Consider the following 57671-nt stretch of genomic DNA (forward strand, 5'->3'; position numbering starts at 1 on the left):
CTTTGAACGCAGTGATCCTGCTGGCCCACGGCATGGCGGAACACAGTGCCCGCTACGCCCGCCTGGCGGAAAAATGCTGTGAGCAGGGCTACGGCGTGTATGCACCGGACCTGCGTGGACATGGCAAAACTGCCGAAAACGGGACCCTGGGGCATTTCGCCGACGACGATGGCTGGTGCAAGGTGGTTGGCGACCTGGCCAGCCTCAACCAGCACATTGGTCAACACCATCCCGGCGTGCCGATCATCTTGTTGGGTCACAGCATGGGCAGCTACATCGCCCAGGCGTATCTGCTGCACCACAGTGCCAGCCTGCACGGCGCCATCCTCAGCGGTTCGAACTTCCAGCCGGTGGCGCTTTATCGAGCGGCCCGCCAGATCGCCCGACTCGAACGGTTGCGCCAGGGCCCCAAGGGCCGCAGCGCCTTGATCGAATGGTTGTCATTCGGCTCGTTCAACAACAAATTCAAACCGGTGCGCACACCGTTCGACTGGCTCAGTCGCGATCCGGCCGAGGTCGACAAGTACGCCAGCGACCCGCTTTGCGGCTTTCGCTGCACCAACCAGTTCTGGATCGATCTGCTTGGCGGCTTGCAGCAAATCAGCAAAGCGTCCAATCTCGCCCAGATCGATCCGGGCCTGCCACTGCTGGTGATGGGCGGCGAATGTGATCCGGTGAGTGAAGGCAAGCGTCTCAAGGATCTGGCTCACGCGTTGCGCGCCGCCGGTAGCCAGAACCTGCAACTGAACATTTACCCGCAGGCACGGCATGAACTGTTCAACGAGAGCAACCGTGATGAAGTGATTGCCGATGTACTGAACTGGATCGCCCAGGCGCTGAGCCATCGACGGCCACCCAGATCCGAATAGTTTTTTGTGGATTTTTTAATTTGTCACAGGAATTGAAGCAGATGACCCAGGTTACCAACACCCCTTACGAAGCCCTTGAAGTCGGCCAGACCGCCAGCTACAGCAAGACGGTCGAAGAGCGCGACATTCAGTTGTTCGCCGCGATGTCCGGCGATCACAACCCGGTACACCTGGACGCTGAATACGCCGCCGGCACCATGTTCAAGGAGCGCATCGCCCACGGCATGTTCAGCGGCGCGCTGATCAGCGCGGCCGTGGCCTGCGAGCTGCCTGGGCCGGGAACTATTTATATCGGCCAGAAGATGAGCTTTCAGAAGCCGGTGAAGATTGGCGATACCCTGACCGTACGCCTGGAGATTCTCGAGAAACTGCCGAAGTTTCGAGTGCGGATTGCCACTCGCGTGTTCAACCAGCGCGATGAGCTGGTGGTGGACGGCGAGGCGGAGATCCTGGCGCCACGCAAGCAGCAGACCGTGACGTTGCCGACCCTGCCGGCAATCAGCATCGGCTGAGATCGCCGGTCTGTAGGAGCCAGGCTTGCCGGCGAAGGCGTCCTTGAGATCGCCTTCGCCGGCAGCCTGGCTGCTAAGGGTGTACACAAAACCCTGCAGGAGCTGCCGCAGGCTGCGATCTTTTGATCTTACGGCCCTTCCTGCACCTGCACACTCGCGGTCATCCCCGAACTCATATTGATCCCCTGCGGCACCTTGTCCAGCTTGATCCGCACCGGAATCCGCTGGGCCAGCCTGACCCAGTTGAACGTCGGCTCCACCTCCGCCAGCAACTGCCCATCCGGCGTGGTGTTGCGGTCGGTAATCCCGCGACTGATGCTTTCCACGTGCCCCTCCATCGCCTCCCCGGCGCTCATCAACCAGATCTTCACCGGGTCGCCGACACGAATCCGCGGCAGTTTGGTTTCCTCGAAATACGCCTGCACATAAAACGTCGAGTCGTCGATCAGCGCCATCACCGGTTGTCCGGCGTTCACATAGTTGCCCTGGGCCAGGCGCAGGTTGGTGATATGGCCGCTGCGCGGCGCATGGACCTGGCTGCGGTCCAGGTTGAGCTGCGCGACCTTGGCTTCGGCCTGGGCTTCACGCAGTTCGCCACGGGCGATGCCGGCGTTGATTTGCGCATTCTCCCGCAGCTCGGCACTGATCGCTTGCGGCCCGAGGCTGGCGCGGCGGCTCGCTTCGCGCTCTCGCAGATTGAGTTGTTGCTGACGGGTCTGGACCACCGCTTGCGCTTTCTCCAGCGCGGCTTCGAAGCGGTCGCGGTCGATGCTCAGCAACAGATCGCCGGCCTTGACCTGCTGATTGTCGAACGCCTTGAGTTCACGCACCCAGCCCGACACGTCGGGGGCGATGACCACCACGTCGGCGCGGATCCGCGCGTCGCGGGTCCAGGGCGTCAACATGTAGTACTGCCACAAATGGAAACCGGCAAAGATCGCCACCACCACCAGGCACAGGGTGACGGCTACACGTACGGATGTACGCATGTTCAACTCCTTATAAAGGTCCGAGGACGACGGTGATCAGGGTCAATACACAGACGTACAAGGCGCAATCGAATAATGCTTCGTGCCAGATCCAGCGGCCGACCGGCGTCAGGCGCAACAACAGGCGCAAGCCGCCGGTCACCAGCAGCGCCAGCAGCACATAAATCAGAAACGGGCTGAGTAGCACACCCCCCATCGACCACTCACGCAAGCCCATTACTTTCCTCCTGTTGACGGCACCAGGCACGCCAGCTGTTCTGCAACTGCAGCACTGCGCCCTGGGCCAATTTCACCGCATCGCTGGGGGGCAACGCGTACAAGGTGTTCAAGAATTCTGCGCTGGGTTGTTCCAGCACATCGGCGCGACTGCCAGCCGGGCCTTGCTCGAGGACTTTTTCCAATTGATCGAGGTAGCGCCGTTGCGCCGCACTGACCGGTGCCTGCGCCACCGCCAGGCTCAAGCGCAAATGCAGCAGTTCGTCGCCGATGTCCAGCCCCAGCAGCCCGTCATCCCAGCGGCTGCGCGCCGGTTCCGGCAATTCGGGATAGTGTCGCGCCAGTTGCAGCAAACGATCGGCCATGCGTCCACCGAACCAGCTTTCGGCCCCGCGCAGATTGCGCCGGGTCAGGCGGACCAGATCGTGAAGCGTCGCCACCAGCAGACGGCGGCCATGCCACGTCGGATTGCGCAGGATCAATAGCCGGAAAGCCAGCACCGCCGCGCCGACACCGATCACCATGGCCTGGGCACTGTTGAAGAACGTCGCGACATCGAACTTCATCGCGTTGAGCGGCGAGATAAGCACAATGAAGTGCAGGCAGAACGAGGTCGCCGTGGCACCAATCTGCGGTTTGGCCATGCCCAGCGCACCGAAGAATAACGGCACGCCCATCCCGAGACAGAGCATGGCAAAGCTGCTCCATTGCGGCAGCAGAATCTGCCCGACGCAAAACGCCGCCGGAATGGCCAGGAAAATCCCGCGCATGAAACTCATGCCGATCTGCGCGCCGTTTTCGCGGCTGGCAAACAGGCTGCACACCACACAGGTCAGCAGCAACGCACCCGAGGCGGCGGGCCAGGCGGTCGCCAGCCAGAAACATGACACTACCAGAAACGCCAAGGCGCTGCGGGCGCCGAATACCAGCGCCAATGACAGGTCACGATGCGGGGCCAGGGTTCGCGGCGGATCGACCGTTTCCTTGCCCTCCTCCACCGCCTTCAGCGCCGCGCTCGCCGCCAGCGCGGTATCGAGCAGCAAGGCAAAACGAGCCAGGCAGAAACTTTGCGCAGAACTGATCAACGGGTCATGGGTGGCATCGAGCAACCTCGGGCGCAAGGCTTGCAGCGTGGCATTATCCGCATGGGCGAGCGCCGCCTGGACTTCGCTCATCCACGGCATCAGTTGCCCGGCCTCTTGCGGTTCCAGCTGCTTCCACTGCCGGCGCACCGAACGGGCGATGCGCAGCAACATCAACAGCTTCTGGCTCAAGCCACTGATCGAGCGCGCGCGCTGACGGCCAAGACTGCCTTCAAACCAGGCATGTTCGCGCTGGGCATCCACCGCTACGATCCTGCCGAGGATCTCCAGCAGGCCTTTGCGCGCCTGGCCGTCGCCGGCCAGGGTGGCTCGAGCGGCATTCATCCCGCTCTGCCACGCCGCCCGCGCCTGATCCGTCAGCTGCTGTTCCACCCGCATCGGCCATAGCAGCGCACTGGTGGCGGTGGCGCACAGAATGCCCAGGCAGATTTCCGTACAGCGAGCCACGGCTTGGTCAAACACCGTCAGCGGATGGGCAATGGCCGGCAAGGCGATGATCGCCACCGTATAACCGGCCAGTACAAATGAATAGGACCAGGCACTGCGCAACATCGTCGAACTGGCCGTACACAGACCGAGCCACAACGCCAAGGCCAAAAGAAACAGCCAGGGCGTCTGGGCAAACAACCCCATGAACACCACCGACATGATCGTCCCGACCAGGGTGCCCAGCAGACGCGCCAGCCCCTTCTGCACCACCATCCCGGACAAGGGTTGGGCGACGATGAAGGCGGTCATCAGCGCCCAGGCCGGTTGCTCCAGTCCCCAGCGCAATGCCAGCCACAGGGCCAGGCCGCCACCGAGCAAGGTCTTGATCGCGAATTGTAGGGCGCGGCGGTCAGGCGCAAACAAAGCCTGCAAAGTGATAGGCACTAAAAACACTCTTGGAAGGAACGATTTAACGATAGACGTGATCGGTGGGGTAACTTGAAAAACAAATTATTAGCTAGCTATCTATACCCCGTCCAGCGCTAAATACCAGACACAAAAAAACGCCAGACTGGCTGGCGCTTTTGACAGGCTATGGGCGCTTACGAGCGCGCGCGAGCCTGGTTGCGCAGGGCTTTCACCTGATCGTGATTGCGTTGCACGCCATGGTACTGACGTTCAACCAGGTCACGAATACCCACCAGGTTGTGCTTGTTGATTTTTTCCAGGGCTTCTTTGTAAGCCTTCAGCGCATGGTCTTCACCGCGCTCGGCTTCGTTCAGCACGGCTTCTTCATCCTTGCCGGTGAACATGGACTTCACGTCGACCCAGCGACGGTGCAGGTCACCGCTGACACTGGTGGAGGTTTCCGGATCACCGCCCATCGAACGCACGGCGGCTTGCAGTTCGGAAGCCGCGGTAGCACAGTCGGCGGAACGCTGCACGAACAGCGATTTCAGTTCCGGATTCTTGATGTCTTCAGCGCACGTCTTGAACCCTTCCTGACCGTCCTTGCTGGTTTCAATCAGGTCGTTGAGTACAGAGATGGCTTCTTTATTCATGTCGGTCATTTTCAATTCCTCGCGGGTTGATGAAAGATGCAATAGCTATTGCACCCTGCATGCCAGCTTTGAATTGATTAATTATTTCTTATATTTCAGATAGTTATGTTTAATCGTAAAATCTGTGTCCGAGTTTTTTGCATGATCTGTCATTTGGCCTGCATGCAGAATGCCTGTATTTTCCAGACTGACTGAATCCTGACGGCCGATAGATGAATCCTGAAAAGCTCGAACTGCTGGTAACCCGAGAAATGCCCTTCGGCAAATACAAGGGTCGAATCATTGCCGACCTGCCCGGCCAATACCTGAACTGGTTCGCCCGGGAAGGTTTCCCCCACGGTGAACTGGGCGGCTTGCTGGCCCTGATGCAGGAAATCGATCACAACGGCCTGTCGGAGCTGCTCGAACCGCTTCGCGCCAAACATGGCAAACCTGCCCCCCGGCACTGAAACCAACCGCTCACCTGCCCCTGATTGAGTAGCCCATGCCCGATAACACCCGCCGCGCCCGTGATGAAGCCTTCTGGCTGACGTTTGCCGACCGCTACGCTGTCGAACACGGCCCGGTCAATCTGGAGAACGGTTACTTCGGGCGCATGTCGCGCACGGTGGTCGAGGAGTATCAGCGCAATATCGAACTCATCAACCGCAGCAACTCGGTGCACGTGCGCCAGCGTTTCGATCAGCACGAAAGCCTGGAAATCCGTGCGCAAGTGGCCGGGCTGGTCGGCGTACCCGCAGACTCCGTCGCCCTCACCCGCAACGCTTCGGACGGCTTGCAATCGTTGATCCGCAACTACAACCGCCTCAAGCCGGGCGACCAGGTACTGATCTGCGATCTGGAATACGACACGGTCAAAGGCGCCATGCGTTGGCTGGCACGCCATCGCGGCGTCGAGGTGATCGAGATTGAACACGGCCACCCTGCCAGTTTCGACAGTGTGCTGGCTGCCTACCGCGACGCCTTCGTGCGTTATCCGCGCCTCAAACTGATGGCCCTGACCCACGTCACCCATCGCACTGGCCTGGTGATGCCAGTGAAGGCGATTGCCGCAGCGGCCAGGGAGTACGCGGTCGATGTCATCCTCGACGGTGCCCATGCCCTGGGCCAGATCGAGTTCGATCTCGACGACCTGGGCATCGCCTTCGCGGGTTACAACCTGCACAAATGGATCGGCGCGCCGCTGACCCTCGGTTTTATCTACATCAGCCCCGAGCGCCTGGCCGACATCGACCCGGACATGGGCGAAATGCATTTCCCGGCCACCGACATTCGCGCCCGCACGCCCCATAGCACGCCCAACGTCCCGGCGCTGCTGACCCTGCCACTGGTGTTCGAGGAGCACCGGGCCATGGGCGGTGCCGCCGCCAAGGGCGCACGCCTCAATTACCTGCGCAACCGCTGGGTCCGCGCGGTACGCGAACTGTCGGGCATCGACGTCATGACGCCGGATGACCCGCGCCTGTATTGCGGCATCACGTCCCTGCGCTTTACCCGGCATGCCGATCAACAGGCGATGGCCGAGCGGATGCTCAAGGACTACAACCTGTTCACCATCGCGCGCAGCGGGGCCGCGAGCGGTCCGTGCATTCGCATCACGCCGGGCCTCACCACCACCGCTGCAGACATTGATCTGTTGATCCGGGCGCTGACCGAACTGCGCTGACGTCACACGATACCGCCCCCTGTAGGAGCCGGCTTGCCGGCGAAGGCGTTGTCATGGTCGCCGTGGATTAGCCATTAAACACGCATTATCGTTGACGACCTTCGCCGGCAAGCCGGCTCCTACAAGGGTTTTTTGCGGGCAAAAAAAAAACGGTGCACCGACCAAGCGCACCGTAAAGCCGTAGAACACACAACGAAGTGTCGGGTATAGCCAATCAGTCCAGCAGCGCCAGTGCCTCGGCGGTGCATTCCTGAATGCGGGCCCAGTCGCCGTTCTTGATCCACTCGGGATCAAGCATCCAGCTACCGCCCACGCACATGACGTTTTTCAACGCCATGTAGCTTTTGATGTTGGCCGGGCTGACGCCACCGGTCGGGCAGAATTTCACTTCGCCGAACGGGCCGCCCAAGGCCTTGATGGCTGCCACGCCGCCGCTGACTTCCGCCGGGAACAGCTTGAAGCGGCGGTAGCCCAGGCCATAACCTTCCATGATGCCCGAGGCATTGCTGATGCCTGGCAGCAGCGGAATCGGGCTGTCGACGCTGGCTTCGAGCAGATCACGGGTGATGCCCGGCGTGACGATGAACTGCGAACCCGCGGCTTCGGCAGCCGCCAGCATGCTGCGATCGAGCACGGTACCGGCACCGGTCACCAGCTCCGGACGCTGCTCGCGCAGAATCTGGATAGCCTTGAGGCCGAACTGCGAACGCAGGGTCACTTCCAGGGCGGTCAGGCCTCCGGCCGCGAGGGCGTCGGCCAGCGGCAGGATGTCCTGTTCGCGAGCGATGGTAATCACCGGCAGGATCCGCGCCTTGGCGCAGAGGCTGTCGATCAGGGCAACTTTGTCCGCCATGGAAACGGTGGGGGATGTGTTTGTCATAGCGGCTGATCCTTGGCTCATGGGCACCAGTAAATCTCTAACGTAGGTTGCAGAAACGCGCGAACCGGCATGGCGGCGACATCGTCACCGGCCAATGCGGCACTCAGGGTGGTCAGCTTGGACTGACCGGAAATCGATAAAACCGTGTTCTTCGCCGAAGCCAGCAGCGCGCGACTCATGGTCAGGCGTTGATGCGGCACGGTCGGCGCCAGCATCGGGTAGCAACGACGTGTGCCGTCGGCTTTCAAGGCATCGCTCAGGTTCGGACTGTTGGGGAACAGCGAGGCGGTGTGACCGTCGTCGCCCATGCCGAGTATCAGCACGTCGATCGGCGGCAATTCCGCGAGCAAGCGATCCGCCTGCTCGGCCGCCAGTTCAAGGTTGGCCGTGGCGCTGTACAGACTCAGGAACTGCGCCTTGGCCGCCGGACCTTGCAACAGGTAACGCTTGAGCAGACCGGCATTGCTGTCGGCGTGTTCAACCGGTACCCAGCGCTCGTCGGCCAGGGTGACGACAACCTTGGACCAGTCCAGCGTCTGCTTGGCCAAGTGCTGGAAAAACGCCACCGGGCTGCGGCCACCGGACACCACCAGCGTTGCGGTACCGGTGGCATCGATCGCGTCACTCAGTTGCTTGGCCACGTTCAGCGCCAGCCCTTCGGCCAGCAACACCGGGCTCTTGAACTCACGGGCGCTGACGCCCTGAGGCAGTTTCAATTCAGATATCGCCATACCACGACCTCCCATCCCGCGTGATCAGTGCAATGGAGCTCATCGGTCCCCAGGACCCGGCCGCGTACGGCTTGGGCGCATCACCGGATTTTTTCCACCCGGCGATCAACTGGTCACACCACTTCCACGCGGCTTCGATTTCATCTTTACGGACAAACAGGTTCTGATTGCCGCGCATCACTTCCAGCAACAACCGCTCGTAGGCATCGGGAATCCGTGCGCTGCGATAGGTATCGGAAAAATTCAGCTGCAACGGACCGCTGCGCAGCTGCATGCCCTTGTCCAGGCCTTGTTCTTTGGTCATCACGCGCAAGGAAATGCCTTCGTCCGGTTGCAGGCGGATGATCAGCTTGTTGCTGATCTGCAGGCGCTGCTCGGGGGCGAAGATGTAGTGCGACGGTTCCTTGAAGTGGATGACGATCTGCGACAGCTTCTGCGGCATGCGCTTGCCGGTTCGCAGGTAGAACGGCACCCCGGCCCAACGCCAGTTGCGGATGTCGGCCCGCAGGGCGACGAAGGTTTCGGTGTCGCTCTGGGTGTTGGAATTCGGTTCTTCGAGGTAGCCCGGCACCGGCTTGCCTTCGCTGTAGCCGGCAATGTATTGGCCGCGCACGACCTGAGTGGTCAGGCCTTCCGGGCTGATCGGCGCCAGCGCCTTGAGCACTTTGACTTTCTCGTCACGGATGCTGTCGGCGGACAGGTCGGCCGGCGGGTCCATGGCGATCAGGCAGAGCAGTTGCAGCAGGTGATTCTGGATCATGTCCCGCAGCTGACCGGCCTTGTCGAAGTAACCCCAGCGGCCTTCGATCCCGACTTTCTCGGCCACGGTGATTTCCACGTGGGAGATGTAGTTCTGGTTCCACTGGGTTTCGAACAGGCTGTTGGCAAAACGCAGGGCGATCAGGTTCTGTACGGTTTCCTTGCCCAGGTAGTGGTCGATGCGATAGGTGCGGTTCTCCGGGAAGAACTGCGCCACGGCGTCGTTGACCTTGCGCGAGGACTCAAGGTCCGAACCGATGGGTTTTTCCAGGACCACGCGGGTGTTTTCAGTCAGGCCGACCTTCGACAGGTTCTCGCAGATCGCGCCGTAAACCGCGGCCGGGGTCGCGAAGTAGGCAATCACGCGCTGGGCGCTGCCGGCCATTTCGGCCAGGGCGACGTAGTCGTCAGCCTTGAGGAAATCGACGTGCAGGTAGCTCAGGCGGGCCAGGAAGCGTTCAACCACTGCGCCGTCCAGCTCTTTGTCGCTGACGTATCGGCGCAGCTCGGAGGCGATGAACGCCAGGTGCTGCTGCTCGCTGCCAGGTTCACGGGCCAGCGCGATGATGCGCGTATCCTCATGAAGCAGGCCTGCGCCATCCAGTTGGTAGAGGGCAGGAAACAGCTTGCGCAGGGCCAGATCGCCGAGGGCGCCGAACAAGGCAAAGGTGCACGGTTCAACCGTTATCGAAGGCATGATGTTTGTTCTTTTATCAAGTTAAGCTACAAATACCTTTTTTCAAGGCATGATTCAAGGGAAAATGTAGTAATAAACACAACATTTTACCGAAATAGACAATCCGAGTGGTGGTCGATCGGAGCCACCAGTAGGATAGGCCACCGTGACGGGCCCGATCAAAGTCCCAAATTGCATAGCCGGGGCCCTAATTTGCATTGCTCTCTTGTTTGCGGAGCTAAGGAAACAATATGGACCGCGTGCGAAATTTACTGGAGCAGATCCAGAATCGCCTTGAAGACCTGAACAAGGCTGAACGCAAAGTAGCCGAAGTGATCCTGCTCAACCCACAGCAGGCCACCCGGTTCAGCATCGCCGCCCTCGCCCAGGCCTCGAAGGTCAGCGAGCCGACGGTCAACCGCTTCTGCCGTTCGTTCGGCGTCAGCGGTTACCCCGAACTTAAACTGCAGCTGGCCCAAAGCCTGGCCAGTGGCGCGGCGTATGTCAGCCGTGCGGTCGAGGCCGACGACAACCCGGAAGCGTATACCAAGAAGATTTTCGGCAGCGCCATCGCCTCGTTGGACAGTGCCTTGCAGGCGCTGGATCCGAACCTGATCAGCCGCGCCGTCGACCTGTTGATCCAGGCCCGGCAGATCCACTTCTTCGGCCTTGGCGCTTCGGCTCCGGTGGCGCTGGACGCGCAGCACAAGTTCTTCCGCTTCAACCTGGCCGTCACCGCCCATGCGGACGTGCTGATGCAGCGCATGATTGCTTCGGTCGCCCACACCGGCGAATTGTTCGTGATCATTTCCTACACCGGCCGCACCCGTGAACTGGTGGAAGTGGCGCGCCTGGCCAGGGAAAACGGCGCTTCGGTGCTGGGCCTGACCGCTGAAGGGTCGCCATTGGCCAAGGCCAGCACCTTGAGCCTGAACATTCCGCTGCCGGAAGACACCGACATCTATATGCCGATGACGTCGCGGATCATTCAGCTGACTGTGCTGGACGTGCTCGCCACCGGCATGACCTTGCGCCGGGGCGTGGATTTCCAGCCGCACTTGCGCAAGATCAAAGAAAGCCTGAATGCCAGTCGGTATCCGATTGGGGATGAGTTTAACTAGGCCGGCATCTTCATTGCCTGTCAGGGCCTCTTCGCTGGCAAGCCAGCTCCTACAGGTTGAGCGGCGGTCGCAAATTTTGTACTCGACGCGGACACTGTAGGAGCTGGCTTGCCAGCGAAGGGGCCAGTCCAGGCGCTAAAGATTTTGGCCTAAACCCCAACCCGCGCCTGCAAACTCAAATGCGCTTTCTGCCCCGGCGCCAGGCTCAGGCTATCGGTCCCGCCGCTCGCCGCTTCCACGCAGACAAACTCGCCGATCTCATTCCAGCTCACCCCCAGCAACGGCCGTGACCCGGGGTGCCAGACCACCGTGTCCGCATCGTCGCCGGTGTCGATGCACAACGCCCGCTGCCAGGCGTGGTCGTTGAGCTGCAATTCCCCTTCCTGCTGAAACACCCGCTGACAGCCGCCCTCGACTCGCAACTCGCCTTCCTGCTGGCAAACCTGGCGGTTCAAGTGGTCATAGCCGTGCGCACCCTCGAGCCCAGACAGCGCTACCTCACCGACGTCGCCAATACGCCAATACGCGTGCAACGCCTGGCTCAACTGGCACGGCAGGCTGTCCTGATGCTCGGTGCACAGGCGCAATTCCATGCGTTCGCCCAGGTGCGCATGCAGGTCCACTTGCCAGTCACATAACTGCAGTTGCCAGTGCAGATGCACGCCAGCGTCGTCACTGCTACTGTCCAGCAGCTTCCAGTCGAGCAGCCGGGCCCAGCCATGGGACGGCCAGGCGTTTTCGCTCGGATGGCGCCCATACCAGGGCCAGCACACCGGCACCCCGCCACGAATCGCCCCGACATGCGGCCATTTGGCTGCGCACCACAGCCAGGGTTTCTGGTCCCGGGGCTGAAAGTGCAACAACTGCGCGCCCTGCCGACTGAACACCGCCTGACACAGCGGATGATCGATCACCAGCACATCGCGCATCTGATAGCGCTCCCACGCGAACACCGGACGTTCGCGCAAGGATTTGAAGAAGCGTTGTAGCGGATGCTCATGCATGTGCCGCGATCCTGAAAATCATCTTGTTCTGCGGGTTGCGCCGCCCCAAAAAAAAGCGGACAGCCTTGGCCGTCCGCAAAAATGCGCACATGGAGAGGAGCTTATCGCAACAACGTTAGAACACCGACTGAATTTTCAAGCCGGCCACCAGCGCGTCATCAACTTCATTCACACCGCCCGGGTGAGTGATGTACTGCAGGTTGGGGCGGACGGTCAGCCAGTTGGTCACGTGGAAGCCGTAGTTGACCTCGTAGTTGTACTCGGTGTTGCGCAGCGGCGAGAACAGCGGATCCTGGTAGTCGCTGACACCATTGGACGCGTTGACCAACTCGGCGTTTTTCTTCACGTCATCGTTGACATGGATACGGGCGAAACCGATCCCCATGTCATCTTTTGGACGTGCATCGAACGGGCCCTTGTACACAAACATCAGCGACTGGTAGTTGTCGACGATGTTGGTGTCCTTGTCGTGGAACGTGGCGTTGGCGGCGATGTTCAGGCCGCGGGACGCGTCACCGTTGTGGCTGGTGAGTTGTTGCTGCGCCACGAACCAGTAGCCGGACTTGCTGCTGTGGCTGCGGTAGGCGTTGCCGCTGGTGGCCGCATCATCACCGTTGTCGTCTTCGCGAACGTCATCGGCCTTGGCCGTGCTTTTGTAGTAACCGACACGGTATTCGCCCGGCAGGTTGCCAGGGTTAGGCAACCAGACCAGTTCCACCGGCAATACCGTGCCCTTGGTGCCACTGCCGCTGAGCTTGAAGCCGTTACCGTGCTCCAGTTGCGAGGGGTTCTGGTTGTACGCGCCGATCTGCGCATAGAACTCGGGCGAGATGTTGTACTTCACGCGGACCGCGGCCTGGCTGACCGGCCAGTTGTACCAGATATTGGTCGCCCAGTTGCCCACTTGGGAGCCGCAGAACGCCAGGTTCTGGAACTCGCAGGGGAAGGTGTTGAAGTCTTCGCCTTCGCCGAAGTAACCGGCCTTGACGTCCAGTTTACCGTCGAGGAACTGGTGCTTGATCCACAGTTGGGTCAGGCGAACCATGTGGCCACGGCCGTAGACTTCCTGGGAGGAACTCAAGGTGCCAGCACGCGGGTCGCCGACACGGTCATTGGAGATGTTCTCACCGTTACGGTTGGTGAGCTGGATCTTGGCCTGGGTGTTATCCCAGCCCCACAGCTTTTGCAGGTCCAACGCCACGCCCAGGCCGAACTGGTCGGCGTAACGCGCCGTCTTGTCGTCGTTGTAGCCGCCGTGGAGGTTGCCACCCACTTCGCCGACGTAGTCCATCTTGATGTCGATACCCTGCTCGATCAGCCGGGTCCGCTCGCCACCCCAATCACCGGTCATCCATTCGGAATCGGCGCTGAACGCGTCAGCCGCGTGCACACTGCCGGCCAGCGTCATTGCCGCAATCGCTGATAACTGGCAGATAAGCTGAGCGTTGTTGTTCTTCTTCATCCCTACATCCTCGTTTTATTGTTATTAACTGTTTTTATTTAACGCGGTGACATCGGTTACGGAGAGCGACAGGCTGCTCAGCGCATATCCCCCTGTAGGAGCGAGCTTGCTCGCGATGGTCTCAAGGGCGACGCATTTATCCAGAAAAAACGCGTAATCGTTGGCGTCCATCGCGAGCAAGCTCGCTCCTACAGTGTTGATCTTCAGCGGCCTTTGAATTGCGCTACGTTGGCAGCGTGGGCCTCGGTTTTCGGCACACCGGCCACCCCCAACCGCTCCCCGGTCGCCCCATCGAACAACAGCACTTTCGACGGATCGAACTGCAAGGTCAGGGTCTCGCCCACGGCCGGTGCAACGTCCGGCGCCAGGCGGCAGCAGACCTTGGTGCCGTTGAGATTGACGAACACCAGGGTGTCGGGACCGGTCGGTTCGGTGACCTGGACTTCGGCGCGGATGGTCGGTAAGCCATTCGCTTCGCTGCCCGCCAGCACGATCTGTTCCGGGCGCATGCCGAGGATCACTTCGCGGTCTTCGAGCCCGGCGTCCTGCATGCCCAACGGCAATTCACAGCGCGCCTGGCCGCTGTCGAGCAGCGCCACCAGGCGACCTTCCTTGCGCTGCAAACGCAGGGGGATGAAGTTCATCGGCGGCGAGCCGATGAAGCTCGCCACGAACAGGTTGGCCGGGTTGTTGTAGATGTCTTTCGGCGTGCCGAACTGCTGAATGATTCCGTCCTTCATCACCGCCACCTTGTCGCCCAGGGTCATGGCTTCGATCTGGTCGTGGGTCACGTAGACCGTGGTGGTCTTCAGGCGCTGGTGCATCAGTTTCATTTCAGTGCGCATCTCGACCCGCAGCTTGGCATCGAGGTTGGACAGCGGTTCGTCGAACAGGTAAATCTTCGGCCGCCGCGCCAGGGCACGGCCCATCGCCACCCGCTGTTGCTGCCCACCGGAGAGCTGGCCGGGCTTGCGGCTGAGCAAATGTTCGATCTGCAACAGTTTGGCGACACGAGCGACTTCTGCGTCGATTTCGGCGGCGGGCATTTTGCGAATCTTCAGGCCGAAGGCGATGTTGTCGCGCACGCTCATCGTCGGGTACAGCGCGTAGGACTGGAACACCATGGCGATGTCACGATCCTTGGGGCTCATGCCGCTGATGTCGGCGTCGTCCACCAGAATCGCCCCGCCGCTGATGTTTTCCAGGCCGGCGATGCAGTTCATCAGCGTGGATTTACCGCAGCCCGAGGGACCGACCAGGATCAGGAACTCACCGTCATCGATCTTCAGTTCGATGTTTTTCAGGGTGTCCGGCAAACCGGCGCCGTAGGTCTTGTTAACGTTGCGTAATTCGAGAGTTGCCATGTTCTACCCCTTGACCGCGCCGGACGTCAGCCCACGCAGGAAATACTTGCCAGCGAATATGTAGACCAGCAGTGTCGGCAGCCCGGCGATCATCGCGGCGGCCATATCAACGTTGTATTCCTTGGCCCCGGTGCTGGTGTTGACCAGGTTGTTCAGGGCCACGGTAATCGGCTGGGCGTCGCCACTGGCGAAGACCACGCCGAACAGGAAGTCATTCCAGATCTGGGTGAACTGCCAGATCAGGCAGACCATCACGATCGGGATCGACATCGGCAGCAGGATCTTCCAGAAAATCGTGAAGAAGCCCGCGCCATCCAGGCGTGCAGCCTTGACCAGCGCATCCGGAATGCTCACGTAGTAGTTGCGGAAGAACAGCGTGGTGAACGCCAGGCCGTAGACCACGTGCACCAGCACCAGACCGGTGGTGGTATTGGCCAGGCCGAACTTGCCGAGGGTGAACGAGGCCGGCAACAGCACGGTCTGGAACGGCAGGAAGCAGCCGAACAACAACAGACCGAAGAACAGTTGCGAACCGCGGAAGCGCCACATCGACAGCACGTAGCCGTTCATTGCACCGATAAAGGTCGAGATCAAAACCGCCGGCACGGTGATTTTCACCGAGTTCCAGAAGTAGCCGCCGACCACGTCCCAGGCCTTGATCCAGCCGATGCCATCGATCACGGTCGGCCAGCTCAACAGGTTGCCGGTGCGGATGTCTTCCGGCGATTTGAAGCTGGTCAGCAGCATCACGATCAGCGGAATCAAATACACCGCCGCCGCCAGCAACAAGGTGGCGTAGATCGCGACTCGGCTGAAGCTGAGCGCCGGTTTGCCGAGTTGATTAGTCATGGCGCTTGCCTCGCAGCTCGGAGTACAGGTACGGCACGAGGATGGTCAGTACGGCACCGAGCATCAGCATGGCGCTGGCCGAACCGATGCCCATCTGGCCACGGCTGAAGGTGAAGGAGTACATGAACATCGCGGGCAGGTCGGAGGAGTAGCCGGGACCGCCCGCGGTCATCGCCGCCACCAGGTCGAAGCTCTTGATCGCAATGTGCGCGAGGATCATGAAGGCGCTGAAGAACACTGGCCGCAGGCTCGGCAACACGATCTTCAGGTAGATGGTCGGCAGGCTCGCACCGTCGACTTGCGCGGCACGGATGATCGATTGATCGACTCCGCGCAGGCCGGCGAGGAACATCGCCATCACAAACCCCGAGGCTTGCCACACGGCAGCAATCACCAGGCAATAGACCACGCGATCCTGATCCACCAGCCAGTCGAGACGGAAGCCTTCCCAGCCCCAGTCACGCAGCATCTTGTCCAGGCCCAGGCCCGGGTTGAGCAGCCATTTCCACGCGGTACCGGTGACGATCATCGACAGCGCCATCGGGTACAGGTAAACGGTGCGGATGAAGCCTTCCTTGCGAATGCGCTGATCCAGCAGCACGGCGAGGAACACCCCCAGCACCAGGCTGATGCCGATGAACATGCCGCCGAAGAGCGCGAGGTTCTTGCTCGCGACCCACCAGCGATCGTTGTCCATCAGGCGCATGTATTGCTGCAGGCCGACCCACTTGTAGCTCGGCATGAAGCTGGAGTTGGTGAAGGACAGAACGAATGTCCAGATGATGTAACCGTAGAAGCCAACCAATACGATCAGCATGCTCGGCGCGAGTACCAACTTGGGTAACCAGCGTTGCAGCGCATCGAACGGTGAGGCTTTGCTGAAAACCGCCACAGAGCTCATCGGGATAATCCAGGTGGAGAAGTGAGGATCGGAGTGCGGTCCCCTGTAGGAGCTGGCTTGCCAGCGAAAGCGGTGGGTCAGTCGATACATGTATTGGCTGATACACCGTCTTCGCTGGCAAGCCAGCTCCTACAGGGGGTCACTCAGAGTCAGGGATTACTGGGCGGCCTTGACAGCCGATGCCAGTTGCGCGCTGGCCTTGGCCGGGTCAGCGTTCTTGTCGTTCATGAAGTTGGTGACCACGTCGAAGATCGCGCCCTGCACGGCCAGGGAAGTGGCCATGTTGTGCGCCATGCTCGGTTGCAGGCCGCCGGTCTTCTCGTCCGCCAGGAAGTCCTTGGCCGCGGTTTGCGCGCAAGCATCGAAGCCCAGGCCACTCATGTCGTTGAGCATGTCGGTGCGCACCGGGATCGAGCCTTTGTTGATGCTGAAGACTTTCTGGAAGTCTTTACCCAGAGCGACCTTGGCCAGGTCTTGCTGGGCGGCGATGTCGCCTTTGCGGTCAGCCTTGAGCTTGAATACGGCCAGCGAGTCGATGTTGTAGGTGAAGGCTTTTTCGGTGCCCGGGAACGGCACGCATTGGTAGTCCTTGCCCGCGACTTTGTTGGCGGCGGTCCATTCGCTCTTGGCCCAGTCGCCCATCATCTGCATGCCGGCCTTGCCGTTGATGACATCGGCGGCGGCGATGTTCCAGTCACGACCGGCACGGTTCGGGTCCATGTAGCCGGTGATTTTTTTCAGCTCGGCGAAGGCCTTGGTCATCTCGGCACCCGAGAGGGTTTTCTGATCCAGGTCGACCAGGGCTTTCTTGTAACCATCGGCGCCCATGACCGAGAGCACCACGTCTTCGAATACGGTGCTGTCCTGCCAAGGCTGACCACCGTGGGCGAGCGCGATGAAGCCTGCGGCTTTCAGCTTGTCGCCGGCGGCGTAGAACTCTTCGAGGGTGGTCGGCGCTTTTTCGATTCCGGCTTTCTTGAACACTTGCGGGTTGATCCACAGCCAGTTGACGCGGTGGATGTTCACCGGCACAGCCACGTAGTCGCCGTCGTATTTCACGGTGTCGGAGACTTTCTTGATCAGCAGGCTGTCCCAGTTCTCCGCTTTGGCAACGTCTTTCAGCGCATCGGTGCTGAGCAGGCCAGTGCTGCCCCACTCCTGGATGTCCGGCCCCTTGATCTGGGCGACGCCCGGCGGGTTACCGGCAACGGCGCGGCTCTTGAGGACGGTCATGGCCGTGGAACCGCCACCACCGGCGACTGCGCCGTCCTTCCAGGTGAAGCCGTCTTTTTCGACTTGAGCCTTGAGCACATCGACCGCTGCCTTTTCACCACCGGAGGTCCACCAGTGAACGACTTCCACCGAACCTTTGGCGTCAGCGGCAAGGGCACTCAGCGGGAATGCAGAAAGGGGAAGCAGCGAGGCAAGAGAAATGACAGTAGCGAGGCGAGAAATCGCATTCATCTAGAAGTACCTTTCTTGTTGTTATGCATGCAAGTCTGGTGCTTGCGCTGCATGGATTTTAAACAGGAGTCATCCCTTCGCAGGTAACGAAGGGACGCTCGAATGTCACCACATGGTTACACAGGAACGCTCTGGGCCAACTGCCCCAGCGCCGTGGCCATGCTGGGCGCCAGCGGCAGGCGCGGGATCAACACGGCTTGCCAGGCGTGATACAGGTCGGGTTTGCCGGCCCAGATATCGGCGCTCGGGCGATTTTGCGGATCGAGCTCGTGATACCAGCTGCCGTCTCGGCGGTCGATGAAATGACTGTCACAAAACTCCCAGAACACTCGGTACCAGTGTTCGTAGTATTCCTCGCCCGTGCGCTTGAGCAGAGCGCTGGCGGCGGCGCTGGCTTCGCAATGGGTCCAGTGCAGGCGATGACGAACCACGGGGCGATTGTCCCAGTCGAGGGTGTAGACGATGCCCGGCGCACCGTCGACGCTCCACCCTTGACGACAATTGTGCTCGAACAGTTTTTGCGCATCCGTGGCGAGCCAGCCTGGCGCCGGCATCCCGGCCCGGACCCGCGCCGCTTCAAGGTGCAGCAACAGCCGCGCCCATTCGAAACCGTGGCCGGGCGTGGTGCCGTAGGGGCGGAAACCGTCGGCCGGATTGGCGTGGTTGTATTCGCGCAGCGGCTGCCAGTCGCGGTCGAAATGCTCGACCACCAGGTAGTCGTTGGCGGCGGCGTGCGTATGGATAACGCGCTCGACGATGCGCTGGGCGCGGACCAGCCAGCGGTTGTCCCGGGTGACGTCGGCCAGCGCGAGGAAGGCTTCGGTGGCGTGCATGTTGCTGTTGGCGCCGCGATAGGCTTCCTCGCAGCTGAAGTCGCGGTTGAAGGATTCGCGCACCGCGCCCTCCTCCTCGCTCCAGAAATGCGTGTCGATGATGTCGATCGCATTAATGAGTAACGCTCGGGCGCCGGGCCGTTGGGCGACTACCGCAGAACTCGCGGCCAGTGCGACGAAAGCATGCAGGTAGGCGGCTTTGCCGGTGTTGCCGTCGCGGTGTTCCGGGGTGGCGAACCAGCCACCGTGTTCAGCATCGCGCAGCGGACCGCTGAGGGCTTTGACCCCGTGATCCACCAGCTCGGCAAAACCCGGCAGGCCCTGGATGTGGGCCATGGCGAAACTGTGGGTCATGCGCGCGGTGTTCATGGTTTCGGCTTGGGCGTTGGCCGGCAGGCGACCCTTTTCATCGAGGTTGCCGAAGCCTTCGGCGAGCGTTGCGGCCTTGGCGAACGCCAGCAGGCGCAGGCCTTCGGCGGCGAGCCATTGCTGATGGGCCGGTGCGTTGAGCCAACTGCTGAAGGCGGGTTGGAAGGTGTCCATGGGGTGCCTTTTTTTGTTGTTATGACTGGGGGCAGTCTAAACAACGGGCGGTGGCGGGCTTGTAACGAAGGGGGTGGGTTATGTCACCGTTTTGTGACATTTCTCCTGAGAATGAGTTGATTGATCTGACGCCGAAGAACGATAACGCGGTGTTGCTAATCAACACTGCGAGGCAACTGCAATGTCACCCTTAACCCACCCTCACGCAGATTCTGCAGGCTGACCTCGCCCCCATGACTATGGGCAATGTTGCGCGCAATCCCCAACCCCAACCCATACCCCTGCTGCTGCCCCGCCAACCTGAAGTGCGGTTCGAACACCTGCTCCAGCCGCTGCTCCGGCACCCCTGGCCCCTCATCATCGACATGCAAGACAAACGCGCTGTCATCGTCATCGATGTGCAGGTGCGCGTTCTGCCCATATTTCAGGGCATTGTCGATCAGGTTGCCAATGCACCGCTTGAGCGCCAACGGCTTGCCCGGATAAGGCGCCAGTGCCCGACCTTGCTGGGTCACCCGGCCATTGCCGTTGGGTGCAAGGTACGGTTCCACCAGGCAATCGAGCACATGGTTGAGGTCCACCGGTTCGATATTCTCGTGAATGTCGGTGTCTTTCACGCATTGCAGCGCGCCTTTGACCAGCAGCTCCAACTCATCCAGGTCGCGACCGAACTTGGCTTGCAGCTGTTCATCCTCCAGCAGTTCGACCCGCAGCCGCAAGCGGGTGATCGGCGTGCGCAGGTCATGGGAAATCGCGCTGAACAACTGACTGCGTTCGGTGAGATAACGGCTGATTCGTTCGCGCATCGCGTTGAAGGCACGGCCCACTTCCACCACTTCACTGCCACCGCCCTCGGCCACCGGTTCGACTTCGGCCCCCAGGGACATATCGCGTGCCGCCCGTGCAAGACGCTTGAGCGGCCGGCTCTGCCAGTGCACCAGCAGGCCGATGAACAACAACAAAAAACCACTGGTCAGGACGATGAACCAGACCTGTTGCGCCGGCAGCCCCTGCTCTTCAAGGCTGGTATAGGGCTCGGGCAACAGCGAAGCGATGTACAGCCACTCCCCCGGCGCCATCTGGATCTGGGTGACCAGCACCGGCGGATTGACCGGTTCCAGGGTCAGCGCGTAATGCGCCCAGGAGCGCGGCAACTCGTCGAGTTTCAGCCCGCCGTTGAAAATCCGCAGGTCTTCGGGGCTGACAAACGTCACCGAGATATCCGTGTCCTGCCCCAGGGACTGGCGCAGCACTTCATCCACCGCCTTGAGCACCGCCGCCTTGCGCGGGGTGATCGGCAGCAGCTCCATGCCCAAGGGTTTGTCGTTGAGGGTCACCACGAACCGGGTGCCACCCATGCTGCGCAACTGGTCGAGCACCAGCGGCCGGAACGCCACCGGCAGCGAACGGAAGTAGCTGACGCTGGCGGTCATCGAATGCGCGAGGCTGCGGGCGCTGGTAACCAGCCCCTCGAGCTGGGTGGCGCGCAGCTGCGAAACCCAGATCACGCTCGACAGCGCCTGGGCGAACAGCACCGCCAGCAAGGTCAGCAATAACATCCGCCCGAGCAGTGAACGCGGCACGGGCACCTTGGCGGCGAGTTGGCGGAAAAACTCAGTGGCCATTACTGGCAACCACATTGGCTGCCAGTTGGTAGCCGCTGCCGCGCACGGTACGGATCAGCCGCGGCGGTTTTTCGGTGTCGCGCAGGCGCTGGCGCAGGCGGCTGACCGCCATGTCGACGATGCGATCCAGGGGCATCAGATCGCGGCCACGGGTGGCATTGCCGATGGTGTCGCGGTCGAGGATTTCCTGAGGGTGATCGAGGAACAGCTTCAGCAGGGCGAAATCGGCACCGGAGAGAATCACTTCTTCGCCGTCGATGTGGAACAGCCGATGGCTGACCATGTCCAGGCGCCAGTCATCGAAAGCCAGCACTTCACTGCCGGAGCGTTCCTGACCGAACTGCGCGCGGCGCAGCAGCGCCTTGATGCGTGCTTGCAGCTCACGGGGACTGAAGGGTTTGCCCAGGTAGTCGTCGGCGCCCAGCTCCAGGCCGATGACACGGTCGGCCTCGTCGGAACTGGCGGTGAGCATGATGATCGGCACCTGGGCCTGACGCGGGTGCTGGCGAATCCAGCGGCACAGACTGAAACCGTCTTCGTCCGGGAGCATCACGTCGAGGATCACCAGGTCGCTCGGCGCCTCGTTCATCGCCTGGCGAAAGCCGGCACCGTCGGGCGTGGTCCGGACCTGGAAACCGGCGCGGGTCAGGTAGGTGTCCAGCAACTCGCGTATCTCTTGATCGTCATCGACCAACAAAATCGACTTGTTGACTGAGCTCACTGGAGGCGTCCTTGTTATTTGAGTTGGGACGGATTATGCCTGATGCACCGTTTTTACAAACACCGCAGAAACAATGTGGGAGCGGGCTTGCTCGCGAAGGCGGACTGACATCCAGCACAGATGTCGCCTCATACACCGCATTCGCGAGCAAGCCCGCTCCCACATTTTGATCGCATTTCAGGCCGGGATGGATTGCTCCAGCGCTACCCCTGCGCCCATCAGCCCCGAATACGGCGCCGTCACCAGCCACACCGGAATGCCCTTGAAGTAATCGCTCATGCAGCCCTTGTCGGCAAAGCACCGGGCGAAACCGCTTTCGATGAAGAAGTCGGCAAACCGCGGAATCACCCCACCCACGATGTACACGCCACCGCGTGCACCGGTGGTCAGCACGTTGTTGCCGGCCACACGACCGAGCCAGCAGCAGAACTGTTCAAGCACTTCCAGGGCAATCGGATCACCCGCCAGCCCGGCTGCCGTAATCGATTCCGGGGTATCGAGCACGGCCTCGTGGCCGTCTACCGCACAGATCGCCCGATAGACCCGCGGCAAGCCACTGCCGCTCAATGCGGTTTCAGCGCTGACATGGCCGATCTCGTTGAAGATGTGCTGCCACAGCTGGGTTTCGCGCAGGCTGCTCAGGGGCAAATCGACGTGACCGCCCTCCCCCGGCAATGCGGCGAATCGGCCTTCACCCAGGTCCAGCAAGGTACCGACACCCAGGCCAGTGCCGGGGCCGATCACTACCGCGGGGCGCAAAGGTTCCGGGGTACCTTCGCAGACCACCCGGAACTCGTCCGGCTGCAAGCGGGTCATGCCCAACGCCATGGCCGAGAAATCGTTGACCAGCAGCAGTTGGTCCACCTGCAACTGCTGGCAGAACCCCTGGCGACTGAGCCGCCAGTGATTGTTGGTGAACTTGAATTCATCGCCGCTGACCGGGCCCGCCACCGACAGGCACACCGAACCGAGCGAACCCGGCGCCAGGCCGAGTCCGCCCAGGTAGAGGCTGATCGCCTCTTCGGGGCTGGCGTGATCTGCCGTCGCCAGCACCTGGATCGACTCCAGTTGCTGGTTTTTCCACAACGCGAAACGTGCGTTGGTCCCACCGATGTCACCGACCAAAGCCAGTTTCAATTAAGCGTCTCCAGGGCAGAAGTAAAGGCGCTGGCGCCCTGCTCTGCGGAGCTGAAGGCCATGCGCATGAAACCGAACAGTTCGCGCCCGCTGCCGATGTTATTGGCCAACAGGCCCTTGGCAGGTTCGCGCGCGGCGAATGCTTCGGCGTCCACCTTAAGCTCCAGAGTGCCGGTGACGCCATCGACGCGGATGATATCGCCCTCTTGCACCCGCGCCAAAGCGCCGCCCACATAAGCTTCGGGGCTGACGTGAATCGCCGCCGGGATTTTGCCGGAAGCCCCGGACATGCGCCCGTCGGTCACCAGGGCCACCTTGAAGCCACGATCCTGCAGCACGCCGAGGAACGGCGTCATCTTGTGCAGTTCCGGCATGCCGTTGGAGCGCGGGCCCTGGAAGCGCATCACGGCGACGAAGTCCTTCTCCAGCAACCCGGCCTTGAATGCATCGGCCAGATCCTGCTGATCCTGGAACACCATGGCTGGCGCTTCGACGACCTGATTTTCCAAGGCCACCGCCGAGACTTTCATCACACCGCGACCGAGGTTGCCTTCCATCACGCGCAAACCGCCTTCTGGCGAAAATGCACGAGCGACCGGGCGCAGGATGGTTTCGTCGAGGCTTTCGGTCGGGCCTTCGCGCCAGACCAGCTCACCGTTATCGAGGAACGGTTCCAGGGTGTAGCGGCTGAGGCCGTGGCCAAGCACCGTGTTGACGTTTTCATGCAGCAGCCCGGCTGCCAGCAATTCGCGGATCAGGAACGACATGCCGCCCGCTGCCTGGAAGTGGTTGATGTCGGCTTTGCCATTGGGGTAGACGTGGCTCAGGGTCGGCACGACTTCGGAGAGGTCGGCCATGTCCTGCCAGGTCAATTGAATGCCCGCCGCCATGGCGATGGCCGGCATGTGCAGGGTGTGGTTGGTCGAGCCGCCGGTGGCGTGCAGCGCCACGATCGAGTTGACCAGCGAACGCTCGTCGACGATTTCGCCGATCGGCATGAAATCACCGCTCTGCTTGGTCAGGCGCGTGACCTGATGCGCCGCTTCGCGGGTCAGGGCATCGCGCAACGGCGTGTTCGGGTTGACGAAAGAGGCGCCCGGCAAGTGCAGGCCCATGACTTCCATCAGCAACTGGTTGGTATTGGCAGTGCCATAGAACGTGCAGGTGCCGGGGCTGTGGTAGGACTTCATTTCCGATTCCAGCAGCTCTTCGCGGCTGGCCTTGCCTTCGGCGTAACGCTGGCGCACGTCGGCTTTCTGCTTGTTGGAAATGCCCGAGACCATCGGCCCGCCCGGGACGAAGATCGTCGGCAAGTGACCGAAGCGCAGGGCGCCCATCATCAGGCCGGGCACGATCTTGTCGCAGATGCCCAGCATCAGCGCGCCGTCGAACATGTTGTGGGACAGGGCCACGGCGGTGGACAGCGCGATCACTTCACGGCTGGGCAGGCTCAGCTCCATCCCCGGCTCACCCTGGGTCACCCCATCGCACATGGCCGGGGTGCCACCGGCGAACTGGCCGACCGAACCGATTTCACGCAGGGCCCGCTTGATCTGCTCAGGGAAGACTTCGTACGGCTGATGCGCCGAGAGCATGTCGTTATATGACGAAACAATTGCGATGTTGGCGGCATTCATCATCCGCAGGCTGTGCTTGTCATCGCTGCCGCAACCGGCGACGCCGTGGGCGAAGTTGGCGCACTGCAGCTTGCCGCGCATCGGCCCGTCGCTGGCGGCACCACGAATCAGTGCAAGGTAAGCCTCACGTGTTGCGCGGCTACGGGCGATAAGTCGTTCGGTGACCTCAAGGACGCGGGGATGCATGTGTAGAACTCCAGGCTAACGGATGTGGCGACCTGATTGTCTATGCTGAACAAGGGCCGTTGTGTTTGGGATGACAGACGGTTTTCTTGATCGGTCGGACCAGTTGATTCAGGTCACTCGTTGTAGATTGAACAAAATATTGCCATTAAAAAGGCTTGTTTTCTATTTTTATGCGAATAATCTTGTAATTCCAACAACAAAACGACGGCGGCCCTGTTAAATGACTCTTCGAATCGCAATCAATGGTTTTGGCCGAATTGGCCGCAACGTGCTTCGTGCACTGTATACCCAAGGCTATCGCCAGGACCTGCAGATCGTTGCCATCAATGATTTGGGCGACAGCGCGATGAATGCTCATCTGCTCAAGTACGACACTGTTCATGGCACGTTCGCCGCCGATATCCAGCACGATCTGGAAAGCCTGACCGTCAACGGCGACCGCATTTCGGTCAGCGCCATTCGCAACCCGGCCGAGCTGCCCTGGGCGGCGGAAAAGATTGATGTCGTATTCGAATGCACCGGCCTGTTCACCGACCGGGCCAAGGCCGCCGCGCATATTACTGCCGGCGCGCGCAAAGTGATCATCTCGGCCCCGGCCAAAGGCGCCGACGCCACCGTGGTGTATGGGGTCAACCACGATATCCTGCGTCAGTCGCATCAGATCATTTCCAATGCGTCATGCACCACCAACTGCCTGGCCCCGGTGGCCCAGGTGCTGCATCGCGAGCTGGGCATCGAAAGCGGCCTGATGACCACGATCCACGCCTACACCAACGACCAGAACCTGACCGACGTCTACCACAGCGACCCGTACCGCGCCCGTTCCGCCACCCAGAACATGATCCCGAGCAAGACCGGCGCGGCCGAAGCGGTCGGCCTGGTGCTGCCGGAACTGGCGGGCAAACTGACCGGCATGGCCGTGCGTGTACCGGTGATCAACGTATCGCTGGTGGACCTGACCGTGCAGCTCAAGCGCGAAGCGTCGGCGGATGAAGTGAACGCATTGCTCAAGGAAGCCAGCCGGCATTCGAAGATTCTCGGCTACAACACCCTGCCGCTGGTTTCCAGCGACTTCAATCACAACCCGCTGTCGTCGATCTTCGACGCCAACCACACCAAGTCCAGCGGCAAGCTGCTCAAGGTCCTGGCCTGGTACGACAACGAATGGGGCTTCTCCAACCGCATGCTCGATAACTGCCTGGCGCTGTGCAACGCCGAGTAAGCGAAGCTTCCTGTAGGAGCTGGCTTGCCAGCGAAGACGTCCGAAAGATCGCCATCGCCACCAAGCCGCCCCACCCATTGCCTGTGGAACACCCCATGATCGGTATCAGCTTCACGCAAAAGACCCTGGCGGCGCGCAAGCGTATCGCCCTGGTCGCCCATGACCACTGCAAGGTGTTCCTGCTGGACTGGGCCGAGCGGCACAAAGACCAGCTTGCGCAACACGAACTGGTCGCCACCGGCACCACCGGATTGTTGTTGCAACAACGCCTGGATTTGCCAGTGGAAAGCATGATCAGCGGCCCCCTGGGTGGCGACCAGCAGCTCGGCGCGCGAATCGCCGAGCAGCGGGTCGACATGCTGGTGTTCTTCTGGGACCCGTTCGAACCGCAGCCCCATGACCCGGACATCAAGGCACTGCTGCGGGTCGCGGCGGTCTGGAACATTCCCGTCGCCTGCAACGAATGCAGCGCCGACTATCTGCTGAGCAGCCCATTGATGGATCAGGCGCACCCGCACCGGATCCCGGATTACGCCACCTATCTGCAAAGCCGCGCATAAACCTTCACAATTGAGTGCTTGACCAGTAGAGCGGATGATAAGCATTATCATTCGCTCTACATGGATCAGGTCCTCCCGTGAGTCAATCGCGCTTCAATCACGTCTTCATCGCCCAGCGAGTCTCACTGCTGCGCACCCTGGAGCGGATGGTCAACAATCACAGCACCGCCGAAGACCTCCTGCAGGAAACCTACCTGCGCGTGACCCGGGCGCTCAGTGAACGGGCCATCGATCACCTTGAACCCTTCGTGTTCCAGACCGCCCGCAACCTGGCGCTGGACCATCTGCGTGCGCGTCGCATCCACTCGCGCACCCTGCTCGACGACGTGCCGCTGGACGTGGTGCAGGCCGTCGCCTCCCCCGTGAGCAGCGCCGAGGACGCCGCCCATGCCGAACAATTGCTGGAGCGTCTGAACGTGAGCCTCAACCGACTCAGCGCCCGCCAGCAGCAGATTTTCATGCTCAGCCGTCTGCACGGGCACAGTTACCTGGAGATTGCCGAGAAGCTCGGCGTATCGTTGAGCACCGTGCAAAAAGAACTGAAGCTGATCATGGCGATCTGCATCGGTGTTGCCGAGCGCGTGAACGGCGACTGAGCCCGCAAGGCTTTGCTACCCTTGCCTCTCTTTCGGGCTTGATTAAAAAAACAGCCGTGCGCAGACGCTGCCGAGGAAACACCGTGATGGACACCCACCGCTCCCCTGCCCCTTCCCCGGCACGGGACCCCGCCAGCGCAATGGACCAGGCTTTGGACTGGCTGATCGTGCTGGGCAATCCGAGCGAGGAACAGACCCGACAGTTCCATGTCTGGCTCGCTGCCGATCCCCTGCATGCCGAAGCGTTTGCCAGGGCCCAGGCGATCTGGGACGGCCCGCAGGTGCTGCAATGCGCGCAAAGCCTGGCCGCCCAACCGCCAAAGGTGACCGTGCTGTCGCGCCTGCGACCACACTGGAAACCCCTGGCCACGGCTGCCGTGCTGATCCTCGGTTTGTTCAGCTTCAGCAACTTGCCGATGCGCCTGCAGGCCGATCATTTGACCGTGGTCGGTGAGCGTCAGCGTTTGCAACTGGAGGACGGTTCGAAAGTCCTGCTCAATACCAATTCAGCGTTCTCCAGCACCATCAACGATCAGCAGCGCGTGGCCCGCCTGTATCAGGGCGAGGCGTTTTTCGACGTGTCGGCCAATCGCGCCCAGCCGCTGCAAATCGACGCCGGCCCGGTCAAGGCCAGCGTGCGCGATACCGCGTTTGCGGTGCGCTACCTCGATGGCGTGGCACAGGTGCGGGTGCAGCGTGGCGACGTCGACTTGCAGGCAACCCGCAGCGACGCGCGGGTGCGTTTGTCCGCCGGGGAAAGCATCCGCATCGGCCCCAACGGTTTCGATCGCCCGGCCAAGCTCGATGCCGCCACCGACCTGGCCTGGGTCCAGGGCCGGCTGGTGTTCGAAAACTGCCCGCTGAACCAGGTGCTGGCAGAGTTGCGTCGCTACTATCCCGGCTGGATCATCAATAACAATGAGCAACTGGCCGACGTCGCGGTGACCGGCAACTACCGTCTCGATCAGCCGCTGGATGTCGTACGCTCGCTGGCCCACATCACCTCGGCCCGGCTTCAAGAATTCCCGGCGCTGGTCATAATTAACTGAATGAGAATTATTTTTACTCGATAGCTGAAGGTCGTTCGTCTCGTTATAGCCAATGCAATTGATTCGCATCTCTAAATGCCAATCAGCACCTATAAAGATTCGTGCGACACGGAGCGCTATTCGATGTCCCCTCGTCCTACCCGCCAATCCTCTTCACCTTCGCGCATGCTGTCGTTGCTGACTGCCGCCATCCTGATGGCCGGCAGCGCGCAGCTCCTGGCGGCCACCGCCGACGGGCAGCCGACCCGCAACATGGGCGATTACTCGTTCGCCATTCCCCAGCAGTCGCTGGTGTCGGCGCTTAATGCGTTTACCGCGGTGACAGGCTGGCAAGTCGGCTTGCCGGCCGAACTGGCGCAAGGTGTGGCCTCGCCGGGCGTGCGGGGGGCCCTGCCACCGGAGAAAGCCCTGGATCGCCTGTTGGTGGGGACCAACCTGAGCTATCGCAAACTGGGCAACCACAACATCGTGCTGGAGAAGCGCGCCAGCAGCGGCGCCATCAACCTGCAGCAGATGACCATCAGCGCCACTCGCCAGCAACAGAGCGTGGAAAGCGTGCCGGGCACCGTCACCGTTCACACCCGTGAAGAATTGGACCGCAACAACGTCAACACCATCAAGGATCTGGTGCGTTACGAACCGGGTGTTTCGGTGGGGGGTGCCGGTCAGCGCGGCGGGATCAGCGGCTACAACATTCGTGGCATCGATGGCGCCCGGATCCTGACCCAGGTCGACGGCGTTGAAATCCCCAACAGTTTCTTCAACGGCCCTTACGCCAAAACTCAACGCAACTACGTCGACCCGGAAATCATCAAGCGCGTGGAAATCCTCCGCGGCCCGGCCTCGGTGCTCTACGGCAGCAACGCCATCGGTGGTGCGGTCAGTTACTTCACCCTCGACCCGGACGACATCATCAAGCCGGGCCAGGACGTCGGGGCACGCCTCAAGACCGGTTACAGCTCCGTCGATGAGAGCTGGCTCAAGTCTGCCACTGTTGCCGGTCGGGCCGATCTATTCGACGGCTTGCTGCATTACAGCCAGCGCGACGGTCATGAAACCGAGTCTTATGGCAGCAACAACGGCACTGGCCTGGCACGCACCGCGGCCAACCCGGAAGACGCACGCACCACCAACGTGCTGGCCAAGATCGGCTGGAACTATAACGATGATTCACGCCTGGGCCTGACCTACGAGAAGTACAAGGACGACCGCGACAGCGACCTGAAAAGCGCTTACGGCGGCCCCTTTTTCAATGGCCAACCGACCATTTCCGCGAACATCCTGCCGGGCGGCATGTATCAGTGGCGCACCGGTAATGACACGGTGACCCGTGAGCGCTTCGGCCTGGAACACCGTTTCGCCCTCGACAGCCTGCTGGCGGACAACGTCAAGTGGAGCCTGAATCATCAGGTCGCCAAAACCGATCAGAGCACCGCCGAGTTTTACTTCCCGGTCTCCCGCCAGGTGCTGCGCACCCGCGAAACGCTCTACGAAGAAAAGCAGTGGATACTGGATGCGCAACTGGATAAAGGCTTCAGCCTCGGCGACACCGAGCACCTGTTGACCTACGGCACCACGATCAAGCAGCAGAAAGTCACCGGCTCGCGTAGCGGCAACGGCACCTGCCTGGCGTTGTTCGGCACTTGCCGGGCCATCGGCGCGGTCAGCCCGGGCGATGTGCTGAAAAAATCCAGCGACTTCCCGGACCCGACCATCAACACCTACAGCCTGTTTGCTCAGGACCAGATCAGTTGGGACAAATGGACCTTCCTGCCAGGTGTGCGCTACGACTACACGCAACTCAAGCCGCACATCACCCAGGAGTTCCTCAACACCGTGGCCGCCGACGGTCTCGGCACCGTGAGCGACAAGAATAAAACCTGGCACAAGGTCTCACCCAAGTTCGGCCTGACCTATGCCCTGACCGATCATTACACCTGGTATGGCCAGTACGCCGAAGGCTTCCGTACGCCGACCGCCAAGGCGTTGTACGGGCGCTTCGAGAACACCACCCCCGGCTACACAGTGGCGCCGAACCCGGACCTGGAACCGGAAAAAAGCAAAAGCTACGAAACCGGCCTGCGCGGCAATTTCGAATCCGGTTCGTTCGATGTCGCGGTGTTCTATAACAAGTACCGTGACTTCATCAACGAAGATGCGATCACACCCGGCGACGACCAACTGACCTTCCAGAGCCACAACATCAGGCACGCCACCATCAAGGGCGCGGAGATCAAGGGCCGCTTGAACCTCGATGCCTTCGGTGCGCCTCAGGGCCTGTACACCCAGGGTTCGCTGGCTTACGCCTACGGTCGCAACAACGACACCGGCGAGCCGCTCAACGGTGTCAACCCGATGACCGGCGTGTTCGGCCTCGGATACGACCAGGACAACTATGGCGGCCTGCTCAGCTGGACGCTGGTGAAGAAGAAGGACCGCGTCGACAACAGCAACTTCAACTCGCCGGACGGCGTCAGCAGCCAGTTCAAGTCTCCGGGCTTTGGCATGCTCGACCTCACCGGTTTCTACAAGGTGACCAGCGACGTGACCATCAGCGCCGGCCTCTACAACCTGACCGACAAAAAGTACTGGCTGTGGGATGACGTGCGCGGTTACGACGGCGTGGGCGAGGCAGCCGTGATCAACCCGGCCAACCTTGATCGCCTGACCCAGCCAGGTCGCAATTTCGCGGTCAACCTGATCTGGGACATCTGACCCTCTGTTACCTCGCTGCGCGGTGTTCAATGCCGCACAGTGAGGATTTTTTACTGTCCGGCGCCTGCCCATTCGTCTCGTTACCAGGCGCCTCTTTTTCTCAAGGATTTCTCATGACCCCTCAGGACACCGCTCAACGCCCTGCTCTGCGTTCGCAACGCTTGAACCAGATCACTAACGAGCCTCACACCAGGCTTGATGCCTTGGTCAAAGCCCACGCACCGTTTGAAACCCAGGCCAACTTCGCGCGTTTCGTGGTGGCGCAGTATCTGTTCCAGTCGGAACTGGTGTCGCTGTACAACAATGCCGAACTGACAGCCATCGTCCCGGACCTGCCGGCCCGCTGCCGTGCTGAAGCAGCCAAGGCTGACCTGGCGGACCTGGACACCGAAGTGCCAGCGCCAGTCGCCGGAGCCGTGAAGAACCCAACCAAAGCCGAGGCGCTGGGCTGGCTATTCGTCTCCGAAGGTTCAAAGCTTGGCGCCGCGTTTCTGATCAAGCGTGCCGTTGGCCTGGGCTTGAGCGACACCTTCGGTGCCCGGCACCTTGGCGAACCCGCCGGTGGCCGTGCCGAAGGTTGGAAAAGCTTTGTGAAAACCCTCGACGGGCTGGCGTTCACGGCACAGGAAGAAGCCGAAGTGGAACAGGCGGCGGTCGATGCGTTCAACCGGTTTACCGTGTTGCTGGAACAGGCCTATGCCACCACCCCCGAACTCGCCTGATTGAATGCAATCCCCTGTGGGAGCAAGCCCGCTCCCACAGGGACCGAGCAAACCAGCAGGATCCCGATCAAGCTTGAAAAACCCCCTCGAGCCCATGCCTCTGCCCGCCACCTCCAGACTCGCCCGCATCCTCTTCGGCCTGCTGGCCTACATCAGCCTCGGCATCGGCCTGATCGCCATCGTCGTACCCGGCCTGCCGACCACCGAGTTCATCCTGCTCGCCGCCTGGGCCGCCACTAAAAGTTCGCCGCGCCTGAGCGCCTGGCTGGAAAACCATCGGCTGTTCGGACCGATCCTGCGCAACTGGCGCAACGGCAAAATCATTGCCCGTCGAACCAAGGTCAGCGCCACCGTCAGCATGCTGCTGTGCGCCGGGTTGATGTTGTTCATGCTCGATCATGGCTGGCCGATTTACCTGGCGATCGCGGGCATGAGCCTGGGGAATGCGTGGATCTGGTCGCGGCCGGAACGTCTCTCTCGACCTGCCTGACACTCGCCACATACGACCACCCGTCGGCTTGCCCTCATGCAACCCGGCCCCGCGCCGATGGTTCAGGATTGGCGCTGAATGGACTTGGCGAACCGGGTCTACCCCCGACCCGCAGCCAACACCTCATCCATTCGCGAGTTCGCCCTATGTTCGACGCTCTCTCCATCCGCCTGAAAATCGTCCTGCTGTCCGGCCTGTGCCTGCTGGGCGTGGTCCTCCTGATCGTCGGCATGAACATCTACCAGACCAATCAGAACGACCAGCTGGTCAGTGCCTCCAGCAGCAAAATGCTCACCGCCAGCGTGCAGGATCTGCTCCAGGCCAAGGCGGCCGAACAAGCCGTGCGCGTGCAGAAGACTTTCGGCGAAAACCTGCTGGTGGTGACCGCCCTGGCTGATCAGATCAAGGACATGCGCAGCATGGCCGCCAAGCGCTCGCTTGAAGCCGGGGCCCTGCGCGAAGAGTTGAACCAGAGCCTGAAGACCGCCTTCGAGCGCAACAGCAAGGTGCTGGGGATCTGGCTGGCCTTCGAACCCGATGGCCTGGACGGCAAGGACCGCGAATTCGCCAACGATGCGGCGCGTCAGTCCAATGAGGCCGGTCGTTTCGCCAGCTACTGGAGCCGTGCCGGCGGGGCCGGTATCAATACGATCATGGTCGAAGACGACATGACCAAGACCACCTTGAGCCTTAGCGGCACGCCATATAACAGCTGGTACACCTGCCCCCGCGACAGCAAGCGCACCTGCCTGCTGGACCCGTATGCCGACACCGTCGCCGGCAAGGAAATGCTGATGACCACCATTGCCGTACCGCTGCTGGTGGATGGCAAATCCATCGGTGTGGTCGGGGTGGATATCGCCCTCGACGCCTTGCAAGCGGCGTCTGTCGAATCTCAACGCGAGCTGTTCAATAGCGCCGGCCACATGCTGATCGTCTCCGGCAGCGGCGTACTCGCCGGCTATAGCGCGGACGCGAGCAAAGTCGGCAAAAGCATCAGTGACACGCTGGGCCCGGATGGCAAGGACGTCCTGCAATTGTTGGGTGGAGCCGCGCCGAAAATACTCGAACAGGGCGACCTGATCCGTGCGGTGTACCCGGTCAGCCCGATTGCCGAATCCAAAGCCTGGGGCGTGGTGATCGACCTGCCCAAACAAGTGCTGCTGGCCGACTCGGTGAAACTGCAAGCGGTGCTCGATGATGCCCAGCAAAGCGGCACGATCAAGGCGGTGCTGGTGGCGGTAGTCGCTGGCTTGATCGGCCTGTTGCTGATCTGGCTCACCGCGTCCGGCGTGACCCGGCCGATCAATAGCGTGGCCCAGATGCTCAAGGCGATTGCCAGCGGCGACGGCGACCTGACTCAGCGCCTGCACTACAACAAGAAAGACGAACTGGGCGAGTTGGTCAGCTGGTTCAATCGTTTCCTCGACAAGCTGCAACCAACCATCGCGCAGATCAAGCAAAGCATCACTGACGCCCGTGGCACCGCCGACCAATCTTCGGAAATTGCCCGTCAAACCAGCGAAGGCATGCAGGTGCAATTCCGCGAAATCGACCAGGTCGCCACCGCGTCCAATGAAATGAGCGCCACCGCCCATGACGTCGCCAACAGTGCGTCGAATGCCGCGAGCGCAGCCAAAGGTGCCGATCAGTCGGCCCGCGATGGCCTGTCGATCATCGAGCGCAGCACCCGCGACATCAATCAGCTCGCCGAGGAAGTCAGCAAGGCGGTGACTGAAGTTGAAGCCCTGGCGGTCAACAGTGAACAGATCGGCTCGGTACTGGAAGTGATCCGCAGCATCGCCGAGCAAACCAACCTGCTGGCGCTCAACGCGGCAATCGAAGCGGCCCGTGCCGGCGAGAGCGGGCGCGGGTTTGCGGTCGTGGCCGATGAGGTGCGCAACCTGGCCAAACGCACGCAAGACTCGGTGGAAGAAATCCGCCAGGTGATCGAGCGCATCCAGACCGGCACCCGCGGCGTAGTGGCCACCATGCATTCGAGCCAGACCCAGGCCCACAGCAACGCCGGACAGATCCAGCAGGCGGTGCAGGCCTTGAGCAAAATCAGCGACGCGGTCACCGTGATCAGCGACATGAACCTGCAAATCGCCAGCGCCGCCGAACAGCAAAGCGCCGTCGCCGAAGAGGTCAATCGCAACGTCTCGGCCATCCGCACCGTGACCGAAACCCTCACCGGACAAGCCACCGAATCGGCGCAGATCAGCAACCACCTCAACGCCCTGACCACCCGGCAGATGGAATTGATGGATCAGTTCCGGGTGTAGCCCGCAATAGATCGCAGCCTGCGCCGATCCCTGTAGGAGCTGCCGCAGGCTGCGATCTATCGATCTTTTGATCTATGCTGCCCTCTCGCTCCGGAGGGCCTTCGATGACTGATCTACTCACGTCCATTCAAGCCGCACTCGGCTTGCCTCATACCCCTATCCCGTTCACTTCCAGTGGCGCCCTGCCCTCGGCGTTTGCCGTGACAGACCTGGCGTGCGCCAGCATGGCCGCCGCCGGCCAGGCCATCGGCGAATTGCTCAATCAACAAACCGGGCGCCTGCCCCACCTTGAGGTCGACCGGCGCCTGGCCTCGTTCTGGTTCTGGACCTCGATCCGCCCGATGGGCTGGAGCGTGCCGCCGCTGTGGGACCCGATCGCGGGCGACTACGCGACCAAAGATGGCTGGATCCGCCTGCACACCAACGCCCCCCATCACCGCGCCGCTGCCGAACACGTGCTGGGTGTCTGTGCCGACCGCGCAGCGATGGCGAGCAAGGTGGCTCAGTGGACCAACACCGATCTGGAACAGGCGGTGGTCGACGCTGGAGGCTGCGCCGCCGAGATGCGATCCTGGGCGCAGTGGCAGGCCCATCCCCAAGGTCAGGCCGTAAATGCCGAACAGCTGATTCAGTTCGCCGCCAACAGCAGCCGGAACGCAAAACCCTGGCAAGGTTCGGTGGCGCAACCGCTGGCCGGGATCAAGGTGCTGGATCTGACTCGCGTACTCGCGGGACCGGTCGCCAGCCGTTTTCTCGCCGGGCTCGGCGCCGACGTCCTGCGTATCGATCCACCGACCTGGAACGAACCGGGCGTGGTGCCTGAAGTCACCCTGGGCAAACGCTGCGCGCGTCTGGATCTGCATGACAAGGCCGATCGCGAGCTGTTCGAAGGCCTGCTCAAGGACGCCGACATCCTGCTGCACGGCTATCGCGCCGATGCTTTGGAGCGTCTGGGGTATGGCCTCGCCGAACGCCAGCTATTGGCTCCCGGGCTGATCGACGTCTGCCTGAACGCCTACGGCTGGAGCGGCCCGTGGCAGAACCGCCGCGGCTTCGACAGCCTGGTACAGATGAGCAGCGGCATAGCCGAAGCCGGCATGCACTGGCAGCAGGCGGACAAACCGACGCCCTTGCCCTTGCAAGCGCTGGATCACGCCACCGGGTATTTGATGGCGGCCAGTGCGATCAGGTTGTTGGCCCAACGGTTGAACAGCGGACGGGGCGGCTCGGCGCGATTGTCCCTGGCGCGGACGGCGAAGTTGTTGGTCGAGGGTGGTGCCGGGACGGATGAGCCGCTGCGGGCGGAGGAAGAAAGCGATCAAGGGTTGTTGGTCGAGCAAACGCCCTGGGGGCCGGCGCATCGGTTGCAGGTTCCTTTGAGAATTACCGGGACGCCGCTGCAGTGGGCTATTCCGGCTGGGGAACTGGGTTCACATCGCCCGTTGTGGTGGTGACGATACCGGCCCCTTCGCGAGCAAGCCCGCTCCCACATTAGTCCGCGTTCGTCCAGGTAAACTCGATCTCCTGTGGGAGCGGGCTTGCTCGCGAAGGCGGCGGCCCAGTCAATATCGATATCGCCTGACACACCGTTTTCCGAGCAAGCCCGCTTGTATGTTTAGACTTGTAGGGGTGGTGGGACTAAAAGCCAGCATCTGACTCTAGCCAGTACAGACCGTGGGAGACTTCGCCCCACCCCTTCACCAAAGCGCCGATAAGGAATGCATCGGCCATGACCGACGATAGAAGCAAGCCAGCGCAATGGTGAAGCCCCGACAAGCCTTTAAACCCTAACCCGGAGCTTTCTTTGTGGCAATGAGTGTCTCGCGTTCTGTAGTCGGAGTGGATGTCGCCAAGGCCGAAGTGGTGGTCTATCAGGCCGACACGGATCTGCTGTTGGCCGTGTCAAACGATAAACCGTCTCTTACAAAGTGGCTGAAAACGTTACCTGCAAACAGCGCCATCGCTATTGAAGCCACCAATATCTATCACCTGGATACGGTTGAGCTGGCTCATGCAATGGGACATACCGTCTATGTCATCGACGGCTTCCGTTTGAGTAATTACCGCAAAGGAGTGGGTGGCCGCGCCAAAACAGATGCCAGCGACGCCCGTTTACTGGCGCGTTACTTGAAGAACGAAGAGGAAGAGCTACGTCCTTGGAGCCCGCCGCCGAAGGTCTATACCAAGCTTCAAAGCCTGCTTCGAAGACGAGCGACATTGGTCCAGGCGCGTGTCAGTTTGACTCAAAGCTGGAACGACGAACCGCTGCTGAAAGCGGCATTCAAACAACAGATCGCTGCCATGGGCCGATTGGATTTACTCATCCAGAAGAAGCTGTTGGACGTCGTAAAAGAGGCGGGTCTGCTCGAGCAAGTCAAACGCTGCCAGGCCGTAGAGGGGGTCGGTTTTCTTACCGCCACCGCACTGACGATGGCATTTCAACGTGGCGACTTCGCCAGTGGTGACGCCTATATCGCGTTTCTTGGAATGGATTTGAGAGTCTCTGATTCGGGGCAGATGAACGGACGTCGAAAGCTGACCAAGAAAGGTGACTCAGAGATACGGCGCCTGCTGCATAACGCGGCGATGGCTGCCAGTCGCTCAAAGACCTGGAAGCCGTTTTACGAACGCTATCTGGAGCGGGGATTAAAGACGACTCAAGTGCTGGTCATCCTGGCTCGCAAGCTGGCACGGGTGGCATTCGCCCTGATGAAGAACCAGAGCGAATATCAGCCAAATCCAGTTTTTGGGGCTTCCCCCCAAACATAGAATCTCCCACAGGTCCAGCGTTCTCCACCCTTAAGTCCTGCGCAGGATTTCATCATTGGTCCGCGCCAAGGCATACTTGCCACCCTCCGCACGCCAGAACCAAAAACCGCCCCATGCGTATCCACGTCAGCTTTATCGACCGCGTCGGCATCACCCAGGAAGTCCTGGCCTTGCTCGGTGGACGCAATCTCAACCTGGACGCGGTGGAAATGGTGCCGCCCAACGTCTACATCGATGCCCCGACCCTGAGCCCGCAAGTCCTCGAAGAGCTGCGCGATGCGCTGTTCAGCGTACGCGGCGTGCAGGCGGTGACGGTGGTCGACATCCTCCCCGGGCAGCGTCGGCATTTGCAGCTCGATGCATTGCTCGCGGCCATGACCGACCCGGTACTGGCCCTGGACAGTGCCGGCAAGGTATTGCTGGCCAACCCGGCGTTGATCGCGCTTTACGGTCGCGAACCGGCCGGTGAAAGCGTCGCCGACTTATTCGCCGATCCGCTATTGCTCGACGCTTTGCTGGAGCATGGTTTCCGTCTTCCGCTGCGCGAGATCACCGTCAACGGCCAGACCCTGTTGCTGGACGCCACGCCGATCACCAATGCCGGCGCCTTGCTGACCCTGTATCAACCGAACCGCATTGGCGAACGCCTCTCGGCGCTGCACCACGACCATGCCGAGGGTTTCGATGCGTTGCTGGGCGAGTCGCCGGCCATTCGAACACTCAAGGCCCGCGCCCAACGAGTGGCGGCGCTCGATGCGCCCTTGTTGATCCAGGGTGAAACCGGCACCGGCAAAGAACTGGTGGCGCGTGCCTGTCACGCCATCAGTACCCGGCACGGCTCACCGTTCCTGGCGTTGAACTGCGCGGCATTGCCGGAGAACCTCGCCGAAAGCGAGCTGTTCGGCTACGCCCCCGGCGCTTTCACCGGCGCGCAACGGGGCGGCAAACCGGGGCTGATGGAGCTGGCCAACCAGGGCACGGTATTTCTCGATGAGATCGGCGAGATGTCGCCTTACTTGCAGGCGAAATTGTTGCGCTTCCTCAATGACGGCAGCTTCCGCCGTGTCGGCGGGGATCGTGAGGTCAAGGTCAACGTGCGGATCCTCAGCGCGACCCATCGCGACCTGGAAAAAATGGTCAGCGAAGGTTCATTCCGCGAAGACCTGTTTTATCGTCTCAACGTCCTCAACGTCGAAGTCCCGCCGCTGCGCGAACGCGGCCAGGACATCCTGCTGCTGGCTCGCTATTTCATGCAGCAGGCCTGCGCGCAGATCCAGCGCCCGGTCTGTCGCCTGGCGCCGGGCACCTATCCGGCATTGCTGGGTAACCGCTGGCCGGGCAACGTGCGGCAACTGCAGAACGTGATCTTCCGCGCCGCAGCGATTTGCGAAAGCAGCCTGGTGGACATCGGCGATCTGGACATCGCCGGTACTTCCGTGGCGCGTCAAAGCGACAGCGAGGTCGATAGCCTCGAGCAAGCCATGGAAGAGTTCGAGAAGACGCTGCTGGAAAAACTCTACGTCAGCTACCCCTCCACTCGCCAACTGGCCAGCCGTCTGCAGACCTCCCACACCGCCATCGCCCATCGGTTGCGCAAGTACGGGATTCCCAACAAGCCGTAAGCCTGGGAATGCGATCTCATTCCCCATACAAACCCCCTGTGGGAGCGGGCTTGCTCGCGAAGGCGGTGTATCAGCCAACATTAATGTCGATTGACACGCCCTCTTCGCGAGCAAGCCCGCTCCCACAGGTTTTGTGTCCGGCCAATAGATCCTCTTCAAAAGCGACCTCCACCTGTACGGAAAGCGCTACAGCGGAACGATATCGCTACACCCTCCTCTGATCACCGCCGTGCAAGGCTTTGATCCCTCTAGGCTTTTTTCTTTGCCTCGCGCTGTAGCGATTTCGCTACAGCCGATACATCACCTCGCCTTACAAATTCACATAAGCCATTGATTTATAAGGAATAAACAACATTGGCCGCGAATTTGCTTAGTAACCACTCATAAAACAGGGCATTGCCCCAGCATTCACCATCGCGTCCACCAGACGAGTCTGGCCCCCCTTAGGAGTTTCCATGAGCGAATTGCGTTTTACTGAAGATCACGAATGGCTGCGCACCGAAGCTGACGGTAGCGTCACAGTTGGTATCACCGCTTTCGCGCAGAATGCCCTGGGCGACGTGGTTTTCGTACAACTGCCTGAGCTGCAGTCCTACGACAAAGGCGCTGAAACCGCCACCGTGGAATCGGTAAAAGCGGCCAGCGGCGTGTACATGCCCCTGGACGGAGAAATCCTGCAAGTGAACCCGGCGCTGGACAGCAGCCCGGAACTGGTCAACGAAGATCCACTGGGCGAAGGCTGGTTCTTCCGCTTCCAGCCAACCGACGCCTCGGCTGTTGCCAAATTGCTGGATCAGGACGCCTACGACCGCCTGATCAAAGCCAACGCCGAAGCCTGAGGAGCGCCGACATGACTCAAGTAAATCCTGCCGTTGTAAACATAAGCACCGCCAACGAATTCATCGCCCGCCACATCGGCCCGCGTGCAGGCGATGAGCAAGCCATGCTCAACAGCCTCGGTTTCGACTCCCTGGAAGCCCTGAGCGCCAGCGTCATTCCGGAAAGCATCAAAGGCACCAGCGTGCTCGGCATGGACGACGGCTTGAGCGAAGCCGACGCACTGGCGTTGATCAAATCCATCGCCGGCAAGAACCAGCTGTTCAAGACCTACATCGGCCAGGGCTACTACGGCACCCACACGCCGTCGCCGATCCTGCGCAACCTCCTGGAAAACCCGGCCTGGTACACCGCCTACACCCCGTACCAGCCGGAGATTTCCCAGGGCCGTCTCGAAGCGCTGCTGAATTTCCAGACCCTGATCAGCGACCTGACCGGCCTGCCGATCGCCAACGCCTCGCTGCTGGATGAAGCCACCGCCGCCGCCGAAGCCATGACCTTCTGCAAACGCCTGAGCAAGAACAAGGGCAGCCACGCCTTCTTCGCCTCCGTGCATTGCCACCCGCAAACCCTCGACGTGCTGCGCACCCGTGCCGAGCCGCTGGGCATCGACGTGGTGGTCGGCGACGAACAAGCACTGACTGACGTGACGCCGTTCTTCGGCGCCCTGCTGCAATACCCGGCGAGCAACGGCGATGTGTTCGACTATCGCGAGCTGACCGAGCGCTTCCACGCTGCCAACGCCTTGGTCGCCGTCGCCGCCGACCTGCTGGCCCTGACCCTGCTGACCCCGCCGGGCGAATTCGGCGCCGACGTGGCCATCGGCAGTGCGCAACGCTTCGGCGTGCCATTGGGCTTCGGTGGCCCGCACGCGGCGTATTTTTCCACCAAGGATGCATTCAAGCGCGACATGCCGGGCCGTCTGGTCGGCGTCTCCGTGGACCGTTTCGGCAAGCCGGCCCTGCGCCTGGCGATGCAGACCCGCGAGCAGCATATCCGCCGCGAGAAAGCCACCAGCAACATCTGCACCGCCCAAGTGCTGTTGGCCAACATCGCCAGCATGTACGCCGTCTATCACGGCCCGCAAGGCCTGACCCAGATCGCCAACCGCATTCATCACCTGACCGCGATTCTGGCCCAAGGCTTGAGCACACTCGGTCTGGCTGTCGAGCAGGCAAGCTTCTTCGACACCCTGACGATCAAGACCGGCGCCAACACCGCCAAGCTGCACGACCAGGCGCGCGCCAGGCAGATCAACCTGCGCGTCGTCGACGCCGAGCGTCTGGGCCTGTCCCTCGACGAAACCACGTCGCAAGCTGACGTGGAAACCCTGTGGGCCCTGCTGGCCGACGGCAAAACCCTGCCGGACTTCGCCACCCTCGCCGCCTCCGTGCAAAACACCCTCCCGGCCGCGCTGGTGCGCCAGTCGCCGATCCTCAGCCACCCGGTGTTCAACCGTTATCACTCGGAAACCGAGCTGATGCGCTACCTGCGCAAGCTCGCCGACAAGGACCTGGCGCTGGATCGCACCATGATCCCGCTGGGTTCCTGCACCATGAAACTCAACGCCGCCAGCGAAATGATCCCGGTGACCTGGGCCGAATTCGGCGCCCTGCACCCGTTCGCCCCGGCCGAGCAAAGCGCCGGTTACCAGCAACTGACCGATGAGCTGGAAGCGATGCTCTGCGCCGCCACCGGTTACGACGCGATCTCGCTGCAGCCGAACGCCGGTTCCCAAGGTGAATATGCCGGCCTCCTGGCGATTCGTGCCTATCACCAGAGCCGTGGCGAAGATCGCCGCGACATCTGCCTGATCCCGTCGTCCGCCCACGGCACCAACCCGGCCACCGCCAACATGGCCGGCATGCGCGTGGTCGTGACCGCCTGCGATGCCCGCGGCAACGTCGACATCGAAGACCTGCGGGCCAAGGCCATCGAGCACCGCGAGCATCTCGCGGCATTGATGATCACCTACCCCTCGACCCACGGCGTGTTCGAAGAAGGCATCCGCGAAATCTGCGGCATCATTCATGACAATGGCGGCCAGGTGTACATCGACGGCGCCAACATGAACGCGATGGTCGGCCTCTGCGCCCCGGGCAAGTTCGGCGGCGACGTGTCCCACCTGAACCTGCACAAGACCTTCTGCATTCCCCACGGCGGTGGCGGCCCGGGTGTCGGCCCGATTGGCGTCAAGTCGCACTTGACCCCGTTCCTGCCGGGCCACGCCCAGATGGAACGCAAGCAAGGTGCGGTCTGCGCCGCCCCTTTCGGCAGCGCAAGCATTCTGCCGATCACCTGGATGTACATCCGCATGATGGGTGGTGCCGGCCTCAAGCGCGCCTCGCAGCTGGCGATCCTCAATGCCAACTACATTTCCCGTCGCCTCGAAGAGCACTACCCGGTCCTGTACACCGGCAGCAACGGTCTGGTGGCGCACGAATGCATCCTCGACCTGCGCCCGTTGAAAGACAGCAGCGGCATCAGCGTCGATGACGTCGCCAAGCGGCTGATCGACTTCGGTTTCCATGCCCCGACCATGTCCTTCCCGGTCGCCGGCACGCTGATGATCGAGCCGACCGAAAGCGAATCCAAGGAAGAACTGGACCGCTTCTGCGACGCCATGATCCGCATCCGCGAAGAAATCCGCGCGGTGGAAAACGGCACCCTGGACAAGGACGACAACCCACTGAAAAACGCCCCGCACACTGCCGCGGAACTGGTGGGCGAGTGGACGCACCCGTATAGCCGCGAGCAAGCGGTCTACCCGGTCGCGTCGCTGATCGAAGGCAAGTACTGGCCACCGGTCGGCCGGGTCGACAACGTGTTTGGTGATCGCAACCTGGTTTGCGCCTGCCCGTCGATCGAAAGCTACGCTTAAACGAATGAGGGGGCGGGTTCGCTCGCCCCCCTGTTCAAGAACACCACAAAACCACTGTAGGAGCTGGCTTGCCAGCGAAGACGGAAGATCAGCCGACACAAATGTTGCCTGACACACCGCCTTCGCTGGCAAGCCAGCTCCTACAAAATCGAATTTCACTCAAAGTTGATGCTGACCCCATAACAAGAAACCGGAGAACAACCATGGCTTTAAGCGTGTTCGACCTGTTCAAGATTGGCATCGGCCCCTCCAGTTCCCATACCGTCGGCCCGATGCGTGCTGCCGCACGTTTCGTCGAAGGTTTGCGCCGTGAAGGGCTGCTGGCCGCGACCACCTGCGTCAAGATCGAGCTCTACGGCTCCCTCGGCGCCACCGGCAAAGGCCACGGCAGCGACAAGGCGGTGCTGCTCGGCCTGGAAGGCGAACACCCCGACACCGTGGACACCGAAACAGTCGCCGCTCGCCTGCAAGAAATTCGCGGCAGCGGTCGCTTGAACCTGCTCGGCGAGCACAGCATTGCATTCAACGAAAAAGAACACCTGGCGATGATCCGCAAACCGTTGGCCTATCACCCCAACGGTATGATCTTTCGCGCATTCGACGCCGCCGGCCTACAGGTCCGCAGCCGCGAGTACTACTCCGTCGGTGGCGGTTTCGTCGTCGATGAAGACGCCGCTGGCGCCGACCGGATCGTCGAAGACGCCACAAAACTGACCTTCCCGTTCAAAAGCGCCAAGGACCTGCTCGGTCACTGCAGCACCTACGGCTTGTCGATCAGCCAGGTGATGCTGACCAACGAAAGTGCCTGGCGCCCGGAAGCGGAAACCCGCGCCGGTCTGCTGAACATCTGGCAAGTCATGCAGGACTGCGTCGCTGCCGGTTGCCGCAACGAAGGCATCCTGCCCGGCGGCCTGAAGGTCAAACGCCGGGCCGCTGCGCTGCATCGGCAGTTGTGCAAGAACCCGGAATCGTCATTGCGTGACCCGCTCTCGGTGCTGGACTGGGTCAATCTGTACGCCCTGGCGGTCAACGAAGAAAACGCCAACGGCGGGCGTGTTGTCACGGCGCCTACCAACGGTGCAGCGGGAATCGTCCCGGCTGTACTCCATTACTACATGCGCTTTATCCCCGGCGCCACCGAAGATGGCGTCGTACGCTTCCTGCTGACGGCCGCAGCCATCGGCATTCTCTATAAAGAAAACGCCTCGATCTCCGGCGCCGAAGTCGGCTGTCAGGGTGAAGTCGGCGTAGCGTGCTCGATGGCGGCCGGCGCCTTGTGCGAAGTGCTCGGCGGCACTGTGCAACAAGTGGAAAACGCCGCCGAAATAGGCATGGAACACAACCTCGGCCTGACCTGCGACCCGATCGGCGGACTGGTGCAAGTGCCGTGCATCGAGCGCAATGCCATGGGCTCGGTCAAGGCGATCAATGCGGTACGCATGGCCCTGCGCGGCGACGGTCAGCACTTTGTGTCCCTCGACAAGGTCATCCGCACCATGCGCCAGACCGGCGCCGACATGAAAAGCAAATACAAGGAAACCGCCCGTGGCGGTTTGGCGGTCAACATTATCGAGTGCTGATGCTCACGCGCATCCGCACACTTTTTCAGGAGCTGAATATGTCCACCGAACCATTGCTGAAAACCCCGCTGCACGCACTGCACATCGAACTCGGCGCACGCATGGTGCCGTTCGCCGGCTATGACATGCCGGTGCAATATCCACTGGGCGTGATGAAAGAACACCAGCACACCCGTGAGCAGGCCGGGCTGTTCGATGTCTCGCACATGGGCCAGATCCGCCTGACTGGCGCGAATGCCGCCAAAGCCCTGGAAACCCTGGTGCCGGTGGACATCATCGACCTGCCGGTGGGCATGCAGCGCTACGCGATGTTCACCAACGAGACCGGCGGCATTCTCGACGACCTGATGGTCGCCAACCTGGGTAACGACGAACTGTTCCTGGTGGTCAACGCGGCCTGCAAGGATCAGGACCTGGCGCATCTGCGACAGCACATCGGCGACCAGTGCACCATCGAGCCGCTGTTCGAAGAGCGTGCCCTGCTCGCGCTGCAAGGCCCGGCTGCCGTCACCGTGCTCGCACGCCTGGCGCCGGAAGTGGCGAAGATGACCTTCATGCAGTTTGCCCGCGTGCAACTGCTGGGCGCGGATTGCTTTGTCAGCCGTTCGGGCTACACCGGTGAAGACGGGTTCGAAATCTCCGTCCCGGCCGCCAGCGCCGAAGCCCTGGCTCGCGCCCTGCTGGCCGAACCCGAAGTGGCGGCCATCGGCCTTGGCGCTCGCGATTCCCTGCGCCTGGAAGCCGGCCTGTGCCTCTACGGCCACGACATGAACACCCAGACCTCCCCGATCGAAGCCAGCCTGCTGTGGGCCATCTCCAAACCTCGGCGTGCCGACGGTGCGCGGGCCGGTGGATTCCCTGGCGCTGAAAGCGTATTCGCCCATCAGCAAGCCGGTGTCAGCCGCAAGCGTGTTGGCCTGTTGCCTCAGGAACGCACGCCAGTGCGCGAAGGGGCCGAGATCGTCAACGAGGCAGGCGACATCATCGGTACCGTTTGCAGCGGCGGTTTCGGTCCGACCCTGGGTGGCCCGCTGGCCATGGGTTATCTCGACACGGCCTACACCGCGCTCGACACCCCGGTATGGGCGATCGTACGTGGGAAAAAAGTGCCTTTGCTTGTAAGCAAATTGCCATTTGTTCCACAACGCTACTACCGTGGCTGATTGACTGTTTCTATAAGTAACGCGATTGCGTTAACAGTGCACTAATGTGTAACGCAATCGCCATAAAACAGTGCATGCCGCCCGCTCTAAGCTTCGTTTATGAACCTTGCTTATAACGATTGAAAACAACTGAACAACGCCAACGCATAAGCCCGCACTAGTTGCGGCCTATGCGCGCCGACGCCAGCAAATCCGGGGTGTGCACAGGGCTTGTTTTTTCTCCCGTAGTTGGCGTAGAGTTTGTTCACTGTGTTTGCATGGGTCGCTTGGAATCGTGACCTGGGCAGTAGCCTACAAGTTAGCTACATCCCGTTCGACGTCTTCTTACTCTCCTGCAACCAGCCCCAGTACTCTTTCATGAGAAGGAGACTGTCATTAATTTTTTGCGTCAAAGGAAATAAGAAATGTCCCAACGTCAGAGCGGTACCGTCAAGTGGTTTAACGACGAGAAGGGTTTTGGTTTTATCACTCCTGAAAGCGGTCCGGATCTGTTCGTGCATTTCCGCGCTATCCAGGGCAACGGCTTCAAGAGCCTGAAAGAAGGCCAGAAAGTGACTTTCGTCGCCGTGCAAGGCCAGAAAGGCATGCAGGCTGACGAGGTACAGGCAGAAGCCTAACCTTCTGTTACGAAAAAGCCCCTGATGGTGACATCAGGGGCTTTTTTGTGCGCATAAATCCGTAAAATGGCTTCTTTTTTCCGCCGAGAGCCCTGCCATGTCGAAACACCTGCTCAAACCCCAGGGCGAGTTTCCCGCCGCTGGCCTGGGGCGTCGCCTGGCAGCGATGTTTTATGATTTCCTGTTGTGTACCGCCCTGCTCATCGTCACCAGCGGCATTTACAAGATCATCCAGATGGCGATCATCGGCGAAGACAAAATGCGCGCCCTGACCGAAGCCGGCGCGCTGGACGGTGACCCGTTGCTGTCGACGCTGCTGCTGTTCGTGCTGTTCGGTTTCTTCGCCAAGTTCTGGACCTGGTCCGGCCAGACCCTGGGCATGCAGGTCTGGGGCATTCGCGTGCAGAACGCCGACGGCACATCCATCAGCCTGTGGCAGGCGCTGTTGCGCTTTGTGGTGTCGATCGGGTCTTGGCTGTGCGTGGGCCTGGGGTTTCTTTGGCCGCTGTTTGATAAACAGAAGCGCAGCTGGCATGACATGTATTCCGATACCCAGCTCGTTCGTATTCCGAAGAAGACCAAGTAATTCAGCCATACGAAAACCACTGTGGGAGCAAGCTCGCTCCCACAGTTTTTTGCGCTAGATGATCGATCTCAGGCGTTACCGGCCAATTTCATCCGCGCCGCCTGGGTAAAGTCGAGCATCCGCTTCAACGGCCGAATCGCCTGCGGAATCAACGCCGGATCGACAAAGATCTCATTCGTCCCCTCCTTCAAGCTCTTCAGCGTGCGCTCAAGGGTATTCATCGCCATCCACGGGCAATGTGCGCAGCTGCGGCACGCTGCGCCGTTACCGGCCGTTGGCGCCTCGATGAAGACCTTGTCCGGGCACAGCTGCTGCATCTTGTAGAAGATACCGCGGTCGGTGGCGACGATCAGCGTCTTGTTCGGCAGGCTTTGCGCCGCAGCGATCAACTGGCTGGTGGAACCGACGGCATCCGCCAGTTCGATCACCGCCGTCGGCGACTCCGGATGCACCAGGATCGCGGCATCGGGGTACAGCGCCTTCATGTCTTCGAGCTGCTTGGACTTGAACTCTTCGTGAACGATGCAGGCACCGTCCCACAGCAACATGTCCGCACCGGTCTGGCGCTGGATGTAGGTGCCCAAATGCTTGTCCGGCCCCCAGATGATCGTTTCGCCGTTATCCATCAGGCTCTCGACGATCTCCAGCGCGCAGCTGGACGTCACCACCCAGTCCGCCCGCGCCTTGACCGCCGCCGAGGTGTTGGCATACACCACCACCGTGCGTTCCGGGTGCTGATCGCAGAACGCCGAGAACTCGTCCACCGGGCAACCCAGGTCCAGGGAGCAGGTGGCCTCCAGGGTCGGCATCAGCACGCGTTTTTCAGGATTGAGAATCTTGGCCGTCTCGCCCATGAACTTCACACCGGCGACCACCACGGTCTTGGCCGGATGAGCATTGCCGAAGCGGGCCATCTCCAGCGAGTCGGAGACGCAGCCACCGGTTTCTTCGGCCAGGGCCTGAATCACCGGATCGCAATAGAAATGCGCAACCAGCACCGCGTCCTGAGCCTTGAGCTCGGCAGCAATGGCGGTGCGATAGTAAGCCTCTTCTTCGGCCGTCAGCGGTTTGGGCTGCTTGGCGTCGAGGTGGGCTTGAACCAGTAGGCGTTCGGAAATCTGCGTCATGTTCGCAAGACCTGCAGGCGCTTTCGCGCGAAAGTCGAGTATACACCCGGCTCCGGACCCTTCAGGGTACCGCCGGGAAAGTGAGTATCGTCAGGCACGGACAACGTTGAAGCTGCGCAAGGCTACAGAATATCCCCTTGATGCAAAAGATGATTTTGACCTGTGTGATGAGCAGCAGCCCAGGACCGGACCGAATTCAAATCGCAGGCAAAAAAATCAACAAATCCTCACTTGCGCGGGCCGGCGGGAGCACTGACTTACTACCCTGGGAAACCTCCTACAAAATAAACAGATGCCAGACACGTATCGCGCGCAGAAAATGAATGGTGAACTGTGCCATTCCCCTTTTCCACATGCGAGACTTCTTCGACATGAGCAATGAGAATACAGGCTCTTGCTCCAAGGCCGACCAAGAAGTCAATCACACGTTTTGGTATCTGTTTCTGACCATATTCATCCCCTTTGGCCTCGGGCATTTTGTGTCCTACCTGTTTCGTACGGTCAACGCCTTGATCTATGTGGATCTGGAACGGGAACTGCACCTGTCCGCCAACAGCATGGGCCTGCTGACGGGTGTGTATTTTCTGACTTTCGCCGCGGCGCAGATTCCCTTGGGCGTCCTGCTCGACCGCTACGGTCCGCGCAGCGTGCAAGCCCCCATGCTGTTGTTTGCGGTGATGGGCTCGCTGATTTTCAGCTTCGCCCATACGGAACTGGGCCTGATCATTGGTCGCGGTCTGATAGGCCTGGGTGTTGCCGGCTCCCTGATGAGTGCGATCAAGGCGTGCGCCATCTGGCTGCCTGTCGAACGCCTGCCGCTGAGTACGGCATGCCTGTTATCGGTAGGGGGCTTGGGCGCCATGGCGTCCACCACGCCGTTGCATGAGCTGCTCAAGTGGATCTCTTGGCGTGAAGCATTCCTGATTCTGGCGTTGTTGACTTTGCTCGTCTGCGTAGTCATTCATCTGAGCGTGCCACGCACCTACAAGCCCAAACACACCACGCTCGCTGAAATGACCAAGGCCGTGGGAACGCTTTACTTCTCGTGGGTATTCTGGCGACTGGCGTTGTACTCGGTATTCGCCCATGCGATCTATATGTCGGTACTGTCGCTGTGGATGGGACCGTGGCTACGCGATGTCGCCCGGTTGAACGAGTCCAGCATGGCCAATACCTTGCTCTGGGGCACCGTGGCGATGGTGGCAGGCTCGCTGGCCTTCGGCTCGATCACCGACTTCCTGCGGCGCTTTGGTGTGCAGCCGATCATGGTGTGCGGTGCCGGGGTTTCAATCTTCATCGTATTTCAATCACTGATGATCAGCGGACTACCGGTATCGCCGTTACTGATCGCCATGGGGTTCAGTTTCTTCGGTACCTCCACCACCATGAACTACGCAATCGTGGCTCAGTCGGTATCCCCTGAACTGGCCGGGCGAGTCAGTTCGTCGTTCAACCTGGTCGTGTTCGTGCTGGCGTTTGTCTTGCAATGGTTGATGGGAGAAATTCTGAACCTGTGGCCAGCAGCCGGGCAAGGGTATCCCGTGGAGGCTTATCAGTGGTCGATGGGGGTAATGATTGCGTTGCAGGTACCGGGAGTGATGTTGTGGCTGAGCTTTAAACCGTGGGAATTGAAAACCGCGGCGACCAGGTAAACCAAGCAACCACTACTTCCTTAGCTAAAGCCCTATCCTCCAGGCCTGCCAGCACTAAATCGCAGGCAAAAAAAAATCCGGAAATCCTCACTTGCGTGGGCCTTCCAGACTTTTAAAACTGCTACAAAAATGGTGGGTCGTGTGGGATTCGAACCTACGACCAATTGGTTAAAAGCCAACTGCTCTACCAACTGAGCTAACGACCCGCTGTGTGGTGGCGCGTATAATACTGATTTTTAAGGACTATTCAACACCTAATTTGAAATAAATCAAAAATAAGGGGTTGGGTCGCTGATTCCGGCCGCTGCAAAGCCTTCTGCACGCAGTCGGCAGCTGTCGCATTTGCCGCATGCACGGCCGTTATCGTCGGCCTGATAGCAGGAAACGGTCAGGCCGTAATCGACGCCCAGCTTTACGCCGGCCTGGACGATCTGTGCCTTGCTCAAGTTCTGCAGGGGCGCCTGGATACGGAAACCCTTCCCTTCTACGCCGGCCTTGGTCGCCAGGTTGGCCATGCGTTCGAAGGACTCGATGAACTCGGGACGGCAGTCCGGGTAACCGGAGTAATCCACGGCGTTCACACCAATAAAGATGTCACGCGCGCCAAGCACTTCAGCCCAGCCCAACGCCAGCGACAGGAATACCGTGTTGCGCGCCGGCACGTAAGTGACTGGAATGCCTTCCCCCAGCGCCTCCGGAATGTCGATGCTGCTGTCAGTCAGTGCCGAGCCGCCCATACCGTTCAGGTTGAGGCCGATCACCTTGTGCTCGACCACACCCAGGTCACGGGCAACGCGTGCTGCGGCGTGCAATTCTGCTTGAGACCGCTGACCGTAGTCGAAGCTCATGGTGTAGCAGCTGTAGCCTTCGGCGCGGGCCATGGCCACGACCGTCGCGGAATCGAGGCCGCCGGACAGCAGGATGACCGCACGTTTTTCAGAAGAATCAAGATGTTCAGTCATTTCAGCGCCCCGGCTCGTCATTCCAAAGATATTTATGCAGCTGCAATTGCAGGCGCACTGGCAGGTTGTCCGCCACCACCCAGTCCGCCAGGTCCCGAGCATTCAGGTCGTGATGACTCGGCGAGAACAGTACTTCGCCGGCACGCCGGTCCAGACCGTACTGGATCAGCTTGGACACGGCCCAGTCATAGTCTTCCCGCGAGCAGATGACAAACTTCACCTGATCGTTGGGCGTCAGCAGCTCGATGTTCTCGTAGCGGTTGCGGTGTGCTTCTTTCGAGCCCGGGGTTTTCAGGTCGACGACGCGACTGACCCGGGAATCTACTGCCGAGATGTCCAGGGCACCACTGGTTTCCAGCGACACTTCGTAACCGGCGTCACACAACTGCTTGAGCAATGGGATGGCATTGGGTTGCGCCAACGGTTCGCCACCGGTGACACACACATAACGCGGACGGAAGCCGGCCACTTGCTCGAGGATGTCGTCGAGGGTGCGAACCGTGCCGCCACTGAAGGCGTAGGCACTGTCGCAGTATTGGCAACGCAATGGGCAACCGGTCAGGCGCACAAAAACAGTGGGCAGCCCGGCAGTCCGCGTTTCACCCTGCAACGAGTAAAATACTTCGGTAATTCTCAATGTGTCTTGCATAGTCGCCACGGGCAGGACAGCTAAACAGGCTGTCTGCCTCCGTCAGGCACTTGAAGGAACCCCGCCAACGCGCAGATCCCAAAAAGCGTGTTTCATAAAAAGGGCGTGAATTCTAACGAAAAAACCCGCGACAAGCGCGGGTTTCTTCGAAACAGGTCAACAACCTTACATGCGCTGCAGATCGCGCTGGGCCAGTTGAGCGGCGGAAGTGCCCGGATATTGGGACACAACCTGTTGCAGAATGCCTTTGACCTTGTCGGGATGACCAAGGCGACGTTCTACATCAGCGAGCTTGTACAGCGAATCTGGCACTTTGTTGTGCTTTGGATACAACTGCGAAACCTTGGCAAAGGCCTGGCCTGCGCCTTGCAGATCACCTTTGGCCAGGTTCACTTCGCCCAACCAGTACTGGGCGTTGCCCGCGTATTGGCTGTTCGGGTATTTACGCAGGAATGCGGCAAAAGCCTGGCTGGCCTTGTCGAAATCCTTGGCCTTGATCAGGTCGAAGGCTGCATCGTAGTACAGTTTTTCCTTCGCCGGATCCGCCGGTTCGCTGCCCGCGGCAGGCGCTTGAGCAGCAGCTCCCGCACCTGCGCCGGCTGCCGCACCGGGGGCGTTCAAATCGCCACCGGTGGAAGAATTATCAGGAGTCGCGGCTGGTGCAACGCCGGATCCTATGCGCCGATCAAGGTCCTGGTATCGCTCCAGGCTTTCTTGCTTCATGCGCGCTACATCATTTTGCAGAACTTCGATGATGCCTTGTTGGCGCGAGATCTGCTCCTGCATCGATTGCAGTTGGTTGAACAGCTCGCCCTGTGCCGAGACAGGGGCCGAAACCCCTCCCCCGGCATAGGCGCCGTTCGTACCGTAACCTGCAGGCGGATAACTGCTCCCGCTATTGTTATAGCCGGAGTTGTCCTCGACCACAGGAACCGCAGCCCACACCACAAGGGGTGCGAGGCTGAGAGCCAAAACAGTTACAGCACGACGGCACGTTCGCATGACGAATTACTTACGCAGTTCGACGCGACGGTTTTGAGCCCAGGACTGCTCGTCGTTGCCGGTAGCAACTGGACGCTCTTCGCCGTAGGAAACCAGTTCCAGCTGAGCTGGGGAAACGCCTTGCAGTACCAGGTAACGCTGAACGGCTTTCGCACGACGCTCGCCCAGTGCCATGTTGTACTCACGAGTACCACGTTCGTCGGTGTTGCCTTCCAGAACAACGCGAGCGCCGTTTGCTTTCAGGTCCTTGGCGTGAACGTCCAGAGCGCGCATGGCTTCTGGCTTCAGGTCCGAACTGTCGTATTCGAAGTAGAAAGTGGTGATGGCGCGCAGAGCAGCTTCTTCGCTCAGGGAACCATCAACGGCACCGGTGTTTGCGCCGTAACCAGCGTTTGGATCAACAGCCACTGCGCCTTCACCGGCATTGTCGCCGCCTTTGGACGAGCAACCAACGGCTACGGACAAAGCCAGAGCCAGAGCAGCAAACTTACCAAACTTCAGCATTTCCATCGTGAAACTCCTAATGAACCCCAATGTGTTAAGTACAACGTGTAGCGCCGCGTCAGTTCAGGTAAGGGGACCAGGACGGTTCTCTGACTTCGCCTTGTGCGGTAGGAAGCGGGAGCCTCACGCGTCCATTAATGGACACGAGCATCAAGACTCCCCGGCCCTGCTGGCGGGTGGCGTAGATTACCATGGTGCCGTTGGGCGCAACAGTGGGCGACTCGTCCAGAGTGCTATCAGTGAGTATCTTTACACTGCCGCGCTGCAAATCCTGGGCCGCAACCTTGAAATTGGTGAAGCCTTCCTGGCGATGGATCATGACCAGGGTCTTTTCGTCAGCCGACAGCTTAGGGTTGGCGTTGTAGTTACCGATGAAGGTCACACGCTCCGCACCACCGCCACCGGCGCTGGTCTTGTAGATCTGTGGCTTGCCGCCACGGTCGGAGGTGAAGTAGATGGTCGAACCATCCTTGCCCCAGAACGGTTCGGTGTTGATGCCGGGACCGTTGGTGACACGGGTGATCTGACGCGAACCCAGGTTCATCACGTAAATGTCCGGGTTACCGTCCTTGGACAGCACGAACGCCAGGCGATTGCCATCCGGCGACCAGGCTGGCGCACCGTTCAGGCCTTCGAAGTTGGTGATCTGCTCACGGCGACCGGTATCGATGTTCTGCATGAAAATGCGCGGACGCTTCTGCTCGAACGAGACATAGGCGATGCGCTTGCCGTCCGGTGCGAAACGCGGCGACAGGATCGGCTCGCGCGATTGCAGGAGTGTCACGGCACGGGCACCGTCATAGTCCGAACGCTGCAACGTGTAGCGCGTGTTCTTCTCGGAGAAGCGCTCGGCGGTCACGTACAGCAGGCGTGTCGAGAACGCTCCCTTGATCCCGGTGAGTTTTTCAAACGACTGGTCGGCAATGTAGTGCGACATGTCGCGCAGTTGATCGACGCTGCCCGAGACGCTGCCGGTCAGCACTTGCTGCTCGGTGGCGACGTTGAACAGTGCGTATTGAACCTGCAGGCGACCGCCCGCCGGTGCAACGCTGCCGACCATGACGTACTGGGCACCCAGTGCCTTGAAGTCACGGAAGATAATTTCGCTGGCCTGGCTCGGCTGGCTGATCATGTTCTGCTTTGGAATCGGCGAGTAGTAACCCGAGTTGCGCAGGTCGTTACCGATGATTTCGGCCATGTCGTCCGGCAGCACGCTGCCGCCCTGGTTGCCGAATGGAACGACGGCGATCGGAGTAGCCCGATCGCTGCCGCTGGTAACCAGAATGTTTTTTTCATCTGCTGTCGCCATACCTGCCAGGCAGCAGATAACGACAAGCATTCCTCGAAGAAGGTTTCTCACAAGGCTAGATCCTCAGGTGTGAATGTCATCTTGAATGAACGATAGGGAGCGAAATCGCTCGGTTTCATTCCCTGCATTTCTGTCAAACGTCCAATATTCTTGACCGCGGCTACCGCCGAAGCATCAAACGGACCATCGCCACTGGACCTGGCGACACTGACCGTAGCCAATGTACCGTCCGGCAACATGCCGATTTGCAACACGACCGTCATGCCTTTGCGTGCCGAAGGTGGACGAGCCCAGCCTTCTGCTGCGCGAGCACGAATCAGATCATCGAAACTGCCGGCGACTTCGTCACCCAGCTCGTCCGCCAAGGCCTGCTGACGCTGTGGCGTGTCGGAAAGCAAATCTGCCAGGGCCTGGGCCTTTTTGTCTTCGGCGGATTTACGTGCCGCTTCCTGCGATTTCTTCTTCGCAGCATCGGCAGCAGCTTTCTTCTTCGCGTCTTCGGCGACTTTCTTCTTCGCCTCTTCAGCTTCAGACTTCTTCTTGGCGTCTTCGGCGGCTTTCTTCTTCGCGTCTTCGACGATCTTTTTCTTCGCTTCTTCAGCGGCCGCTTTCTTGGCCTCTTCTTCAGCTGCTTTCTTGGCTTCTTCTTCAGACTTCTTCTTGGCTATATCAGCCAATTGTTTCTCTTCGGCCTTTTTGGCTTCGGCGGTCTTCTTCGCTTCGTCAGCTTTCTTGGCTTCATCGGCTTTCTTGGCTTCATCAGCCTTTTTTGCCTCTTCCGCTTTCTTCGTCTCGTCGGCCTTCTTGGATTCTTCGGCTTTTTGAGCCGCGTCTTCCTTCTTTTGTTCCGCGGCCTTGATCGCTTCCTGTTCGATCTTTTTCTGTTCCATCTGTTCGACTTCGGTCTGGCGCGCGGCGGATTTCTTCGCCTCACCCGCAATCTTCTGATTGGTCTGGGTGGTCGCCTGACTTTTCGATTTCAGCTGGTACAGGGTCGCCTGGACAATCGGCTTGGCCGGCGGCAGTTCCGGTGTGAAGGCAAAACTGACGAACAGCATGCCAAAAACCAGCACGTGCAAGACCAGCGCCCAGACACTAGGCCAGAAATAGCTTTCCGAGGCGGACGGCTCTCGCATTTGCTGCATCAGGGTGCCTCGGTAATCAAGCCAACATTACCGACCCCGGCTTTCTGCAACCCGCCCATGGCGCCCATGACGGCACCGTAATCGACGGTCTTGTCGCCGCGGATGAACACCTGGGTGCGCTTGCCGTTACTGTTGCCGGCGCTGATGATCTTGGTCACCGCGCTGGTCATCTGCGGCAAGGTCATGGCCTTGTCCTGCTGCTTTTCGGTGTCGACTTCGCTGCCAAGGTTCCAGTAATAGGTCTTGTCAGCCTTGATCGAAATGGTCAGGACCTGGGTGTTGTTGTCCTGCGGCAAGGCTTCGCTGGAAACCTTGGGCAGATCAACTTTCACGCCCTGATTGAGCATCGGCGCGGTCACCATGAAGATGACCAGCAGTACCAGCATCACGTCGATGTAAGGCACCACGTTCATCTCGGCGACCGGCTTGCGCTTTTTGCGAGCTCGAGCGATTAAAGCCATTGGAAATTACCTGCTTATTCTTCGCTGGTGTGCACTTTGCGGTGCAGGATCGCCTGGAATTCATCGGCGAAGGTGTAGTAACGGCTCAGCAGGGTTTCGCTGCGGGCAGCAAAACGGTTGTAAGCGATAACGGCCGGGATCGCGGCGAACAGACCGATCGCGGTGGCGATCAGCGCTTCGGCGATGCCTGGGGCCACAGTGGCCAGGGTCGCTTGCTGGGCAGTGGCCAGGCCACGGAAGGAGTTCATGATGCCCCAGACCGTACCGAACAGACCGATGTAGGGGCTGACGGAACCGACGGTGGCGAGGAACGGCAAGCTCTGCTCGAGCTTCTCTTCCTCACGGGAAATGGCGACGCGCATGGCACGGGCCACGCCTTCCATGACCGCTTCCGGATCAACGCCAGGCTGCTGGCGCAGACGGGAGAATTCCTTGAAACCGGCACGGAAAATCTGCTCGACACCCGAATCCGGATCAGGGTTGCTGCCGGCCTGGCGGTAGAGTTTGGACAAATCGATGCCCGACCAGAAACGCTCCTCGAAGCTCTCCAGGGCACGCCGACCGGCGCGCAGCAAGTTGCTGCGCTGAAAGATCATGATCCATGAGGTCACCGATGCGGCTACCAGGATCAGCATTACCAGTTGCACCACGATACTGGCATTGCTGACCAGGCTCCACATGGAGGAATGGTCGACGACGTTAGCTTCCACGCTTTATCTCCTGCTTTGAGTGTGTACCCGCGCCGCTCACGTCGGCAAAGGCCGTACGTAGAGCTTCGGGAATGGCCCGGGGTTTTAAACTGTCAGTGCGCACACAGGCCACCAGAAACTGCCCTTCACAGAGCAGCACATCATCCGTAGCCCGCCTGACCTGCTGCTTGAAACGCAGACTGGCACGGTTCAATTCGATTACCTCGGCGCTTACCAGCAGCTCGTCGTCCAGTCGCGCCGGCGCGTGGTAACGCGCTTCGCTGGAATGCACGACAAACAACAGGTCCTCACCTGCCAGCGCCGACTGGGCAAAGCCCAGCTCCCGGAGCCGCTCGGTTCGAGCCCGTTCCATAAACTTGAGGTAATTGACGTAATACACGATGCCGCCCGCATCGGTGTCCTCGTAATAAACGCGACAACGAAATGCGAAAGGCCCAAGCCCGTTTTGCGCGCGCATACTCTAGTGCTTACTCCTCAGGTTGCCAATCCGGCCAGGCAACTGTTTTTCATTGTTCTGCGGCTTTCTCGCGAAAGTACGGTCCTAGGACAGCACAATGCCCGAAAATTCAACGCGCAAAAGTTAATTAATCGTCCACTGCATCGAGGAACTCGTCTACCACGGGCATCTCGCCCAATCGTGACGGAATGTTTAAACCGAAATGCAGATACGCATGCCGCGTCACCACCCGCCCCCGCGGTGTGCGCATGATGTAGCCCTGCTGGATCAGGTACGGCTCCAGCACGTCTTCGATGGTGTGACGCTCTTCGCTGATCGCGGCTGCCAGGCTATCGACCCCGACCGGGCCACCGTCGAACTTCTCGATCATGGTCAGCAACAGACGTCGGTCCTGGTGATCGAAGCCACGCTCATCGACATCCAGCAGGTTCAAGGCCAGGTCGGCGATCGGCTTGGTGATATGGCCCTTGGCGCGAACCTCGGCATAGTCCCGCACCCGGCGCAACAGGCGGTTGGCGATCCGCGGGGTGCCGCGGGCACGACGGGCGATTTCAAAGGCGCCTTCCGGGTCCAGCGGCAAGCCGAGAATGTTCGCCGAACGGCCGACAATCGTTGCCAGGTCGGCGGTGCTGTAGAACTCAAGGCGCTGGACGATGCCGAAACGGTCACGCAACGGATTGGTCAGCATGCCGGCCCTCGTGGTCGCGCCGACCAGGGTGAATGGCGGCAGGTCGAGCTTGATCGAGCGCGCAGCCGGCCCTTCGCCGATCATGATGTCGAGCTGGAAATCCTCCATCGCCGGGTACAGCACTTCTTCGACGATCGGCGAGAGTCGATGGATCTCGTCGATGAACAGCACATCATGCGGCTCAAGGTTGGTCAGGAGCGCAGCCAGGTCGCCCGGGCGCTCAAGGACCGGGCCCGACGTGCTTTTGATCGACACCCCCATTTCCTGGGCGATGATGTTGGCCAGGGTGGTCTTGCCCAGACCCGGCGGGCCGAAGATCAATGTGTGGTCCAGGGACTCGTTACGTCCACGGGCCGCCTGGATGAACAATTCCATTTGCTCGCGAACGGTCGGCTGGCCAATGTATTCGGCCAGGCTGACGGGACGAATGGCCCGGTCCTGGACTTCCTCGCGGTCACGGGGGGCACCCGTGGCGGCGATCAGACGGTCAGCTTCAATCACTTAAATCATTCCCTTCAGGGCGCGACGAATCATGTCTTCACTACTCAAACCTTTCTCCTTGATCGCGGAAAT

Annotated in this window: 54 protein-coding genes and 1 tRNA gene (2 of these 55 cut by a window edge); 23 read left to right on the forward strand and 32 right to left on the reverse strand. The window is 60.6% G+C overall.

The window, feature by feature from the left end; translation table 11 throughout:
- On the forward strand, positions 1–869 hold the 3' portion of the coding sequence (locus ELQ88_RS27455) for an alpha/beta hydrolase (protein WP_128870214.1). 76 nt of this gene lie to the left of the window's left edge; only the last 869 of its 945 coding nucleotides appear in the window; its start codon lies beyond the left edge, outside the window; its stop codon occupies positions 867–869.
- A gap of 41 nt (positions 870–910) precedes the next feature.
- Positions 911–1381, forward strand: a complete 471-nt coding sequence (locus ELQ88_RS27460; RefSeq protein ID WP_138968903.1) for a MaoC family dehydratase — start codon at positions 911–913, stop codon at positions 1379–1381.
- A gap of 128 nt (positions 1382–1509) precedes the next feature.
- On the opposite strand, the gene ELQ88_RS27465 is transcribed toward ELQ88_RS27460, so the two are convergent.
- The 4 genes from ELQ88_RS27465 to ELQ88_RS27480 form a co-directional block, all read right to left on the reverse strand.
- Positions 1510–2370, reverse strand: a complete 861-nt coding sequence (locus ELQ88_RS27465) for an HlyD family secretion protein (protein ID WP_138968904.1) — start codon at positions 2368–2370, stop codon at positions 1510–1512.
- A 10-nt stretch (positions 2371–2380) separates the two neighbouring features.
- Positions 2381–2587: a DUF1656 domain-containing protein gene (locus tag ELQ88_RS27470; RefSeq protein ID WP_128870217.1), complete on the reverse strand. Its 207-nt coding sequence runs from the start codon at positions 2585–2587 to the stop codon at positions 2381–2383.
- Entirely contained in the window at positions 2574–4562 is a 1989-nt protein-coding gene (locus ELQ88_RS27475; RefSeq protein ID WP_128870218.1) for an FUSC family protein, read from the reverse strand. The genes ELQ88_RS27470 and ELQ88_RS27475 overlap by 14 nt, the downstream gene beginning before the upstream one ends.
- Positions 4563–4720: 158 nt before the next feature.
- The gene (locus ELQ88_RS27480) at positions 4721–5188 is read right to left on the reverse strand and encodes a PA2169 family four-helix-bundle protein (RefSeq protein WP_128870219.1); all 468 of its coding nucleotides are present in this window, start codon (positions 5186–5188) and stop codon (positions 4721–4723) included.
- A 203-nt stretch (positions 5189–5391) separates the two neighbouring features.
- Here ELQ88_RS27480 and ELQ88_RS27485 point away from each other — a divergent pair, with 203 nt between their 5' ends.
- Together ELQ88_RS27485 and ELQ88_RS27490 are read left to right on the forward strand one after the other, a co-directional pair.
- The gene (locus tag ELQ88_RS27485; RefSeq protein WP_128870220.1) at positions 5392–5628 is read left to right on the forward strand and encodes a DUF3820 family protein; all 237 of its coding nucleotides are present in this window, start codon (positions 5392–5394) and stop codon (positions 5626–5628) included.
- A gap of 35 nt (positions 5629–5663) precedes the next feature.
- The gene (locus ELQ88_RS27490) at positions 5664–6845 is read left to right on the forward strand and encodes an aminotransferase class V-fold PLP-dependent enzyme (protein ID WP_138968905.1); all 1182 of its coding nucleotides are present in this window, start codon (positions 5664–5666) and stop codon (positions 6843–6845) included.
- A 214-nt stretch (positions 6846–7059) separates the two neighbouring features.
- Here the strand turns inward: ELQ88_RS27490 and ELQ88_RS27495 are convergent, their stop codons facing one another.
- The 3 genes from ELQ88_RS27495 to zwf are packed head-to-tail and all read right to left on the reverse strand — an operon-like array spanning position 7060 to position 9912.
- Positions 7060–7725, reverse strand: a complete 666-nt coding sequence (locus tag ELQ88_RS27495; protein ID WP_128869358.1) for a bifunctional 4-hydroxy-2-oxoglutarate aldolase/2-dehydro-3-deoxy-phosphogluconate aldolase — start codon at positions 7723–7725, stop codon at positions 7060–7062.
- 17 nt (positions 7726–7742) lie between these two features.
- A complete protein-coding gene (pgl, locus tag ELQ88_RS27500) occupies positions 7743–8456 on the reverse strand; it encodes a 6-phosphogluconolactonase (RefSeq protein ID WP_128869359.1) in 714 nt (237 codons plus the stop codon).
- The gene (gene zwf / locus ELQ88_RS27505) at positions 8443–9912 is read right to left on the reverse strand and encodes a glucose-6-phosphate dehydrogenase (RefSeq protein ID WP_138968906.1); all 1470 of its coding nucleotides are present in this window, start codon (positions 9910–9912) and stop codon (positions 8443–8445) included. The genes pgl and zwf overlap by 14 nt, the downstream gene beginning before the upstream one ends.
- A gap of 239 nt (positions 9913–10151) precedes the next feature.
- Here zwf and ELQ88_RS27510 point away from each other — a divergent pair, with 239 nt between their 5' ends.
- Positions 10152–11012 carry a MurR/RpiR family transcriptional regulator gene (locus tag ELQ88_RS27510; protein WP_178084775.1) on the forward strand — a complete coding sequence of 287 codons (861 nt, stop codon included), beginning with the start codon at positions 10152–10154 and terminating at the stop codon, positions 11010–11012.
- Positions 11013–11161: 149 nt separating this feature from the next.
- Here the strand turns inward: ELQ88_RS27510 and ELQ88_RS27515 are convergent, their stop codons facing one another.
- From ELQ88_RS27515 to edd, 12 genes are all read right to left on the reverse strand, one after another.
- Positions 11162–12016 (reverse strand): D-hexose-6-phosphate mutarotase, encoded by an 855-nt coding sequence (locus ELQ88_RS27515; RefSeq protein WP_128872258.1) that lies wholly within the window; start codon positions 12014–12016, stop codon positions 11162–11164.
- 115 nt (positions 12017–12131) lie between these two features.
- A complete protein-coding gene (locus ELQ88_RS27520) occupies positions 12132–13478 on the reverse strand; it encodes a carbohydrate porin (protein WP_138968907.1) in 1347 nt (448 codons plus the stop codon).
- A gap of 24 nt (positions 13479–13502) precedes the next feature.
- Positions 13503–13658, reverse strand: coding sequence for a hypothetical protein (locus ELQ88_RS34205; RefSeq protein ID WP_161599989.1), 156 nt, complete (start codon positions 13656–13658; stop codon positions 13503–13505).
- A gap of 23 nt (positions 13659–13681) precedes the next feature.
- Positions 13682–14842: an ABC transporter ATP-binding protein gene (locus tag ELQ88_RS27525; RefSeq protein WP_128872260.1), complete on the reverse strand. Its 1161-nt coding sequence runs from the start codon at positions 14840–14842 to the stop codon at positions 13682–13684.
- 3 nt (positions 14843–14845) lie between these two features.
- Positions 14846–15691 (reverse strand): carbohydrate ABC transporter permease, encoded by an 846-nt coding sequence (locus ELQ88_RS27530; protein WP_138968908.1) that lies wholly within the window; start codon positions 15689–15691, stop codon positions 14846–14848.
- Positions 15684–16592 carry a sugar ABC transporter permease gene (locus ELQ88_RS27535; RefSeq protein WP_084319029.1) on the reverse strand — a complete coding sequence of 303 codons (909 nt, stop codon included), beginning with the start codon at positions 16590–16592 and terminating at the stop codon, positions 15684–15686. The genes ELQ88_RS27530 and ELQ88_RS27535 overlap by 8 nt, the downstream gene beginning before the upstream one ends.
- Before the next feature lie 156 nt (positions 16593–16748).
- Positions 16749–18056, reverse strand: coding sequence for an ABC transporter substrate-binding protein (locus tag ELQ88_RS27540; RefSeq protein ID WP_128872262.1), 1308 nt, complete (start codon positions 18054–18056; stop codon positions 16749–16751).
- Positions 18057–18172: 116 nt separating this feature from the next.
- A complete protein-coding gene (locus tag ELQ88_RS27545; protein WP_128872263.1) occupies positions 18173–19432 on the reverse strand; it encodes an AGE family epimerase/isomerase in 1260 nt (419 codons plus the stop codon).
- A gap of 155 nt (positions 19433–19587) precedes the next feature.
- Positions 19588–21057: an ATP-binding protein gene (locus tag ELQ88_RS27550; RefSeq protein ID WP_128872264.1), complete on the reverse strand. Its 1470-nt coding sequence runs from the start codon at positions 21055–21057 to the stop codon at positions 19588–19590.
- Positions 21047–21778, reverse strand: a complete 732-nt coding sequence (locus tag ELQ88_RS27555; protein WP_008155851.1) for a response regulator transcription factor — start codon at positions 21776–21778, stop codon at positions 21047–21049. Before ELQ88_RS27555 ends, ELQ88_RS27550 begins: the two co-directional genes overlap by 11 nt.
- A gap of 177 nt (positions 21779–21955) precedes the next feature.
- A complete protein-coding gene (locus ELQ88_RS27565) occupies positions 21956–22915 on the reverse strand; it encodes a glucokinase (RefSeq protein ID WP_128872266.1) in 960 nt (319 codons plus the stop codon).
- Positions 22912–24738 carry a phosphogluconate dehydratase gene (edd, locus tag ELQ88_RS27570; protein ID WP_128872267.1) on the reverse strand — a complete coding sequence of 609 codons (1827 nt, stop codon included), beginning with the start codon at positions 24736–24738 and terminating at the stop codon, positions 22912–22914. The genes ELQ88_RS27565 and edd overlap by 4 nt, the downstream gene beginning before the upstream one ends.
- Positions 24739–24958: 220 nt before the next feature.
- Between edd and gap the strand changes: the two genes are divergently transcribed.
- From gap to ELQ88_RS27660, 17 genes are all read left to right on the forward strand, one after another.
- Positions 24959–25960: a type I glyceraldehyde-3-phosphate dehydrogenase gene (gap, locus tag ELQ88_RS27575; protein ID WP_138968910.1), complete on the forward strand. Its 1002-nt coding sequence runs from the start codon at positions 24959–24961 to the stop codon at positions 25958–25960.
- 95 nt (positions 25961–26055) lie between these two features.
- Positions 26056–26520, forward strand: coding sequence for a methylglyoxal synthase (locus tag ELQ88_RS27580; protein ID WP_128872269.1), 465 nt, complete (start codon positions 26056–26058; stop codon positions 26518–26520).
- Between the two features lie 77 nt (positions 26521–26597).
- Positions 26598–27116 (forward strand): sigma-70 family RNA polymerase sigma factor, encoded by a 519-nt coding sequence (locus ELQ88_RS27585; RefSeq protein ID WP_138968911.1) that lies wholly within the window; start codon positions 26598–26600, stop codon positions 27114–27116.
- An 83-nt stretch (positions 27117–27199) separates the two neighbouring features.
- On the forward strand, positions 27200–28165 hold the full coding sequence (locus ELQ88_RS27590) for a FecR domain-containing protein (protein WP_138968912.1): 966 nt from the start codon (positions 27200–27202) through the stop codon (positions 28163–28165).
- A 123-nt stretch (positions 28166–28288) separates the two neighbouring features.
- Positions 28289–30880, forward strand: coding sequence for a TonB-dependent receptor (locus ELQ88_RS27595; protein ID WP_138968913.1), 2592 nt, complete (start codon positions 28289–28291; stop codon positions 30878–30880).
- A 113-nt stretch (positions 30881–30993) separates the two neighbouring features.
- Positions 30994–31602 (forward strand): biliverdin-producing heme oxygenase, encoded by a 609-nt coding sequence (locus ELQ88_RS27600; RefSeq protein ID WP_138968914.1) that lies wholly within the window; start codon positions 30994–30996, stop codon positions 31600–31602.
- A gap of 94 nt (positions 31603–31696) precedes the next feature.
- Entirely contained in the window at positions 31697–32092 is a 396-nt protein-coding gene (locus ELQ88_RS27605) for a YbaN family protein (RefSeq protein WP_138969589.1), read from the forward strand.
- Between the two features lie 146 nt (positions 32093–32238).
- A complete protein-coding gene (locus ELQ88_RS27610; protein WP_138968915.1) occupies positions 32239–34377 on the forward strand; it encodes a methyl-accepting chemotaxis protein in 2139 nt (712 codons plus the stop codon).
- Between the two features lie 104 nt (positions 34378–34481).
- Positions 34482–35831 (forward strand): CoA transferase, encoded by a 1350-nt coding sequence (locus tag ELQ88_RS27615; RefSeq protein ID WP_138968916.1) that lies wholly within the window; start codon positions 34482–34484, stop codon positions 35829–35831.
- A 352-nt stretch (positions 35832–36183) separates the two neighbouring features.
- A complete protein-coding gene (locus tag ELQ88_RS27620; RefSeq protein WP_138963519.1) occupies positions 36184–37146 on the forward strand; it encodes an IS110 family transposase in 963 nt (320 codons plus the stop codon).
- Positions 37147–37259: 113 nt separating this feature from the next.
- Positions 37260–38768, forward strand: coding sequence for a sigma-54-dependent transcriptional regulator (locus tag ELQ88_RS27625; RefSeq protein ID WP_128872275.1), 1509 nt, complete (start codon positions 37260–37262; stop codon positions 38766–38768).
- A gap of 455 nt (positions 38769–39223) precedes the next feature.
- Positions 39224–39607, forward strand: a complete 384-nt coding sequence (gene gcvH, locus ELQ88_RS27635) for a glycine cleavage system protein GcvH (protein WP_138968917.1) — start codon at positions 39224–39226, stop codon at positions 39605–39607.
- An 11-nt stretch (positions 39608–39618) separates the two neighbouring features.
- The gene (gene gcvP / locus ELQ88_RS27640; RefSeq protein ID WP_138968918.1) at positions 39619–42486 is read left to right on the forward strand and encodes an aminomethyl-transferring glycine dehydrogenase; all 2868 of its coding nucleotides are present in this window, start codon (positions 39619–39621) and stop codon (positions 42484–42486) included.
- 203 nt (positions 42487–42689) lie between these two features.
- Positions 42690–44066 (forward strand): L-serine ammonia-lyase, encoded by a 1377-nt coding sequence (locus ELQ88_RS27645; RefSeq protein ID WP_138968919.1) that lies wholly within the window; start codon positions 42690–42692, stop codon positions 44064–44066.
- A gap of 38 nt (positions 44067–44104) precedes the next feature.
- Positions 44105–45229, forward strand: a complete 1125-nt coding sequence (gene gcvT, locus ELQ88_RS27650; RefSeq protein ID WP_128872278.1) for a glycine cleavage system aminomethyltransferase GcvT — start codon at positions 44105–44107, stop codon at positions 45227–45229.
- Between the two features lie 404 nt (positions 45230–45633).
- Complete coding sequence (locus ELQ88_RS27655) at positions 45634–45846, forward strand: cold shock domain-containing protein (protein ID WP_003175786.1); 213 nt, start codon at positions 45634–45636, stop codon at positions 45844–45846.
- 97 nt (positions 45847–45943) lie between these two features.
- Positions 45944–46432 (forward strand): RDD family protein, encoded by a 489-nt coding sequence (locus ELQ88_RS27660; RefSeq protein WP_138968920.1) that lies wholly within the window; start codon positions 45944–45946, stop codon positions 46430–46432.
- Between the two features lie 68 nt (positions 46433–46500).
- On the opposite strand, the gene nadA is transcribed toward ELQ88_RS27660, so the two are convergent.
- Complete coding sequence (gene nadA, locus ELQ88_RS27665) at positions 46501–47559, reverse strand: quinolinate synthase NadA (protein ID WP_138968921.1); 1059 nt, start codon at positions 47557–47559, stop codon at positions 46501–46503.
- 371 nt (positions 47560–47930) lie between these two features.
- Between nadA and ELQ88_RS27670 the strand changes: the two genes are divergently transcribed.
- Complete coding sequence (locus ELQ88_RS27670) at positions 47931–49211, forward strand: MFS transporter (RefSeq protein ID WP_138968922.1); 1281 nt, start codon at positions 47931–47933, stop codon at positions 49209–49211.
- 130 nt (positions 49212–49341) lie between these two features.
- Here the strand turns inward: ELQ88_RS27670 and ELQ88_RS27675 are convergent.
- The 12 genes from ELQ88_RS27675 to ruvA form a co-directional block, all read right to left on the reverse strand.
- Positions 49342–49417, reverse strand: a tRNA-Lys gene (locus ELQ88_RS27675).
- Positions 49418–49480: 63 nt separating this feature from the next.
- Complete coding sequence (queC, locus tag ELQ88_RS27680; protein ID WP_128872281.1) at positions 49481–50173, reverse strand: 7-cyano-7-deazaguanine synthase QueC; 693 nt, start codon at positions 50171–50173, stop codon at positions 49481–49483.
- Position 50174: 1 nt separating this feature from the next.
- Positions 50175–50822 carry a 7-carboxy-7-deazaguanine synthase QueE gene (queE, locus tag ELQ88_RS27685; RefSeq protein WP_128872282.1) on the reverse strand — a complete coding sequence of 216 codons (648 nt, stop codon included), beginning with the start codon at positions 50820–50822 and terminating at the stop codon, positions 50175–50177.
- Positions 50823–50987: 165 nt separating this feature from the next.
- Positions 50988–51824, reverse strand: coding sequence for a tol-pal system protein YbgF (ybgF, locus tag ELQ88_RS27690; protein ID WP_128872283.1), 837 nt, complete (start codon positions 51822–51824; stop codon positions 50988–50990).
- Between the two features lie 6 nt (positions 51825–51830).
- On the reverse strand, positions 51831–52334 hold the full coding sequence (gene pal, locus ELQ88_RS27695) for a peptidoglycan-associated lipoprotein Pal (RefSeq protein ID WP_064679382.1): 504 nt from the start codon (positions 52332–52334) through the stop codon (positions 51831–51833).
- A gap of 52 nt (positions 52335–52386) precedes the next feature.
- Entirely contained in the window at positions 52387–53667 is a 1281-nt protein-coding gene (gene tolB, locus ELQ88_RS27700; protein WP_168187386.1) for a Tol-Pal system beta propeller repeat protein TolB, read from the reverse strand.
- Positions 53668–53684: 17 nt separating this feature from the next.
- Entirely contained in the window at positions 53685–54782 is a 1098-nt protein-coding gene (gene tolA, locus ELQ88_RS27705) for a cell envelope integrity protein TolA (protein ID WP_128872285.1), read from the reverse strand.
- Positions 54782–55234, reverse strand: coding sequence for a protein TolR (tolR, locus tag ELQ88_RS27710; RefSeq protein ID WP_162493657.1), 453 nt, complete (start codon positions 55232–55234; stop codon positions 54782–54784). Before tolR ends, tolA begins: the two co-directional genes overlap by 1 nt.
- 23 nt (positions 55235–55257) lie before the next feature.
- Positions 55258–55953, reverse strand: coding sequence for a protein TolQ (gene tolQ / locus ELQ88_RS27715; RefSeq protein ID WP_046049659.1), 696 nt, complete (start codon positions 55951–55953; stop codon positions 55258–55260).
- Entirely contained in the window at positions 55943–56410 is a 468-nt protein-coding gene (gene ybgC / locus ELQ88_RS27720; protein ID WP_128872286.1) for a tol-pal system-associated acyl-CoA thioesterase, read from the reverse strand. Before ybgC ends, tolQ begins: the two co-directional genes overlap by 11 nt.
- 127 nt (positions 56411–56537) lie before the next feature.
- The gene (gene ruvB / locus ELQ88_RS27725; protein ID WP_128872287.1) at positions 56538–57599 is read right to left on the reverse strand and encodes a Holliday junction branch migration DNA helicase RuvB; all 1062 of its coding nucleotides are present in this window, start codon (positions 57597–57599) and stop codon (positions 56538–56540) included.
- On the reverse strand, positions 57600–57671 hold the final stretch of the coding sequence (gene ruvA / locus ELQ88_RS27730) for a Holliday junction branch migration protein RuvA (protein ID WP_064679388.1). The gene runs 543 nt beyond the window's last position; 72 of the gene's 615 nt are visible here — the last part of the coding sequence; the start codon falls outside the window, past its right edge — the gene reads right to left on this strand; its stop codon occupies positions 57600–57602. It lies immediately after the preceding gene.

Source organism: Pseudomonas sp. MPC6, assembly GCF_006094435.1.
In the GTDB taxonomy this organism is placed as follows: Bacteria; Pseudomonadota; Gammaproteobacteria; order Pseudomonadales; family Pseudomonadaceae; genus Aquipseudomonas.

Excerpts from the sequence above, each read along its gene's own strand:
- pgl (WP_128869359.1), bottom strand. The coding sequence starts at position 8,456 with ATGGCGATATCTGAATTGAAACTGCCTCAGGGCGTCAGCGCCCGTGAG.
- ELQ88_RS27495 (WP_128869358.1), bottom strand. The coding sequence starts at position 7,725 with ATGACAAACACATCCCCCACCGTTTCCATGGCGGACAAAGTTGCCCTG.
- queE (WP_128872282.1), bottom strand. The coding sequence starts at position 50,822 with ATGCAAGACACATTGAGAATTACCGAAGTATTTTACTCGTTGCAGGGT.
- ELQ88_RS27480 (WP_128870219.1), bottom strand. The coding sequence starts at position 5,188 with ATGACCGACATGAATAAAGAAGCCATCTCTGTACTCAACGACCTGATT.
- ELQ88_RS27605 (WP_138969589.1), top strand. The coding sequence starts at position 31,697 with ATGCCTCTGCCCGCCACCTCCAGACTCGCCCGCATCCTCTTCGGCCTG.
- ybgF (WP_128872283.1), bottom strand. The coding sequence starts at position 51,824 with ATGCGAACGTGCCGTCGTGCTGTAACTGTTTTGGCTCTCAGCCTCGCA.
- ELQ88_RS27540 (WP_128872262.1), bottom strand. The coding sequence starts at position 18,056 with ATGAATGCGATTTCTCGCCTCGCTACTGTCATTTCTCTTGCCTCGCTG.
- ELQ88_RS27670 (WP_138968922.1), top strand. The coding sequence starts at position 47,931 with ATGAGCAATGAGAATACAGGCTCTTGCTCCAAGGCCGACCAAGAAGTC.
- ELQ88_RS27460 (WP_138968903.1), top strand. The coding sequence starts at position 911 with ATGACCCAGGTTACCAACACCCCTTACGAAGCCCTTGAAGTCGGCCAG.
- queC (WP_128872281.1), bottom strand. The coding sequence starts at position 50,173 with ATGACTGAACATCTTGATTCTTCTGAAAAACGTGCGGTCATCCTGCTG.
- gap (WP_138968910.1), top strand. The coding sequence starts at position 24,959 with ATGACTCTTCGAATCGCAATCAATGGTTTTGGCCGAATTGGCCGCAAC.
- ELQ88_RS27600 (WP_138968914.1), top strand. The coding sequence starts at position 30,994 with ATGACCCCTCAGGACACCGCTCAACGCCCTGCTCTGCGTTCGCAACGC.
- gcvP (WP_138968918.1), top strand. The coding sequence starts at position 39,619 with ATGACTCAAGTAAATCCTGCCGTTGTAAACATAAGCACCGCCAACGAA.
- ELQ88_RS27545 (WP_128872263.1), bottom strand. The coding sequence starts at position 19,432 with ATGGACACCTTCCAACCCGCCTTCAGCAGTTGGCTCAACGCACCGGCC.
- ELQ88_RS27615 (WP_138968916.1), top strand. The coding sequence starts at position 34,482 with ATGACTGATCTACTCACGTCCATTCAAGCCGCACTCGGCTTGCCTCAT.
- ELQ88_RS27525 (WP_128872260.1), bottom strand. The coding sequence starts at position 14,842 with ATGGCAACTCTCGAATTACGCAACGTTAACAAGACCTACGGCGCCGGT.
- ELQ88_RS27550 (WP_128872264.1), bottom strand. The coding sequence starts at position 21,057 with ATGGCCACTGAGTTTTTCCGCCAACTCGCCGCCAAGGTGCCCGTGCCG.
- gcvT (WP_128872278.1), top strand. The coding sequence starts at position 44,105 with ATGTCCACCGAACCATTGCTGAAAACCCCGCTGCACGCACTGCACATC.
- ybgC (WP_128872286.1), bottom strand. The coding sequence starts at position 56,410 with ATGCGCGCGCAAAACGGGCTTGGGCCTTTCGCATTTCGTTGTCGCGTT.
- gcvH (WP_138968917.1), top strand. The coding sequence starts at position 39,224 with ATGAGCGAATTGCGTTTTACTGAAGATCACGAATGGCTGCGCACCGAA.
- tolA (WP_128872285.1), bottom strand. The coding sequence starts at position 54,782 with ATGCAGCAAATGCGAGAGCCGTCCGCCTCGGAAAGCTATTTCTGGCCT.
- ELQ88_RS27490 (WP_138968905.1), top strand. The coding sequence starts at position 5,664 with ATGCCCGATAACACCCGCCGCGCCCGTGATGAAGCCTTCTGGCTGACG.
- ELQ88_RS27515 (WP_128872258.1), bottom strand. The coding sequence starts at position 12,016 with ATGCATGAGCATCCGCTACAACGCTTCTTCAAATCCTTGCGCGAACGT.
- ELQ88_RS27625 (WP_128872275.1), top strand. The coding sequence starts at position 37,260 with ATGCGTATCCACGTCAGCTTTATCGACCGCGTCGGCATCACCCAGGAA.
- pal (WP_064679382.1), bottom strand. The coding sequence starts at position 52,334 with ATGGAAATGCTGAAGTTTGGTAAGTTTGCTGCTCTGGCTCTGGCTTTG.
- ELQ88_RS27530 (WP_138968908.1), bottom strand. The coding sequence starts at position 15,691 with ATGACTAATCAACTCGGCAAACCGGCGCTCAGCTTCAGCCGAGTCGCG.
- edd (WP_128872267.1), bottom strand. The coding sequence starts at position 24,738 with ATGCATCCCCGCGTCCTTGAGGTCACCGAACGACTTATCGCCCGTAGC.
- ELQ88_RS27595 (WP_138968913.1), top strand. The coding sequence starts at position 28,289 with ATGTCCCCTCGTCCTACCCGCCAATCCTCTTCACCTTCGCGCATGCTG.
- tolB (WP_168187386.1), bottom strand. The coding sequence starts at position 53,667 with ATGCTTGTCGTTATCTGCTGCCTGGCAGGTATGGCGACAGCAGATGAA.
- ELQ88_RS27535 (WP_084319029.1), bottom strand. The coding sequence starts at position 16,592 with ATGAGCTCTGTGGCGGTTTTCAGCAAAGCCTCACCGTTCGATGCGCTG.
- ELQ88_RS27645 (WP_138968919.1), top strand. The coding sequence starts at position 42,690 with ATGGCTTTAAGCGTGTTCGACCTGTTCAAGATTGGCATCGGCCCCTCC.
- zwf (WP_138968906.1), bottom strand. The coding sequence starts at position 9,912 with ATGCCTTCGATAACGGTTGAACCGTGCACCTTTGCCTTGTTCGGCGCC.
- ELQ88_RS27485 (WP_128870220.1), top strand. The coding sequence starts at position 5,392 with ATGAATCCTGAAAAGCTCGAACTGCTGGTAACCCGAGAAATGCCCTTC.
- ELQ88_RS27465 (WP_138968904.1), bottom strand. The coding sequence starts at position 2,370 with ATGCGTACATCCGTACGTGTAGCCGTCACCCTGTGCCTGGTGGTGGTG.
- ELQ88_RS27655 (WP_003175786.1), top strand. The coding sequence starts at position 45,634 with ATGTCCCAACGTCAGAGCGGTACCGTCAAGTGGTTTAACGACGAGAAG.
- ELQ88_RS27610 (WP_138968915.1), top strand. The coding sequence starts at position 32,239 with ATGTTCGACGCTCTCTCCATCCGCCTGAAAATCGTCCTGCTGTCCGGC.
- ELQ88_RS27470 (WP_128870217.1), bottom strand. The coding sequence starts at position 2,587 with ATGGGCTTGCGTGAGTGGTCGATGGGGGGTGTGCTACTCAGCCCGTTT.
- ELQ88_RS27580 (WP_128872269.1), top strand. The coding sequence starts at position 26,056 with ATGATCGGTATCAGCTTCACGCAAAAGACCCTGGCGGCGCGCAAGCGT.
- nadA (WP_138968921.1), bottom strand. The coding sequence starts at position 47,559 with ATGACGCAGATTTCCGAACGCCTACTGGTTCAAGCCCACCTCGACGCC.
- ELQ88_RS27660 (WP_138968920.1), top strand. The coding sequence starts at position 45,944 with ATGTCGAAACACCTGCTCAAACCCCAGGGCGAGTTTCCCGCCGCTGGC.
- ELQ88_RS27520 (WP_138968907.1), bottom strand. The coding sequence starts at position 13,478 with ATGAAGAAGAACAACAACGCTCAGCTTATCTGCCAGTTATCAGCGATT.